This window comes from Kitasatospora nipponensis (assembly GCF_039528135.1).
Classification (GTDB): domain Bacteria; phylum Actinomycetota; class Actinomycetes; order Streptomycetales; family Streptomycetaceae; genus Kitasatospora; species Kitasatospora nipponensis.
The window spans coordinates 1-57671 of sequence record NZ_BAAALF010000026.1; the positions used below are offsets into that span (position 1 = coordinate 1).

Consider the following 57671-nt stretch of genomic DNA (forward strand, 5'->3'; position numbering starts at 1 on the left):
GCCAGGGCCGTTGCGTCCAGGGCGGCGTTGAGGGTGACGGTGAGCAGCCGAGACGTGTTCGTGCGCATGAGTCCCCCGATGCGTGGGGTGGATGGGTGGGGGTGGGGCGGGGTTTCGTGACGGTGGGTGGGGGTGGGGCCGGTGGAGACCGGTGGGGGTTCGGTGGACGGGGCGGTCGGGGTCCGTGCACCTCTGGTGGTCCACCGGCAGGCGTGTTACCAACTGGTAAGTAACGTCCCGGAAAACATGATGGCGGCGGTCCGGCGCGGTGTCCCCGGTCCGCACCACAGAGATTCGCGAGGTGGATTGTGACCGCGTCCAACGCGGCCGAACGCGACCCGGCACCGCGGCTCGGCGGCATCCCCGTCCACGAACGGCTCAGGACCGCCGCGGCGTCGCTGGCACCCGCGGTGATGGCCCGTCTCGTCGCGGCGCTGCCCGCCTACGAGGCGCTCCCCTCCGAACAGCTGCGCGGCGAGATCACCCGGGAGGTGGACCGCGGCATCCGGGCCTTCACCGTGGTGCTGCGCACCGGCGAGCCGCCCGACGCGAACGAACTGGCCAGGATCAGCGAGTCCTCGGCCCGGCGCGCGGACGAGGGCGTCCCGCTGGAGGCCGTCGTGGGGGCCTACCACTTCGGCGCGCAGGAGTGCGCGGCCCGGGTCCTCGCGGCGGCCACGCCCGGTGACCTGCCCGACGTCCTGCTGGTGCAGAACCGGCTGCTCGAGTACCTCCGACTGGTGAGCTGCGCGGTCGCGGCCGGGTACGTCCAGGAGCGGCAGGCGGCGCTGGGCGACGAGCAGGTCGCCCGGCAGTCCCTGCTGTCGCGGCTGCTGGAGGGCGGCGACCCGCAGGCCGCGGTCGACCGCGCCGGCCGGCCGCTGCCGCCCTGCTACCTGGTCCTGGGCATCACGATGGGACCGCACCCCGACGAGCTGGCGCCCGGGGTGAACCACGCCGTCGCCGCCCGCCGCAAACTCCGCCGGCTGCGCAACGAGCTGCAGCGCCAGACCGCGGGCGTCCCGCTGTCCGCGCTCTCCGGGACCGGCGGGCTGGTGCTGATCCCCGCCGACACGCCGCCGGCCGACCTCGCCGCCGTGGCCCGCGAGCGGCTCTCCCCCCTGGTCGACCACCTCACCCGGATGTGCGGCGCCGACCTGCTGGTGGCGGGGGGCGCCCCCGCGCCCGGCGGCGCGGGCCGGCGGGCTGGGCGGCGAGCACGGACCAGAAGCCGACCCGGCGGCGGGTCGACTCGGCGACCTCGCACACCCGGTCGCCCGCGGGGCCGCTCCGGGGGGGGGGGGGGGGGGCGGGGGGGGGGGGGGGGGGGCCCCCGCCGCCGCGCCGCAGGGGGTCGCCGACGCCGCCCGGCTGGTGGGCGAACTGCGGGAGGTGGCGCGCTCCGCCGGCCGCGGCCCCGGACTGTACCTCCTCGACGACGTCCTGCTGGAGTACCAGCTCAGCCGCCCGAGTCCGGCCAGGGACCGGCTCGCCGCCCTGCTCGCCCCGCTGGCCCGCCGCCCCGAACTCCTCGACACCCTGCGCACCTTCCTCGCCTGCGGCCTCGACCGGCGTCAGGCGGCCGCCCGGCTCCAGGTCCACCCCAACACCGTCGACTACCGTCTGCGCCGGGCCACCGAGCTCACCGGCCTGGACGCCGCCCGCGGCGCCGACCAACTGACCCTGCGCGCCGCCCTGGCCGCCCGCGACACCCTGCACCACCCCGACCACGCCACCACCTGACCCCGCCCGGCCGCCTGCGCACGCACATCACGGGAGAGCACCGGCAGCGCGGCGAGCCCGCCCCCGCGTCCGCGGGCACGACCGGTGCGTCCGGTGATGGCGCGTCAGCCGAGCCAGTGTTCCAACGCCCAGCGCCAGCGGGCGGCGTCGGCGAACCGGCCGGGGCCGGCCCCGAAGCGGGTGGGACCGTGGCCGGTGGCCTCGGTGAAGCGCCGCAGGCGGTGCTTGACGGTGTTCGGGTGCACGTGGAGGGCCCGGGCGGTCGAGGCGAGACGGCCACCGTGGTCGAGGTGGACCGCGGCGGTCTCGGCGAGCAGGCGGTGGGCGGCGTTCCCCGGGTCCAGCGCGGCCAGCAGCTCGATGCCCAGCAGCTCACCCATCCCGGGCACGGCGTCCATGGCGACGACCACGGCCAGTTCGGTGAGCCCGGCCCGGCCGGTGCGCCCGCGCCGCCGCCCGGCGTCCAGCGCGGCGCGGCAGAGCCGGTAGGCGACGGGCAGGCGGCCGGCGGGGACGGCTGGAGCGGTCACCAGCAGCGCGCCCGCGGCCAGGTCGCCCGCCAGCCGGCCGCGCGGCGCCACCACGCACAGGTGCCCCTCCACCAGCCCCGACACGCCGCCGCGCGGGGTCAGTTCGGCGGCGGCCCGGCGCACCTGCACCGGATCACCCGACTCGGCGACGGCACAGTGGTACACGCCGTCCGCGGCGAGCCCTGCCGCGGCCAACTGCTCGACCGCGCCGTGCACCAGCACGGCGCGCAGGGCCAGCAGCCGCGCGGAACGGCTGCCGGCAAGCCTGGTGGCCGCCTCCCGGTAGGCGGTCACCAGCTGGTTCTGCAACTCACCGACGTAGGCATCGAGTTCGATCAACGACTCGAACAGCACAGTTGACGGCACGTCAGTGACGTTCAGTCGGGTCGCGATGATCCGCAGTGCGGCGGTCCGCCCGGCCAGGATGCCGTCGAGCAGCGCGTCCAGCGAAACCCCCTGCGCCGCCCGGTCGGTGGCCAGCCGGGCGACCAACTCGGCGTGCTCCCGGGACAGTCCGGAGCCGTCGACGAACGCGGCGGACACCACCCCGAGCAGCGCGGCGATGTGGCGCCGGACCTCTCGCTCGGGCAGCGCGGCCACCGGGTCCGAGGCGGTCCGGGCGGCGGCGACGACCTCCGCCAACACCTCGGGGTCGGCGCGCATCCCCTCGACCACCCGTCGCAGCGCCGACCGGCCGGCCCCGTCGCCCAATCGTCCCCTCACCCCTCCGGTGCCAGCGCCGGCCCTACCGGGACAGCGCGCTCAGTGCGTCCCCGGCCACCTGGGCGGCCCGCTCGCGCTGGGGGAACACTCCCACCGGTACCCGGGCCAGCTCCTTCCCACTCGCGTAGTCCACCACCGAGACCTGGTTCGCCTGGCTGAGCGAGACGAAGCAGTAGCGGTTGGCCGGCCCGGCGCTCACCGCCCAGTACGGCAGGCTGCCGACCGGGTAGTCGACGCGGCCCACCGTGGTGAGACCGGTGGTGTCGACCAGCGCGGTGTAGTCGTCGATGGTGCCGACATCGCACAGCCGGCTCTGGTCGCCGGAGAGCGCCAGGCCGTGGTGCGCGGAGTTCTTCGGGTAGTTGTCGGGACTCAGGGCGTGGCCGGCGGGACTGAACGGCATCGCCACGGTGCCGGTGATCTTCGAGCTGTTCAGGTCGTACTTGATGAAGCCGTTGAAGTAGGACTGCTGGGCGTAGAAGGTGGTGCCGTCGGCGGCCAGCACGTTGGGCCGGATCCCGTGCGGGAACGACCAGGTCTGCACCACGTTCAGGGTCCGGGCGTCCACCTTGGTCAGCTGGAAGCCGCCCTTCATCCACTCCAGGGCCTGCGGGAACATGATCACGCCGATGCTGGAGTTGTAGATGTACCTGCCGTCCGGCGTGAAGTCGTTCTGGTGCGGATACGTGCCGGTCGGGAAGCTGCCGACCACCGTGCCGGTGGCCGTGTCGAACACCTGCGCCTCGTTGGCGGTGGTGGCGGACACCACCCAGCGGGTGCCATCCGGGGACAGTGCGGCGTGGTCGGCGTGGAAGCCGGACAGCCGGGTGTGCCACAGCTCCTGATGGGTCGTCAGGTCGAAGGCGGCGGTGTCGTCCAGGTTGCCGCGCGACACGTACAGGGTGCGGCCGTCAGGGGACAGGGCGACGTCGTCCACGAACCGGTCGCCGCCTTCCTCTTGCTTGACGGCCGCGTAGCCGGCCTGCTGGATCAGATCCATGTCGGCGAGCCGCTGCTGCAGGTCCGGGATCACGTCGAGGGTGCCGAGCACGGTGAAGGTCTGGGCGTCCAGGAAGGAGACCGTGCCGGACTGGCTGTTGCCGACCAGCACCACGCCGCGCAGGCCGGTCGTATCGGCGTGCGCGGTGGCGGTCGCCGCCAGGGCGCCGGCCAGGGTCGCCAGCGCGACCGAACCGTTCAGCAGACGTGCTCCCATCCAGCGGGCGGGCATGGTGCGCTCCCCTCGTTCGGTCCAGGTCGCGTCAAGTCTGGGCCGGCGGGCCACCACGGGCCATGTCCGGGACCGCCAACGCCAGGGCCCGGCACTGGCGTTCGGGGACAATGCGCGGGCCGGCACAGTCGGCGGCGTGAGGCCCGTCCGGCCCCGCCGTGCTCACCTTCGGAGTCCACCGGCCAGGCGGGAAGGCGGCTTCGCCCACTGCGGCTCCGTGCCGGCGACGGGCGCGGCGGGCGCGACAGCGGGCTCGGGCGCGGGTGCGGTGTGGATCGGGCCGTCGGTCCGGGTGAGCGGCCGGCCGGTGCCGCCCCAGCGGGCGGCGATGATCTCGGCGGCGATGGAGACCGCCGTCTCGTGCGGCGTGCGGGCGCCGAGGTCGAGCCCGGCGGGGGCCTTCAGCCGGGCCAGCTCGCGTTCGTCGAGGCCGGCTTCGCGCAGGCGGGCGAGCCGCTCACGGTGGGTCCGGCGCGAGCCGAGCGCGCCGACGTACGCGAGGTGCGGCAGCCGCAGCGCGGTCGCCAGCAACGGCACGTCGAACTTGTGGTCGTGGGTCAGCACGGCCACCACCGTGCGACCGTCGATCCGGCCCTGCGAGACCTCCTCGGCCAGGTACTCGTGCGGCCAGCGCACCACGACCTCGTCCGCGTGCGGGAAGCGGGAGGCGGTGGCGAACACGGCCCGTGCGTCGCACACCGTGACGCGGTAACCGAGGAAGGATCCCAACTCGGCGACCGCGGCGGCGAAGTCGATGGCGCCGAACACCAGGAGGCGCGGCGGTTGTACGAACGACCGCACGAACACGGTCAGTTCGCCGAGCTCGGCGGTCTCCTCGCCGTCCAGGCAGCGGCCCACGGTGTCATAGTGGCGCAGCCCGGTCGTGCCGTGCTCCAGCAGGCCGCCGACGTCCAGGCCCACCGCGCGGTCCAGGGCGGCCGAACCCAGGCTGCCGCAGGCACGGTCCGGCCAGACGACCAGGCGCCTGCCGAGTGCGCCCGGACCGTCCTGCGGACCGGCCACCACGGTGGCCACGGCGACCGGCTCACCGGCGCTCAACGAGCGTGCCACGTCCGGAAGTTCGGGAAAGGTTCGACGGGAGACCGGTTCGACGAAGACCTGGATCGTACCGCCGCAGGTCAGCCCCACCGCGAAGGCGTCGTCGTCGCTCACCCCGTACGTCCGCAGCACCGGGCGTCCCGAGGTCCGGGCCGCCTCGGCCTCCTCGTACACGGCTCCCTCGACGCAGCCGCCCGAGACGCTGCCGACCACGGTGCCGCAGGCGGACACCGCCATCGCCGCACCCGGCAGGCGCGGCGCGCTCCGGAAGGTGCTGACCACCGTGGCGAGCCCGAAGACCTCACCCGCCGAGTACCACGGGTACACCTCGTCCAGGACGTCACGCACGGTGTCCCCCTCGGTGTCCCCCTCCCGGACGGCGGCAGGCCCGGCCCGCCCGGCACCGTCGGCGCAGTCGGCGCACGACCGCGAGCAGGACCAGCCCGGCCAGGACGGCCGGCACCAGGCGCTTGGCCACCGGGCCACCGGCCACGGCGAGCAGGTCGAGCGGCTCGCCCTGCGACCGGGTGGCCTGCGGCTGCGGCGCCGGTGCGGCCGTCGCCGCCCCCGCGGGTCCGGCCGCGACCGGCTGCGCAGCCGGTACGGCCTCGCCGCCGCTCTCGCCGGCGGCCTCACCGCCGGCCTGGTGCTCGGCGGCCAGCTGCTCCTCCAGGCAGTCCACGAACCGGTCCAGCAGCTTGCGGCTGATGTCCGCCATGACGCCCTGGCCGAACTGGGCCACCTTCCCGGTCACGCTCAGCCGGGTCTCCACAGTCACCCGCGTGCCGTCGCCGTCGGGTGCCAGCCGTGCGGTGATGTGTGCCTCGGCGTTCCCCTGGCCGTGCGTGTCACGTCCGGAGGCGGTGAGCTTGACCGTGCGCAGCGCCTCGTCCCGCTCCTCGAACGCGGCGGTGCCCCGGTACTGCACGGTCGCCGCGCCGACCCGCACCTTGACCGTGCCGTGGAACCGGTCGCCGTCGACCTCGGTCAGCTGCGCCCCGGGCATGCACGGGGCGATGCGTTCGACGTCGGTGAAGAGGTCCCAGGACGCTTCCACCGGCAGGCTCACGCGGAACTCGTTGGTGAACTCCATGGGGACAAGCCTCCTTGCCCGGACCTACCCGGGTCCGCCGGGATCTGTCCGGTGCCCGAGAATCCGGCCGCCAACGTACGTTCCAACGGTTCCCGGTAGCCCGGCGATTCCCGCCGCGGGCCTCCTCGGTCAGCTCCACAGGCTCACCCGGACGGTCGGTCGGTAGTGGTCCACCGGCACGCCGGTGGACCGGGCCAGCAGGCTGCGCACGGCGGCGGGCGTCGTCACGAACCGGCACAGGGCGAACGCGGCCGGCGAGCGCCGGTCGCCGCGCAGGGCGACGGCCTCCAGCACGCCGTTGACCGGGGTGCCGGGGACGGCGACCACGGTGAGCGCTCCGTGGCGCAGCTCGTCGCGGACGAGGTGGAGCACGGCGAGCGAGAGCCCGTCGCCGGCGACGGCCGCGCCCAGGGCCGCGCTGGCGCTGGGGAAGATCGAGGCGTCGGCGTCTCCGACGCCGTGCCGGGTCAGGAACGCGCCGCCGGGCGTCGCGGGATCGAGGCCGCCGGGGCCGAGCAGCCAGTGCTCGCGCGACAGCCGGCCGATCGGCAGGTGCGGCCGTCCGCCACCGGCGTGGTCCGGCCGGGCGCCGACACGGCGCGGTGCGGCGACCACCACGAGCTGGATTCGCAGGAACGGGATGTGCTCGAGGGCGTCGGGCCCGGGCGGTGCGGCGACCGTGCCGGGCTCGGCGGTGACCGGGCTGATCGCGACGTCCGCGCGCCGGTCCAGCAGCAACTCGCCGAGCGCGGTGGACGGCACCGCGAGCGTGGTGGTCTCCACGTCCGGATGCCGCCGGACGAAGGCCTCCAGCAGCGGCGGGACGATCTGCTCGGCCGTGGCCTCGGTGGCGGCGACCCGCAGGGAGGAGCCCTCCGCGCCGGCCTGCCGCACCTGTCGGCGGGTCTCCTCGGCCAGGCCCACGATCTCCGCGGCGCCCGCGGCCAGCCGCCGCCCACCGGGTGTCAGGGCGATCCCGCCGGCCGACCGGACGAAGAGGCGGTCGCCGAGTTCGCGGCGCAGCACGGCGACCGCGCCCGACACCGCGGGATCGCTGACCCCCAGGGAGAGCGCCGCGGCCTTGACCGATCCGAGTCGGGCCACGGCGACGAACGCCCTGAGCTGGGTGAGGGTCATCGCCACCTCCGACGATCGCGGGCCATCCCCCTGGGTCAGCCGTGGACGGCTCTTAAGCATTCCCTTCAGTCGCCGTTGACCTGGGCCGTCGCCGGAGTGACAGTGCGCTCGTGCCCTGCTGCGAGGTCCTGCACCCTGTGGCCCTCGCCGCGGGCCCGCCATCAGCGCAAGGCCACGGCACCAGGAGGCGGTCGTGCAGGTTCCCGCGTCATTCGAGTACCGGCGGGCCCAGGACGTGGACGACGCCCTCGCCCTGCTGGAGCGGTTCGGGGAGGAGGCCAGGGTCGTCGCCGGCGGGCACAGTCTGCTGCCGATGATGAAACTGCGGCTGGCCCGTCCGGGGCTCCTGGTCGACATCAACGACCTGCACGAGCTGGACTACGTGCGGCAGGAGGGCACGGAACTGTGCATCGGCGCGCTCACCCGCCACCGCGCGCTGCTGGAGTCCGAACCGGTCGGCCGGCTCTTCCCGATCTTCCACGACGCCGAACGGGTGATCGCCGACCCGCCCGTGCGCAACCGCGGCACCATCGGTGGCTCGCTCTGCCAGGCCGACCCGGCCGAGGACCTGTCGGCGGTCTGTGCGGCCGTCCGGGCGGTGGCGGTGGTGCTCGGGCACGGCGGGCGGCGCACGGTGGCGATGGCCGACTTCTACCAGGGCCCGTACGAGACGGACGTGGGGCTCGGCGAGATGCTGGTGGAGATCCGCGTGCCGATCCTGCCGGAGTCCGGCAGCGCGTACGAGAAGGTCGAACGCAAGACCGGTGACTGGGCCATCGCCGCGGCCGGAGCCGCTCTGTCGCTGGCGGACGGGCGGATCACCACGGCCGGGGTCGGCCTCGCGGCGGTCGGGGTGTCGGCCGTCGGCTACCGGCGCGCCGAGGAGGCCCTGATCGGCCGCGAGCCGTCCGAGGAGGCGTTCGCCGAGGCGGGCGGGATCGCCGCCGAGGACTGCGACCCGGTCACCGACACCCGCGGCACCGCCGCGTACAAGCGGCACCTGGCCGGGGAACTCACCCAACGCGCCCTGCGCCGGGCCGCCGAGCGGGCCCGCCGGTCCGCGGCCATGGCCTGAACGGAGGATCACGATGCAGGTCACCATCAACGTCAACGGCGCCGACCGCACCGCGGAGGTGGAACCCCGGCACCTGCTGGTCCGCTTCCTGCGCGAGGACCTGGGTCTCACCGGGACCCACTGGGGCTGCGACACCAGCAACTGCGGCACCTGCGTGGTGCTGTTCGACGACGAGCCGGTCAAGAGCTGCACGGTGCTGGCGGCGATGGCGGCCGGGCACCGGGTGCGGACCGTGGAGGGCCTGGAGACGGCGGACGGCCTCGACCCGGTCCAGCAGGGGTTCATCGAGCAGCACGGGCTGCAGTGCGGCTTCTGCACGCCGGGCATGATGATGACCGCCCGCGCGCTGCTGGACCGCGACCCGGACCCCACCGAGCAGGAGATCCGCGAGGCGATCTCCGGGCAACTGTGCAGGTGCACCGGATACCTGAACATCGTCCGAGCGGTGCGCTGGGCCGCCGAGCACCCCGTGGAGCGTGCCGCCGCGAGCAGCGGGAGCACACCATGACCACCGTTCAGGAGACCGGCTCCGCACCCGCGGACGAGCGCCCGATCGGCTACGGGCGGCTGAAGCGCAAGGAGGACCCGCGGTTCGTGCGCGGCAAGGGGCACTACGTGGACGACGTGCAGTTGCCCGGCATGCTGCACGGCGCCGTGCTGCGCAGCCCGCTGGCGCACGCCCGGATCGTCTCCGTCGACACCTCCGCGGCCGAGTCCCACCCGAAGGTCCGCGCGGTGATCACCGGCGCCACCCTGGAGGGACTGGGCCTGGCCTGGATGCCCACCCTGTCGATGGACACCCAGGCGGTGCTGGCCACCGACAAGGTGCGCTTCCAGGGCCAGGAGGTGGCCTTCGTCGTCGCAGACGACCACTACGCGGCCCGCGACGCCATCGAACTGATCGACGTCGAGTACGAGCCGCTGCCCCCGGTGATCGACGCGCGGCACGCGCTGGACGCGGACGCGCCGGTGATCCGGGACGACCTGGAGGGCCGCACCGACAACCGCATCTTCGACTGGGAGGCGGGCGACAGGGCGGCCACCGACGAGGCGTTCGCGCGCGCCGAGGTGGTCGTCGCGCAGACCATGCTCTACCCGCGGGTGCACCCGGCCCCGCTGGAGACCTGCGGGTGCGTGGCCGACCTCGACCCGGTCGACGGCAAGCTCACCCTCTGGTCCACCACCCAGGCGCCGCACGCCCACCGGACCCTGTACGCGATGGTCGCCGGCCTGCCCGAGCACAAGATCCGGGTGGTCTCCCCGGACATCGGCGGCGGCTTCGGCAACAAGGTCCCCATCTACCCCGGCTACGTGTGCGCGATCGTGGGCTCGATCCTCGCCGGGAAGCCGGTGAAGTGGGTCGAGGACCGCTCGGAGAACCTGATGAGCACCGGCTTCGCCCGCGACTACCACATGGACGGTGAGATCGCCGCGACCCGCGAGGGGCGGATCCTCGCCATCCGGGTCAAGGTGCTCGCCGACCACGGCGCGTTCAACGGCACGGCCCAGCCCAGCAAGTTCCCGGCCGGCTTCTTCCACGTCTTCACCGGCTCGTACGACATCGAGGCCGCCCACTGCGCCGTCACCGGCGTCTACACCGACAAGGCGCCCGGCGGCGTCGCCTACGCCTGCTCGTTCCGGGTCACCGAGGCGGCCTATCTGGTCGAGCGGCTGGTGGACTGCCTGGCGGACGAACTCAAGGCCGATCCGGCCGAGTTGCGGATGAAGAACCTGCTGCGGCCCGAGCAGTTCCCGTACCACAGCAAGACCGGCTGGGAGTACGACTCCGGCGACTACCCGGCCACCCTGCGCAAGACGCTGGACCTGGCCGGCTACGACGCGCTGCGCCGCGAGCAGGCCGAGCGGCGGGCTCGGGGCGAGCTGATGGGCATCGGGCTGTCGTTCTTCACCGAGACGGTCGGCGCCGGGCCCCGCCGGCACATGGACATCCTCGGCCTCGGCATGGCCGACGGCTGCGAGCTGCGGGTGCACCCCACCGGTAAGGCGGTGCTGCGGATCAGCGTGCAGAGCCAGGGCCAGGGGCACGAGACGACGTTCGCCCAGATCGTCGCCGAGGAACTCGGCATCCCGCCGGAGGACATCGACGTGGTGCACGGCGACACCGACCGGACGCCGTTCGGGCTCGGCACCTACGGCAGCCGCTCGACCCCGGTCTCCGGCGCGGCGGCGGCGGTGGTGGCCCGCAAGGTCCGCGACAAGGCGCGGATCATCGCCGGCGCCATGATGGAGGTCTCCCCCGACGACCTGGAGTGGGAGAAGGGCCGCTGGTTCGTCCAGGGGGACCCGACGGCGGCGAAGACGATCCAGGAGATCGCGCTCGCCGCGCACGGTGTGCTGGAGCTGCCCGAGGGCGTGGAGGGCCATCTGGACGCCACCACGGTCTACAACCCGCCCAACCTCACCTTCCCGTACGGCGCTTACCTGTGCGTGGTGGACGTCGACCCGGGAACCGGCGTGGTGAAGGTGCGCCGCTTCGTCGCGGTCGACGACTGCGGCACCCGGATCAACCCGATGATCATCGAGGGGCAGGTGCACGGCGGCCTCGCCGACGGCGTCGGCATGGCGCTGAGCGAGATCATCGCCTTCGACGAGGACGGCAACTGCCTGTCCGGCTCCTTCATGGACTACCTGGTGCCCACCGCCCTGGAGGTGCCGGCCTGGGAGCTCGGCTACACCGTCACGCCCTCCCCGCACCACCCGATCGGAGCCAAGGGCGTCGGCGAGTCCGCGACGGTCGGCTCGCCCGCCGCCGTCGTCAACGCGGTGATGGACGCCATCGGCGTCCGGCACGCCGACATGCCGCTCACCCCCGGGCGGGTGTGGCTGGCGATGCACGGAGGTGTGGAGGCACCGCAGTGAGCGGACGATGGGGGCGCCCCCGGCGGACGGCCGGAGGAAGGCCCACCGACCAGCGGGTGCGCGTGCGCGCGGCGCCCGTCGAGTCCCGCGAGGTGGGCGCATGAGTGCCAACCCGGCCCTGGAGCGGCGGATGGCCGACCTGAGTGCCGGCCAGGTGCCCTTCGTCAAGGCCACCGTGGTGCGCGCGCTGCACCCGACCAGCGCGCAGCCGGGAGACATCGCGTTGGTCCTGGAGGACGGCCGGATCGAGGGCTTCGTCGGAGGCGTCTGCGCCGAGGCGACCGTCCGCGTGCAGGCACTACGGCTGCTGCGCAGCGGCGAGTCGCTGCTGCTGCGGATCACCCCCGACGCTCCCGACGCGCCGCAGGAGGAGGGCGAGGCCGGCACCCTGCTGGTCGCCAACCCCTGCCTGTCCGGCGGCGAGCTGGAGATCTTCCTGGAGCCGCTGCGGCCCGCCCCGGTGGTGCTCGTGCTCGGCGACACGCCCATCGGACGGAGCCTCGTCGCGCTCGGCGCCGCGCTCGGGTACGACCTCCGGGCGGTGGCCGAGGACCTCACCGCGGCGGAGCTCTCCGGCGTGGCGGCCGTGGTGGTCGCCTCCCACGGACGCCAGGAGGAGGGGCTGCTGACCCGCGCCGCGCAGGCCGAGGTGCCGTACGTCGCGCTGGTCGCGAGCCGCCGTCGCGGCGTCGCCGTACTCGACGACCTCGACCTGACCGCCGAGCAGCGGGACCGGATCCACACGCCGGCCGGGCTGTGGATCGGCGCGCGCACACCCGGCGAGATCGCCGTGTCGATCCTGGCGGAGCTGGTGGCCTCGCGGCACGCCCTGTCGGTGCACACCGAGGAGGCGGACGCCGGGCCCGCACCCGCGCCCACCGAACCGCGCACCGCGCTCGACCCGGTCTGCGGCATGACCGTCGCCGTCGTCGGCGACACCCCGTACTCCGACGGCCGCGGGCACCGGCACTGGTTCTGCTCGACCGGCTGCCGCGACCGCTTCGAGGCCGAGGCCGCCCAGCCCCCGGGGGTGCCGTGACCGGGGCCCTCCCGCCCGGACCGGCCGAGTCGGCCCGCGCGGCCGTCGCCCGGGCCGTACCGGACCCGCCGACCCTGCGCGCCTCGCTGGACTCCCTCGGCTACCTCGCCGACCCGGGCCTGACCACCGCGCTCTACCTCGCGTTGCGCCTGCCCCAGCCGCTGCTGCTGGAGGGCGAACCGGGCGTCGGCAAGACCGAGGCCGCCCGCGCCCTGGCCGGCGTCCTCGGCAGCCCGCTGATCAGGCTGCAGTGCTACGACGGACTCGACGCCGCCGAGGCCCTGTACGAGTGGAACTATCCGCGCCAACTGCTGAGCATCCGGCTCGCCGAGAGCCGGGGCGTGGCACTGGCCGAGGCCGACCTGTTCTCCGACGCCTTCCTGCTGCGCCGCCCGGTGCTCGCCGCGCTGACCCACCCGGGCCCGACGCCCGCGGTGCTGCTGATCGACGAGATCGACCGCGCCGACGACGACTTCGAGGCCTTCCTGCTGGAGGTGCTGGCCGAGGCCAGCGTCACCATCCCGGAACTGGGCACCGTGCGCGCCACCGTCACGCCGGTCGTCGTCCTCACCTCCAACCGGACCCGCGACCTGCACGACGCCCTCAAGCGGCGCTGCCTGTACCACTGGATCGACTACCCCGACACCGAACAGGTCGTGGAGATCGTGCGCCGCCGCGTCCCCGGCACGACGCCCTCGCTCGCGGCCGACGTGGCCGCGGCGGTACGGCGGATGCGGACCCTGGAGATCCAGAAGCCACCGGGCATCGCCGAGAGCATCGACTGGGTCGGCGCGCTCACCCTGCTCGGCGTGGAGCGGCTCGACGCCGACGCCGCCGACCGGACCCTGGGCGTCCTCGTCAAGTACCGGGAGGACGTCGACCTGGTACGCGACCGCGGGCTCGGCTGGCTGGTCGGCCCACCCGAGAGCTGAACCCGATGCCCGCCGCGCCCTCCCGCCCTCCGGCCTTCGACCGGCCCGCCTTCGCCGCCCGACTGGGCGCCGCGCTGAACCGGGCGGGCGTCCCGGTCACACCCGAGCGCTCGGCCCGCTTCCTGGACGTCCTGCACCTGCTGCCGCCGGTGGACCCGGCGACGCTGTACTGGGGGGCCCGGCTGGCCTTCGTCACGGCCCAGGAGCAGATCGAGCCGTTCGACCGCGTCTTCGCCGCGCTGTTCGGCGGACAGGCGGACCCGGCCGACACCAGGGGATCCCCCGACGACCCGCCGCTGCCGGGCCTCGAACCCGCACCGGGCACACCGCCGGCCGCCGCCGCCGGGGCGCCGCGCCACGCGCCCGGGCCCCTGCCCAGTGGCCCGCTCCACCGCGACGCCGCCGGCGAAGCTCGCGGGCGTCCGACCCGCACCGGCGTGGAGCGGCTGGTCGGCAGCACCGTCGAGGCGCTCGTGCAGCAGGACTTCGGCACCTTCGGACCGCGTGAACTGGCCGAGCTGGACCGCCTGGTGGACAGCCTGGCGATCAGCGTGCCGCTGCGCCGCACCCGCCGCCGGGAGGCCGACCCGCGGGGCCGCCGCATCGACCTGCGCCGGAGCCTGCGGCGCAGCCTGCGGACCGGCGGGGAGATCGTCCGGCTGAACCGCTCACGGGGCCGGCTGCGCCGCCGGCCGCTGGTGCTGCTGTTCGACGTCTCGGGCTCCATGGAGCCCTACACCCGCGTCCACGTGCGGTTCTTCTCCCGGCTGTGCGCACGGGCGGGGTCCGGCGTGCGGGCGGAGATCTTCGTCTTCGCCACCCGGCTCACCCGTCTGACACCGGTGCTGCGGCACATGGCACCGGATGCCGCGCTGCGCCGGGCGAGCCGCGCGGCCCCCGACTGGTCCGGCGGCACGCTGATCGGGCGGGCGCTCGCGGAGTTCACCGACCGCTTCGGACGGCGCGGCATGGCCCGGGGAGCGGTGGTGGTGATCTTCTCCGACGGCTGGGAGGGCGAGGACCCGGCGGCCGTCGGCCGGCAGACGGCCCGGCTCAGCCGACTCGCGCACCGCATCGTCTGGGTCAACCCCCGTAAGGCTGCGACCGGTTACGCCCCGCTCGCCGCCGGGATCGCGGCGGCGCTCCCGCACTGCGACGCCTTCGTGAGCGGGCACAGCCTCGCGGCGATGGCCGACGTCTTCGACGCCATCGCCGACCGCGGGCCCTCGGCGGCGCCGAAGTGACCTGCCGTCCCTGCCGCACCCGGTGAGCGGCCCCTGACCGCGGATGATTATCGCCCCTCAAGTTAACGATTCGGCAGCGAAGTTGCGAGGTCCCAACGGACGATGGCGTGATATCGACGGTGCCCTTTGTCTGCGTCCATCGCCTCCGTAGCATGACCGGATGTCGGATTAGGTCGCGCAAGGAGGATCCCTCTGAAGCTGCACTTCAGCACGCTCGGATCACTCAGGGCCCGGCGCGGCGATCGGGAGCTGCGGCTGAACCGGGCTCGGGACCGCGCGGTGCTCGCCGTCCTGCTCGCCCACGCCGGGCGGCCGGTGCCCGTGCCGGAGATCATCGACGGCGTCTGGGGCGAGGAGGGTGACGAAGCGCCGAACCGGGCCAAGGGGTTGCCCGCCACCATGTACCGGCTGCGCAACATCCTGGCCGACGAGGACGGCACCGCCGAGGGCGGCCACGTCCTGCGGCACGTCGGCAAGGCGTATCAGCTGCATGCGGACCCGGCGAACATCGACCGTACGGTGTTCCTCGCCGAGCTCGCCGCCGCCACCGCCGCCCGTCGCAACCGGCAGCCCGAGCGGGCCCACGCCCTGCTCACCGCCGCGCTCGGCCGCTGGTCCACGCCGGTGGCCCTGGACCGCGTGCCGGGCCCCTTCGCCGAGCACGACCGCCGGATGCTGGCCGGGCGCCGGGACGAGGCCCGGCTGGCCCGGCTCGAACTCGACGTCGAACTCGGGCGGCCGCTCACGGCGGAACCCGCTCCCGGGCAGGCCACCGTCGTCCCCCACGCGCTCGCGCTCGCCCGGGCCGGCCGCACCGAGCAGGCCCTCGCCCTGCTCGCCGGCTCCGCCCCCGACGGCGAGGCGGCGGCCCTGGCGGCACGCCTGCGCGGCCGGACCACGGACCTGGCGCGCTGGACGCCCTGGGCCTCCCGGACCGCCCTCCGGCAGGTGCGCCGACCGTTCCAACTCCCGCCCGATGTTCCCGACTTCACCGGCCGAGCGACCTTGCTGGCGGAGCTCGCCGCCGCCCTGGCCGCGCCGGGACCACGGTGGGTCACCGTCACCGGGCCGCCCGGCTACGGCAAGAGCGCGCTCGCCGTCCACGCCGCACACCTGCTCGCCCCCGGCCATCCCGACGGCCAGCTCCACGTCGACCTGGGTGGGAAGGCCCCCGGCATGGATCCGGCCTCCGTCCTGGGCGCCTTCGTGCGGGCCCTCGGCGTCGAGGAACACGCCGTCCCGCCGGGCCTCGCCGACCGGCGCGCGCTCTACCGTCGGCTGCTCGCCGGACGGCGTGTCCTGGTGCTGCTCGACGGCGCCGTCGACGCCGAGCAGGTCCGCCCGCTGCTGCCGGCCGAGTCCGGAAGCGCCGCTCTCGTCACCGCCGGTCGACCGCTGCCCGGTGGACACACCGTCACCGTCGGCCGGATGACGCCCGACGAGGGGATCGAGCTGCTGGCGCGCACCCTGGGCACCGGGCGCCTGGCCCGGGAACCGGACGCGGCGCGGGCCCTGGTCGCTGCGTGCGGCCATCAGCCCCGGGCCCTGCGGCTGGCCGCGAGCCGCTTGCTGGGCCGTCCCTCCTGGCCGGTTTCCGCCCTCCTTTCGCACCTTCGCGAATAGCATCCGTCTGCGCATAAACGGGAGCGTTTATCCCTCGTCAACCGGCCCATCGCAAAATCCCGTCGGCAGCCGCGATCACCTTCTGATCAGGTCAGCCGACCGGAAGCTCCGGCCATGGGAAGAGGACGAACTGATGAGTGGGACTGTCACCTGTATCAACGGCGTGCCGGCCGGTACCGCCGCCGACCGGCTCCACGGCCAGACCGCCGGCGCGGGCTCCACCGAGAGCCCCCACGTCCTGCGCCCCGGTGCCGGAGAGCCACTGGGTCACTGAGCCACTGAGCCCCGCGCGCCGCGCCCCCGCACCCGGCGCCGGACCCCAACGAATCCCCCACGCGCCACCGCCCTTCACCAGCCCCGGCGCGCCGTCCCACCGGGGCCCGACGAGCCGCCCGGAGAGCCGTCATCGCCACCGAGCCCGTACCCGCCACCGACCGCACACCCACCGGCGCGCCCGACCTGCGCTTCCACCTGCTCGGCCCACTCACCGCCCGGGTCGGCGACCGCCGCCTCGACCTGGGCCGCAGCCAACAGCAGGCATTTCTCGCCATGTTGCTCGCCCACCCCGGCCGGCCGCTGACCGCCGCCCGCCTCGCCGAGGGCATCTTCGACGAGGACAACCCGCCGACCCGACCCAAGTCCGTCGTGGCCACTCACGCCTACCGGCTGCGTCGCGCCCTGCGCGACCACCACGCCGAACACCTCCTGGTGACCGTCAACGGCGGCTACCGCCTCGACGTCCCCGCCGAGTCGCTGGACTCCGTCGTCTTCGAACGCCTCGTCGCGCAGGCGCAGGAGTCCGCCACCGACCGGGCGCGGGCCCGCGACCTGTTGACCCGGGCGCTGTCCCTGCACCGGGGCGAGCCGCTGGCCGGACTGCCCGGGAGCCATGCCGTCGAGCTGCGCCGCCACCTGGCCGAACGCCGGGTGGCCGCACTGGAGGCCAGACTCGCCCTGGACGTCGACCTGGGGGACAACCCGTCCTGCCTGGTCGAGCTCGACCAGGCCGTGTTCGCCCACCCTTTCCGCGAGCGGTTCCGCGCCCTGCTGATGCTGGAGTACCACCTGGCGGACCGCCCGGCCGAGGCGCGGGCCGTGTACGCCGACGCCCGGCGCGACTACCACGCCGAGGGGCTGGACTGCCCGGAGCTCGACGCGCTGCACGCGCGGATTCGACGGGCCGACCCCACCCTGGCCACGGCCACCCGCCCCGCGGGCCGCTTGGTCGCTCCCCACGAACGGCCGGCTCCCGACCGGGGGACGGACTCCAGCCACGTGCCGGTTCCGGAACAACTTCCCACTCCCCTGGCCGACTTCACCGGCCGGCAGGGCGCCGTCGCGGAGCTGACCGCCGCGCTCACCCGGCCCGACCCGGGTGCGGTGGTCATCTCGGCAGTCAACGGAATCGGGGGTGCCGGAAAGACCAGCCTGGCCGTGCACGTCGCCCACCTCCTGCGCGCGCGGTTCCCCGACGGCCGACTGCACCTGGACCTGCGCGGCACCCAGGCCGACCCGCTCGACCCGGCCGAGGCCCTGGGCCTGCTGCTGGCCGCGCTCGGCGTCGCGGACCGGGAGATCCCGGCATGCCCGGGCGAACGCGCCGCGCTCTACCGCACCACCGTGGCCGGCCGCCGCCTCCTGGTGCTGCTCGACGACGCGGCCTCCACCGAGCAGATCGCCCCGCTGCTGCCCGGCGCTCCGACCTGCGCGGTCCTGGTCACCAGCCGGGTCTGGCTGACCGGCCTCCCGGGCGCCCACCACCTCCACCTCGACGCGATGGAGCCCGCCGAGGCGCTGGACCTGCTCACCGCCGCCACCAGCCGCGCCCGGACCGAGGCCGAGCCGGAGGCCGCCACCGCGATCGTCACAGCCTGCGGCTTGCTGCCGTTGGCCATCCGGGTGGCCGCCTCCCGGCTCTCCGCCGACCCCGCTCAGGGCCTGGCCGGCCTGGCCTGCGCCCTGACCGACGAGCGGACCCGACTCGCCGAACTCACCCACCATCACCTGGCGGTGGAGCCGGTCCTGGCGCTCTCCTACGCCCGCCTCAACCCCGAACAGGCCCGCGCCCTACGACTGCTCGCCCTCCCGGAGGCGCCGGTGCTCGCCCTGGACCCGGCCGCGGCACTGCTCGACCGCTCGCAGGAATGCACCCGCGCACTCCTGGAGACCCTGGTGGACCTCAATCTGCTGAACTCCCCGGCTGCCGACCGGTACGGGCTGCACGACCTGCTGCGCGTCTTCGCCCGCCGGCGCTCCACCGGCGAGGACACCCCGCAGGAGGTCTCGGCCGCGTACGCCCGACTGCTCGCCTTCTGCCTGGCCACCGCCCGCAACGCCGAGGCGACCGCGCACCACGTCGAGCACGACCGTCGCAGCCTGATCACGACGGAGACCGCCGCGCCGGGCCGGACCTTCGAGACGGTCGAGGAGGCGACCGCCTGGCTGCGCGACCAGACCGGCCTCCACCAGGCGGTGATCCGCCGGGCCTGCCAGGACCCGGCCCTGCCACTCGCCCAGGCCGCGGACCTGACGGACAAGATGGGCTCGATCCTGTTCGGCCACGACTACGTGACGACGGTCGGCGAGCTGGCGGCCCGGGTCGCCGCGGCGGCGCCGGCCCGCGGCGAACGCGACGCCGAGGCACTCGCCCGCTCGGTGCGCGGCAGCATGCTCTGGCACGCCGGCTCCTACGCCGCGGCGGGCCGGGAACTCCGCCGCTGCCTGCCGCTGTGCGAAGGGGCGGCGCTGCGCCGGCTGCGCGCCAACGTCCTCCAGCTGCTCGGGGCGAACGCGCGGGTGCTGCGCGACTTCGAGGCGGCGATCTGTCCGCTCGAAGAGGCCGCGTCGCTGTTCCACCGGCTCGACGACGAGACCGCCGAGGGCCTCGCACTCGGCGAGCTCGGCTACGTCCAGGCACGGTGCGGCCATCTCTCCCAGGCCCGCACCGCGGGCGAGCGGTGCGCCGAGCTGACCGGTGGTGAGGTGTCCATCTCCTCGTCCGTCGGGAGCTACTACCTGGCCCGGATCCTCCACCTCTGCGGCGACCTCACGCGGGCTCTGGAACGGGCGGAAGCCGCCCTGGCCCGATTCCGTTCCTTCGGCATGCCCGCCTTCCAGGCCGCGACCGGCGGCCTGATCGCCCGGATCCACCTCACCGCCGGGCGGCCGACGGACGCCGTCCGGGCCGCCGAGGAGGCGCTTGCGCCGGCCCACCGCGTCGGCGGGATGCTGGAGGGCACCGTGCTGCGCACGCTCGGCCAGGCCCTCGCCGCCCTGGGCCACCGCAGCCGGGCCGGCGCCTGCCTCGGACAGGCACGCGAGCACTTCCGGCGGCTGGACCTCGACGCCGACGCGGCCGAAACCGAGCGGCTGCTCGGCGTGCTCATCGAATGTCCATCGCCATGACCGAACCTCATGTCGTGCCCCGGTCAACCGGATCGGGGCAGTCGGGAGGAATGCACATGTCCGTCAAGGGAATCCGCCGGGTCGTCCTCGGCCTGGCCACCACCGCGCTCGCCGGCGGGGTCGCACTGACCGGTGCCGGGACGGCGTCGGCATCGAGCGGCGGCGGCTGCGCCGGCCCGGATTGGAAGCAGACCTGTGTCAGCTCCGGCGGCGGCCAGGTGTCGGCGCAGGCGAACACCAACTTCGCCAGCAACAACTGCACCGAGCAGATCATCCTCTGGGACTACACCACCGGCGGCCAGGCGCTCTCCACCTCGTTCCCCTGCCACTCCGGCCAGTACTCCTACACCTACACCCTCAACAACCCGACCCCGGGCCACGACTACAAGGCCGAGGCCCGCTTCTACTGGCAGCCCGGCAGCGGCTACGACTACCAGCTCAGCCCCGACCTCTGGTACTGAGCCACCGGGCCTGAGGTGACAGGGCCCGCCACCCCCGTGGGCCCCGAGCCCGCACCGCGTCCCGCTCCCGACACTCACGGGGGCGGGACGCCCCGGCACCCGGTGGCCCCGCGCCGGGCCCCGCTCCACAGCGGCACCGGCCGGACGTGGCGGTCCACCGGCGGCACCCCCGGGCGCTGACCTACGGCCCCGGGTGCCTCATCCGCACTGTCCCGACCGTGGCCCCTCCACCGTGTCGCCCGCCAGTTGCAGGGTCGGCTGGTTGCCGTGGCAACTCAGTGGTCCCGAAACCTGGTTGGCTTCGAACTCCGGCACGGCGTCCTCGGACAGCAGGCCGCTGCCGCTGTTGCCCGTGATGCTCACCGGAGCCTTCAGCGTGTTGCCGGAGACCTCCATCCCCCCGGTGTTGCCGTTCAGGTTCACCGGGGCCTCGAACGTACTGCCCGCGCAGCCCGTCCCGTCGTCCGGGTCGGAGCCGATCAGCACGAAGCCGGTGGTCCCGTTGACGCTGAGCGGGCCGGTCAGGGTCGACCCGCAGACGGTGAACGCGGCCGCGCCGTCGACGGAGACCGGGCCGTTGATCCGAGCGCCCGAGACGGCCAGGGCGCCGCCCGGCTTCACCGTGACGGGCCCGTCCTGCTCACCGCCGGGGGCCAGGCACAGCGACTGGCCGGAAGCCACCGTCAGGCTGCCGTGGTGCGCCGTGACGCACGGCGTGCTGAACCCGACGGTCACGTCGGTGGGCTGCGCCGCGCTGGTCGCGGTGAAGCTCGAATCGCCGCTGTAGGCGGCGGTGATGTCGCGGTCCCCCGGCTGGAACGTGCCGGTGGTGAAGGCGGCCCGACCGGCGTTCAGCGGCACGGTCGCCAGCGTGGCCGTCCCGTCGAAGAAGGTGACCGACCCTGTCGGGGTGCCCTCGGCCGGGTCGGCCGGGGCGACGGTCGCGGTCACGGTGACGGGGTGTCCGAAGAGCGGCATGGCGGTGTCCGTGGCGAGCGAGAGCGACGTTCCGTACCGGAACGACACCACCGCCTTGCCGTCACCGTGGTGGACACCCTGGAGGAGGGTGACGTCGGTCGCCACCGGCTCCGCGTGGCTGCTGCCCCCGCCACCACCCGCGCCCGGGAAGTAGCCCGGATTGCCGCCACCGGAGCCGCCGCCACCGCCGTGCCAGCCACCACCGCCACCGCCCCCGCCGGGGCCGCCCGCACCGCCGGTGCCACCGGTGCCGCCACTGCCGGGGTCGGGCTCGCTGGTGATGGGGTCGAGGTCGATGCCGGGGGTACCGGGGCCGCCGTTCAGGGTGTTGGGGTTGCCGTGACCGGCCGCGACCTGGTCGCCGCCCCCGCCCGCCAGGCCGGAGCCCAGCGGGCCGTTGCTCTGGCCGCCGTCCTGGCCGACCTCGCCGCCGCCCGCACCGCCCCGCAGCTCGGAGCCGCCGTTGCCGGCGCCACCACCGCCGCCGGCCACCAGGACGCGGTCCCAGCCGCCGAAGCCGCCCACCCGCACGTCCGAGCCGCCACCGCCCGAACCGCCGCCGCCGTGCGCTCCGCCCCCGCCGCGCCCGTGACCGGTGCCGCCGGGACGGGCGAACTCGCCGTGCCGGGACGAGCCGGGGACGCCGGCGGCACCCACGGTGAGCTGGATGGTCTGCCCGGGGGTCACGGGCAGGGTCGCACGGGTCTCGCCGCCGAGGCCGCCGGGCGCTCCGGAGACCGCCGGGTGGGGATCGATGTAGCCCGCCGCGCTGCCGCCCTCGGCGCCGAACAGGTCGATGCTCACCGCGGTCACGCCGAGCGGCACGGTGAAGGTGTCCGTACCGACCGAGTCGTAGGTGCAGGTCGGCTGCGGCGAGGTGGTGAAGGAACCGCCGCTGCCGCAGGGCGCGGCCGCGCTGGCTGTGCCGGCGCCCGCGGTGAGGGGCACGATCGTGACGGCGACGAGGCCGGCGGTACCGGCCACCGACATCATCCTGGATCTGAACATGGTCCGACGGGGGCTCGGGCTGCTGTCGCTCATGGGATTTGACACTCTTCTCCGGTCAGCTGGAACCGGGGTGGGGGGACGGACGATCCGCAGGCGGGTCGGGCCCGCCTGCGGATCCCCGTCCACCGATGGATCGGGAACCGGTCGGTCAGACGCCGTCGTTGGCGCAGAGCGCCCAGACGTCGGCGTAGGTGTTGGGGGAGCCGACTCCGCCCGCGTGGGCGTCGGCGGTCCAGTACGAGGCCGTGGTGGTGCCGTCGCTGACCGGGTTGCCGCCGGAGTCGCTGGGGAAGCTGCCGTTGAGGTGGTCGCCCTGCGAGCCCGGGCCGGTGTAGTCGGTGGTCGTCACGCTGCCGCCGCTGGCGTCGGCGCCGCCGCTCACCAGCTTGCCGTCGGTGCCGCAGCCGACCGTCACGAGCGTGTTCGCGCCCGGCGAGGACGAGGTGCTCACCTCGGCGTGGTGGACCTTGATCGTCACGCCGCTGACGTCGATGTTGCTGCCGCTGCAGATCGCGTAGGCGTAGGTCTCGTTGGTGGTGCCGCCACCGCCACCGTTCCAGCCGACCGCCGTCCACGAGTCGGGGCCGCTCTCACCGTCGGCGGCCGCCTTGAGGCCGTAGTCGTGCGCGGAGTCGGCGAAGGTGGGAAAGCTCGCGATCGGCTTGAGGCTGCCGACGCTGGCCGGGGTGGTCCGCGCGCCGCCGCCGAGCAGGACGGTGTTGGCCGGACAGGTCGCCGTGACCGCGAGCGGCGTCGAGGCCGCGGACGGGCCGGCGTCCTTGTTCATGACGGTCTGGGTGTGGTTGATCAGGTTGCTGGTGAAGCACACCGCGTACGGGGTGGACGAGAACGAGCTGTTCACCGCGCCGCCACTGCCGCCGATACCGAGCCAGTGGGTGTTGTCGGTGCCCACCACACCGGTCGAGCCGGTGTACTCGGTCGAACCGTCCGAGCTGGGCTCGGTGCCGTTCACGTGGTTGCCGGGAGACGCCGAACCGGTGCCGATGGTCTGCGAGATGCCGCCGCCGGAGATGAGGCCGCCGGCGCAGTCCGCATGGGTCGATATCTCGGAGAAGGTGGTGGTGGGGCCGGCGGTGGCGCCGGGGGTCTTCACCGTCACGCTCACCGTGTTGGCGTACGCGACGCCCGGTACCGCCAGGGCCAGTACGGCGCCCACGACCAGTGCCTTACCCGCGGCGAAGCGCCGCAGAGATCTGCTTCCCATCGAATTCTCCCTTGTTGATTCCGACGCGACGGACGCGGACCGGCAGCCCGCAGGGGCTGCGGGCAGCCGGGGATCGGCTTCCATGGACCGGGCGACCGTCACGGGCCTGCCAGGCGAAGCGGATGCCGAAGGTGCGCACGGCGGTACCCGTGGACCAGCCGCAGCGCCGCCCTCATGATGGGTCGCAGATGCTGGCGGCAGCAACGTCGGAGGCTCGCATCTACGGCCTGCTCAGCTGGCCTGTCCTAGCAGATACGACACTTGACAGATCTTCGCTCCAGGACCATGGCCGGTCGGCCGGAGACGATCGATGGGGCGCGCTCAACGCGCAGCCGGCACTGACGCCGCCCCGGGCCCGGAGCGGATCGACCGTCGGTACGGCTCGGCCCCGGGGCCGCCGCGGCGGCGACGGCCCGCCGAGGTCGAGGCCGAGGTCGCCGTCGCCGTCGCCGTCGCCGTCGCCGTCGCCGTCGGCAAGTGGAGCTCCTCGGTCCGGACGGGCACCACCGCCCGTCCGGACCCCAACTACCCTGCGTGTCCCAGCGCCCCGGTCAGACCCACCGACGGCGTACCGCCTTGACTCCCGCGTCGAATCGGCTGCTCGCCCCCAGGCGGGTCATCAGCTCGGCCACCATGCGGCGCTCGGTCCGGACAGAGACACTGAGGCGTTTGGCGGCGACCGCATCGGTCAGCCCCTCCGCCAGAAGGCCGAGCAACTTCCGCTCCATGAAGCTTGGTTCAGCCGCAGGCCCCTGGCCCGTACCGGTGGTCACACTGCGCATGACTACCCGCCCCCTCCGAGGGTGTTCGAGTGCAGCATGGATACACGGGCGCGCCCAGGTGAGGGGCCGCCATCGTTGATCACGCAGGGAGCGGCCCCAGGCGCAGTCGGCAAGCCGCCGCTGCCTCACCCCGTGCCAGCCCCCATTTTTCCGGGGCCGCCCTCTCTGCACAGCGAAGTCTTCCAAGCCACCGGCCGGTTCCCGAGTTACTCGGATGATCCCGGATGATTCCGGACGGTCGGGTACTCTGCGCGCAGGGACGCGCGACGACCAGGGGGTGGGTGAGCGGTGGCCAGGGGGGCCGATGCACGGGGGGATCGGGGTCCGGATGCGGCACCGTCGCCGGAGGGTGCCTGTGACGCGGCCCAGTTCATCGCCCTGCTGCGGTCGCTGAAGATCTGGGCGGGCAATCCCTCGTTCCAGGAGCTGGCCCGGCGCAGCGGGCTGGCGCGCAGCACCCTTGCCGATGCGCTCAGCCTGAACCGGCGTGGGCTGCCCCGGCTGGAGGTGGTCACCGCGCTGCTGACGGCCTGCGGCGTGACCGGCCGGGAGTCGGCTTCCTGGCAACGCACGTGGCGGGCCTTGCAGGACGCTGAAGACCGCCGCCCGGTGCGGCACCCGGCGGAGCCCGCCGACGGCTCATCCGGCGCTGGGAGCGCCACGGCACCTGCACAACTCCCCCGTTTCCTCCTGGACTTCACTGGGCGCGAGGAGGAACTGACAGCCCTGCGCCGCCTGTTCGCAGAGGCGGGCGCCCTGACGGCCGGCGGCATGGTGGTCATCTCCGCGATGACCGGCGCGGGTGGAGTCGGGAAGACCTCGTTGGCGCTGCACCTGGCACATGAGGTCCGCGAGCGGTACTTGGACGGTCAGCTCTTCGTGAACCTTCGCGGCACCTCGCGGACACCCTTACGGACGGGTGAGGCACTCACCCAGTTCCTGATCTCGCTGGGAGTGCCGCACGAGGCCGTTCCCGAAGGCGACGACAGCAAGTCGGCGCTGTTCCGCAGCATGCTGGCGCCACGCCGCATGCTGATAGTCCTGGACGACGCGCGGGACGCCGCCCAGGTCCGCGGACTGATCCCCGGGGCCGGCCCGCACGCTGTGCTGATCACCAGCCGAAGCCGCCTTCCGACCCTCGAGAGTACGCATCGTGTCGCACTGGACGTGATGGAGCAGGACGAGGCGCGCGAGCTCCTCGGCCGACTCGTCGGCGAGGAGCGGCTGCGAGACGAACCGGAGGCGACTCGGGACATCCTGCGCTCCTGCGCCGGACTGCCACTGGCGATCCGCATCATCGCGGGCCGCCTGATCGCCGCCCCCACCATGGGACTACGCACACTCAGCGGACTCCTGGCCGACCAGAACCGCCGACTCGACGAGCTGGAGATCGAGGACCAGGCGGTCAGGGCCAGCTTCGGTGCGGGCCATGACCTGCTCAACGCCGAACAGGCCCAGGTGTTCAGGCTACTCGGCCTCTGGACCGGGCCGGCAGTCGGTCCCCTCGCGGCGGCAGCCCTCTGCGGCCGTCCGATGCGGTGGACGCAGTCCGTGCTGGGGCAGCTCAGCGCCCTTCACCTGCTCGGCACCACGCAGCCCGAGTGCTACGCCCTCCACGATCTGCTGCGTCTGTTCGCGGCCGAGCGCGCCGAACAGGACGAACCGAGTGATGCGAGGGCGGCGGCCCTCCACCGCCTGCTGGCCTGGTACCACTCGGCAGCAGCCGCGGCCACCCGGGCGCTGAACCCGGAGGCCCAGCTTCCACCCGTCGACTCCTTCGGGGCGGCCGAACTCGTCCCGGTCTTCGACACCGCCGAGGCCGCACTGCTGTGGTACGAGGGCGAGCGCGCCAATCTGGTCGCAGCCGTCCGGCAGGCGGCCGAGGCCGAGCTCCACTCCCTCTCATGGCGCCTGGCCAAGACCCTGTGGGCCTTCTTCAACCTGCGCAAGTACTGGGACGACTGGGAGGAGACCGCCCGGCTCGGGCTGGCGGCCGCGCGCGCCGGAGCGGATCTCGAGGGCGAGGCTGTGATGCTCAACTCCCTGGGCGTCCTGGCGCATGACCTTCACAGGTTCGACGACATGGAGGCCAGTTGCCGAGCGGCCCTTGAGATACAGCGCCGTCGCGGCGACCGACGGGCCATCGCCACGGCTCTGGGCAACCTCAGCGTGGCCTACCGCAAGCTCGGCCGCCTGGAGGACGCCTACGAGAACCAGCTCCAGACGCTGGCGTTCTTCGTGGAGCTCGGCGACACCTACAACGAGGGCGCGACCCGGCTCAACCTGGTCCGCATCCTGCGGGACCTGCACCGACCCGCCGAGGCACTGGAGCAGTGCCTGCGGTCGCTGGCCGTCTTCCGCGACCTGGGCAACACCTATGCCCAGGGCGCGGCCCTCAACACCGCTGCCGCCACCTGCCTCCAACTCGGCGAGCACCAGCAGGCGATCGACTACGTGACCGAGGCCCTGTCGATCCGGAGTGCGACGAACGACCAGCACGGACAGGCCCGATCGCTGGACACGCTCGGACAGATTCTCCGCGAGCTCGGTCGGGAAGAGGAGGCTCGCGCCCATTGGACCCGGAGCCTGGGCCTGTTCACCGAGCTCAACGACCCCTATGCCGCCACCCTCAGGGCCCGCCTCGGTAGCTGAACGCGGGACCGGCCGGCGGGCAGAGAGCCCGAGGCCGGGTACTGTCCCATGCCTGCTGGGCGCACGGGCGGCCCACCCCTACCAGCCCACCCGCAAGATCACGGAACTTCGCGACGCCCCTGACAGCAAGCTGCCAGACACCGGAACGATCCGTTGACGGAGCGTCAGGCCACCAACACGATGGTCACTGCGGCGATCGACGGGCATTCGGTCCGCGACACCGTTGGGTCAAGAACGGGGAAATCAATGGTGGCACTGCGCAACAAGATCGCAGCACTCGCCCTCTCCGCCGGCGTTCTCGCCGGCGGGGTGGCGATGGCCTCGCCGGCCAGCGCTTCGACCACGTCCTGCTCGGCGGCCCGGGGCGTCGAGGTGTGGGAGTACTCGAACTACGGCGGTGGGTGCGTGATGTTCACGTCGAGCACCGCCGACACCCGGAGCATCCGCTACCCGAGCGGCAACAACGTGTACGCCTTCGCGGGGACCGCTGAGAACAACTACCCGTGGACGGTCAAGCTCTGCTACGAGATCAGTGGTAACGGGGGGTGCCAGTACTACGGGCCCGGGCCCTACTCGGCCAACCTCAACTTCCAGGGTGCCGGCTCCGTCTACATCTAGCCGCATCGGCACCACCAGGTGAGTGACTGCGCTGGCTGCGGAATGCGATCCGCAGCCAGCGCCCACTGACGGAAAGGGATTTCCCCGTGCGACGGATCGTCGTATGTGGCGCTGTGGCGGCAATGATCACCGCCGCGAGTGCTTGCGCAACCGGGCACTCAAACGCAAAGCCCGGGCCCGCCGACACCATCAGCGGTTCGGATTCGGCCGTGGTGGCGCCGACTGCGCCCGCTGGATTGTTTCTGGCGATACCGCTGCCTCTCGACGCGTACGGTCGGACCAGCAGTCAACTCGCGAATCTCACAGCGGCCTTCAACATCCTCGACCACAAGTGCATGAAGGCCGAAGGCTACGATTACCCACCTGCGCAGTTCCTCCGGCCGCAGCAGATACCGGCGACTTCGGCCAACTTCATGCGGTACGGAGAGGACACGGACCAAGCCGCCGATCTCAGCCGCAGCGACTTCGGCTACTACCAGACCGGACACCGCGGCGACCCCGATCCGACTCTCTCGATGTCCCAGGCGGAGCACGTCGCACAGTTCGGCAAGCCCGGTGGCAAGCCCGGCGGCTGTGCCCAGCAGGCCTCGGACCAACTGTCGGCGAACGGGGGCGACTACGCGCAACCGGCAGTCACGGTCGGCAACCTCGATCGGCAGTCGTTCCTCGCCTCCCTCGAGGACAGTCGGGTCAAGGAAGTGATCGCCTCCTGGTCAGCCTGCATGCGAGGGCGTGGATACGCGGTCGAATCTCCGGTGGGCACACACACCAACGTCTTCGAGTGGCAGCACGATGAGCGACTCGCTGACGTCGCATGCAAGCGGCAGGTCGACCTGATCCGGGTCTGGTCGGGCGTCGAGACCGAGATCCAGAAGAGGTCGATCGACGAGAACGCGCAGGCACTGGACCTCGAGAAGCAGCGGTGGGAGACCACCGTACGCAACTCGGCGTCAGTGATCGCCACGAGCGGCCACTAGGTCCTTCCAAGGGGGCAGGGGCGGAACGTGGGTGTCAGCGCTTGTCCGGCAGCAGGAACGCGCGGCGCTCCTCGGTGCTGAGCTCCCGGAACACCCTCTTGTGGGCGCGCCGCAGCAGGCCGTCGACGTCGTGTCCGGCCAAGGTCCAGATGCGTACGGTTCGGTCGCGGGAGGCGGTCGCGAGGCGCGTGCTGTCAGGGTGCCAGGCGAGGCCGTTGCTCCAGTCGGCGTGGACGCCGAGTACGGCGACCTGGGTGGCGGCGTCCGGGTTCCAGAGTCGGACCGTGCGGTCACGGGACACGGACGCGATGCAGGCGCCGTCAGGTGACCAGGCGACGTCCTGGACTGGGCCCTCGTGGCCGGCCATGACGGCGAGTTCGGTGCCGCCGAACGGGTCCCACAGGCGAATCGTGTGGTCGCGGGAGCCGGTGACCAGGCGGCGGCCGTCGGGTGACCAGTGGACTCTCCAGACGTCGTCCAGGTGGCCGTGCAGGGTGGTGACGGGGATGCCGACGGTGGCGTCCCAGACGATGGCGGTGCGGTCCGTGCTGGACGTGGCGAGGTAGCGGCCCTCCGGTGACCAGGCCGTACCGCCGATCCAGTCCGCGTGGCCGCGCAGAACGTGGACGGTCGCACCGGTGGCGGCGTCCCAGATGCGAGCCGTGCCGTCGCGGGAGGCGGTGGCTATGCGGTTGCCGTCGGGGGACCAGGTGACGTAGGACAGTTCGGCGGCGTGCCCGCTCAGGACGATGTCATCGCCACTGCCGTCCGCCCGCCACACGACGGCTGCGCCGTCGCGCAGAGCGGTGACCAGACGAGTGCCGTCTGGGGCCCATGCCACCGCGGACACCTCACCGCCGCGCCGAAGGCGGGTCGTACGGCCGGTGGCGATGTCCCGGATACGCACGGAGCCGTCCTGACAGGCAGAGGCGATGCACGTCCCATCGGGCGCCCACGCCACGTGGAGGACCGCATCGGCCTGGCCGCCGAAGAGATCGGTCGATTCGGTGACGTCCCACACAGCAGCGGTCCGGTCACGGGAGGCGGTCGCCAGCCGCTTCCCGTCGGGGGACCAGGAGACGCCGTAGATGGTGTCCGCGTGGTCGGTGAGCCGGACATCCCCACTGGTGCCGTCGAGGCTCCACAGGTGGGCCGTACGGTTCGCGTCGCCACCGGCAAGGCGGGTGCCGTCCGGAGACCAGGCCAGGGAGTTGATGACCTCCGGGTTCTCCAGCGTCCGCTGTGCCTCCCATCCGACGGTGTCCCAGATCCGAACGGTCCGGTCACCGGAGGCCGAAGCGAGCCGACGGCCGTCGGGCGACCATCGGACCGACTCGATGTTGTCCTGGTGATCGGTGAGCACCGTGACGAGAGCTGCCGTGGCTGAAGCCCAGACCCGCACCGTGCCGTCTTCTCCGCCGCTGGCCAGGTGTTCTCCGTCCGGTGACCACGTCACGCTCCAGACCATGCGCTCGTGCCCGCGCAGCACCGCGCATTCGGCGTACGTGTCGGTGTCCCAGATCCGCACGGCGCGGTCGCTGCCGACGGACGCGAGGCGGGTGCTATCGGATGACCAGGCGACACCGCCGACCCCCTGCTCCCGGTCGCCGGTCGCCGCCGTGTGGCGCAGGACGGCCAGTTGGGCCCAGGTGCCCGTGGACCAGACGCGGACGGTGGAGTCCCTGCAGCCGACGGCCAGCCTGAGCCCGTCGGGGGCCCAGACCACCGCTTGCATCCAGGCACCGTCCCCCTCGAGCACGACCGGTTGGTCGTCGCCCTCCGGGCGCCACACGCGGACGGTGCCGTCGTCGCTCGACACAGCCAGCAGCTGAGCGTCCGGCGACCAGGCCACCGCGGATGCGCCGCGTTCGAAGCCGCGCAGCACCGCGCGCAACCGTGAGACGCCCAGCACCGTGTGCAGCGCCTGGACCGCTCCGGGTGTGGCCGCGCACTCCTCGACTGCCGCAAGGGCGGCGAGCACGGCGGTCTCGGGCTCCGTGTCGAGGCGTTCGAGGGCTCGGACGGCCACCGCGTCCGCGGCACGTTCCCTCGCCGCCCGATCCGCTCGTTGCGACCGGTCCACGAACTCTTCGACCAGCGGCGTCGCGCCGACCGTCCGCGCCGACTGCGCCAGCCACCGCCGTGCGACAGACAGCCGCTCCCCTGTGAGGAGGTACGCGTCCTGGCGCTCCGCGCGGTCCCAGTCCTGCACCCAGCGTTCCAGCTCGGTGCGGCGGCGCAGGTCCTCGGTACGCGCGGCGACCGCCTGGCGCAGCGGCGCCCACTGGCGGAACAGCGCCTCGTGCGCCACGTCCAGTACGTCCCCGTCGCTGGAGAGCAGGCGTCCGGCGACGAAGGCGTCGGCGACCTCCCGCTCATGCGGGGCGAGGTCGCCGCGGCGGACCCGGCGACGGGTGGCCTCGTTGCCGTCGACGGTGACGAACCGCAGCAGGGTGGGGATCCCAGGTGCGTCCGCCAGTTCGGCGGCGATCTGGTCGGCCCTCTCGGACAGGGCTCCAGCGACGCCGCCGAGGGCGCGGTAGGTTTCTTCGGTCACCGTCCCGCCGGACCCTCCGGCGCGTAGGTACAGCTCCTGGAGCGTGTAGGCGAGCAGGGGCAGCGCGTCGCCGCCTCCGCAGTCGTCGACCATGCGGGCCACGACCCCAGGCGCGAAGGTCAGCCCGGCCTGCTCGGCGGGCTTTTCGATCACCTCGTACAGCGCGTCCCGAGCGAGCGTGCCGACGACGGTCGGCTCGCGCACCAGCTCGGAGAAGCCGGACTCCAGGAGCCCGGTGAGGAAGTCCGAGCGCAAGGTAGCCACCATCCACAGCCGCGGGTCACGGCGCAGCGCGTTCCGTACGGCGGCGAGAAACGCGTCGCGCTCCTCGGGCCCGGACAGGGTGAGCAACTCTTCCAGTTGGTCGATGACGAGCAAGGCGGGTCGTTCGGACGGCAGTCGGGTCAGTCGCTGTTGCAGGGTGCCGACCGGGTCCACCCCTGGCGAAAACGGTGCTGCGACCGCCCAGCGCCCCCGCCGCCGGGCCAACGCCGGCAGCAGCCCGGCCCGGACCAGCGACGACTTGCCACTGCCCGACGGCCCAACCACGGTCACGAACCGCTGCGCCCGCCTCGGCGCCGCCGGGTGCAGCCGTCCGACCAGGTCGGCGATCTCCCGGTCCCGCCCGAAGAAGACGGCTGCGTCGTCCTCTGTGAAGGCTTCCAGCCCCGGGTACGGAGGTTGGGCCCGGTCCCACATCCGGCGCACCGGCGACGGCCGGTCGAGGACGTGCAGCGCGATCTGGCCTCCGACGAGAAGGACCAACGCGACGCCGGTCAACGGCACCGACCAGTCCCGCAACAGCCTCAGCGGCAGCGGCACATGGTCCGTTTGGCCGGTCGCGTAGTTGGTCGCCATGCCCAGCAGGGTCCCGATCAACATGAGCAGGACATCGACCACGAGTTTGATGGGTCGTCGCTCCACAGATCAACAACCTATCCGGCGGAGAGGCCCTGATGGTCGGATCCCCACAAGTGGCTGCTGTCGTTCCGATCTGGGGCCGTTGGACACGTCGGCTGCGCGCGGCGCTGATCACCGGCGGCGGCTCGAAGCCGTGCCCACCTCCAGATGGCCTCTCGGCCTTTGCCAAGAGGCCGTACATCCCGCCGCGACCGGAGGCCAACTACCGTGGGCAGTCGGCTCGCTGGGTGGCGATCAGGTCGCGGTAGCAGACGTGGGACGCCTTCGGGGTGCGGCGCCGGGTCAGGATCGGCTCATGCCCACGGCAGCGCGGCGCGGGTCTTCCAGTACGCGTCGGCGGGCTCGGCGAGCGCCGCCAGCCGGTCGAGCTCCGCGGGCTCGAGGTCCAGCCGGGCAGCGGTGAGGTTCGAGGCCAGCTGTGCCGCGGTAGCCGCGCCGGAGAGCACGATGCCGGCCCAGGGCTGGGCTGCGACCGCGGCCAGCGCGATGGAATCGCAGGACGCGCCGGTCCTGGCGGCGAGAGCGCGCAGTTCGGTCGTGTCGGGTCCGGTGGCGTTGCGGTCGGCGAGGCGGCCGTTGGCCATGCCCTCCTTCACCACCACCAGCAGGCCGGCCGCATGGGCTTCGGCCAGCGCCGGTCCGGCGGACGGCTCCAGCAGATTCCAGGTGGACTGGACGGCTTCGAACAGCGGACGGCCCGCCACCTCCACCTCCAGCGCCGCCCGGACCGTCTCGCTCTGAGCCGGGCCGCTGGTGGACAGACCCACTCGGACGCCCTCCGCGGCCAGCTCGGCCAGCCGCGCGTGCAGCGCGCGGTCGGTCAGCGCCGGGCTGTCCAGCGTGACGGAGTGCACCAGATAGACGTCCAGCCGCGGGCCCAGCAAGGCCCTGGTCTCCCGGATCTGCCGGTCGAACACCGCCGTCGAGTGCTCCTTGACCTCGTGCACGGGCACGCCCGAGGCCTGCCAGTCAGCGGTGTAGGTGTATCCCCACTTGCTCCCCACCACCACCTCGGCCGCCGCCTGCGGCCGGGCGGCCAGCCACCCGCCGACGAACTCCTCGGCCCGGCCGTACGACCGCGCCGTGTCGAAGTACCGCACCCCGGCGGCATAGGCGGCGTCGAGCAGCGCGTGCGTACGGGCTCGCAGCGCCTCGACGCTCCGCTCGAGAGGCAGGTCGAGGTCGCGGCCGAGCGTGATGTAGCCGGGCCGGCCGACGGCCGCCGTGCCGAGGCCGAAGCGTGCGAGTGGCGATCCGCTGGCAGGGCCCGCGGTGGGTGTGGTCGCCATGGCGGAGCTCCGTTCGATGGTTCCGGCGGGCGGGGCAGGGCACTCCGTCCGGATCCGACTCTATCCACCACCCCGGCCACCACCGACGCCCCGCTGCGACGGTCCGTCACCCGCTCGGGAGCGCCGCCGCAGCGTCAGGCCCGAACCACGCCCCTCGGCGCGGGCACCTTCAGCTCGTCCAGGGCGTGGGCTTGGTGCGCCAGCGCCTGCTGGAGTTCGGCGATCACGACACCACCGTCAGCACGATCTTGCCTTGGATGTGGCCCTGCGCGGCTCGCGTGTGTGCGCTGCCCGCCTCGGGCAGCGGGTAGGTGCTGTCCACCCCGACCTGCAGCTTGCCCTCGTCGAACAAGCGCCCGATCTCGGCGAGCTGGGGGCCGTTGGAACGCACCTGAATGGTCGAGACGGTGATGCCCAGACTCGCCGTCTCGTCCGGATCGTACTGGGCGAAGAACACCGGAAGCATGGTGCCGCCGCGCTTGAGCACGCTCAGGAAGCGTGAGCTGTCCGGGCCACCGACGGCGTCGATCACCAGGTCGACACCGTTGACCACGTCCGCCGCCTGCGTCCTGGTGTAGTCGATGAACTCATCGGCGCCGAGCTTGCGCAGGAACTGCTCGTGCCGCCCGGAGGCCACCGCGATGACGTGTGCCCCCTTCCATTTCGCCAGCTGCACCGCGAAGTGACCCACTCCACCGGCAGCCCCGTTGACCAGCACGGTCATCCCTGGCGTGATCGGCACCGGTCGGTGCACCTGACCGGTGAAAACCGACGGCACGTCGTGGCCGAGATCCACCAGGTACTGCCAGGCCGTCAGCACGGCCATCGGCGCCCCGGCCGCCTGCACGTGGTCGATACCGGCCGGCTTGTGAGCCAAGTCCGAAGCCGGTGCGGCCACGTACTCGGCGTAGGTCCGGCCGTCGAATCCGGGGAACCGGAGCATGCCGAAGACCTCGTCACCGACGGCGAACCCCGACACGTCCGGAGCGACCGCCTGGACCACGCCCGACATGTCCGTTCCGGGGACCAGCGGGAACTCCAGGGCCGGCCTCATCTCCGCCGGCATGACCTTCATCCCCTCACGCAGGTACCAGTCCGGCGGGTTGATGCCCGCCGCGTGCACCCGGACGAGCACTTCTCCCGGGCCGATCTCGGGAACCGGTACCTCGTCATACTGCAAAACCTCCGGCCCGCCCGCTTCATGGAACTGGATCGCCTTCATCGCGTCTGTCGCCTTCCTGTTCTTGGGGAAACGTTGTTCCTTGAGTCAACGCCCACCGCGGCATCGCCGTCCAAGACCAGTCCGGCAACCTGCTCATGCCGAAACGGCATGACGCGTACGCTGCGATGATGAACGATCCCGGACAGGACCTGGAACTGCGGTTGGTGCGCTACTTCACCGTGGTCGCGGCGCACCAGCACTTCGGCCGGGCCGCCGCCGACCTGCACGTGGCCCAGCCTGCGCTGAGCCGCCAGATCCAACGGCTCGAGAAGCATCTCGGCACACGACTGCTGGACCGCGTACCTCAGGGCACCCGGCTCACTGCGGCAGGCCAGAGGTTCCTCCCCCGGGCCCAAGCCCTGCTGCAGGCCGCGCGCCAGGCCGAACTGGCCGTGCGCGAACAAGCCGAGATTGAACGAATCACCATCGGCTACGTTGAGGACCTGGTGATCACTGCCGCCGTGGAGGAACTGCGCCGCCGTTACCCGGCCGCCGAGATCACCACCCGGTACCTGAGCTGCCGCGACGTCGGGGCACTGTCCGACAGGCACGTCGACGCCCTGATCGCGCGGGCCCCACTGCCGCTCGCCGCCGACGTCTTCAGCACCCCGTTGTACGAGGAGCCCCGGATGCTCGTGGTCCCACGCGGCCATCCCCTGGCCGACCGCCCGTCGGTGACCTCGGAAGAGCTGGCCGGCGAGGAGGCGGCGCCATGCCCGTTCGAGACCGCGGACTGGACTTCCTACCGGCTCCTCGGGGCCGACGTGCCGCCGGTCGAGAGCTACGAGGACAAGCTCGAACTCGTCGCGAGTGGCAGGGCGATCGCCGTGCTCCCGGTCGGCGACCGGCGTAGCTCACTACGCCCCAACCTCGTCACCGTCCCGATCGAGGGCGCTCCTTCCAGCCAGGTCGTCCTGGTCAGCCGCAAGGGCGACCCGAATCCGATGATCAGGAATCTCCGACTGGTGGCCAGGGCCGTCCTGACCGCCCCGGCAGCCTGACCCTCGCGCGGGTCCTGCACCCGCACGGCATCCCCGCGACCGTCTACGAGGCCGGGACGTCGGCGAACGCCCGCACGCAGGGCGGTCAGCTCGCCATCCACGAGGACAACGGGCAGCCCGCCCTCGACGCGGCCGGGAGCCCCAGGACGCTCACCTCACCCTGCACTCACCAGGCCCGGAGAACGCACGAAGGCCGCTTCCGCATGACTGCGGAAACGGCCTCAGCCCGGTGGAAGCGCTGGTCGGGACGACAGGAATCGGTACGAGGCGACTTGGGAAGGTCACCCCGTTCAACCAGAGCCTCGTCGCGTTTGTGACGGCCTGGCCCGCCCCCCTTGGACCGCCGCGACCTACGGACTCACGTGATCACCGGACTTGGAAACGCCCCCGCTCGGCTGACCGTTGGCGAGAGCCGGGATGCATCCGAGCGATCGGCTCCGCGGTCGGTCCGTGACCGCTCGGTCAGGCTTCGGTGGGTCGCGCGTCACTCGGCGTCGGGCCCGGCGAGGGGTGGACGGCTTCGCGCTCGGTGGCGGCCTGGTGGAGGAGCATCACCGGGTGCCCGCCGACCCGCTCGGGTTCCTGACCGGTGAACCGGGCGAACACGGTGCCGTCGGGTGTGGTGAGGGTGCGGCTCGTGCCCGATTGGCGGTACTCGCTCCACGACTCCCAGCCCTCGCTGGTGATGCTGACGTCCGACCAGCGGATGGGGCGCATGGTGTGGCCGCTGCCGATCACGAGGCCGTCTTCGAAGCAGTAGAGGCGCTCCAGGCGGCCTCCTCGGCGTCGCTCGAAGCGGGGCCAGAAGGCGGGGCCTGCCATGCCCAAGCCCATGAACAGCCCACAGGTGACGAGTACCCCGTCGGGCCAGAGCGGGGCACCGAGGACCAGCTCGTAGCCGAAGAGCCCGAGGAACAACAGGCCCAGCGTCATGAAGAACCCGTCGCCGACCGTGGACCCCGGGACCGCGATGCCCCGGTAACGGCCCAGGCCGCCGGCGGCTCCCACCGCCAGCGCCGCCTCGTGTTCGCTCACGCGCCCCTCCCCGCCTCCACGGCCCGCCCCCGTCGTGCGGGGTCCCGCCCTTTCCCGGGGAGACGATGGGGAACGCGTGGGGGTTCCGCGACCGACGTGGCGCGCCCCGCCGCGCAGGTGGATGCCTCCACCGCCATGCGTCCGGGCACCGGCCCGGTGGCGCGCAGCAGGCTCTACGCTACGGGACAGCGGCAGGACGCGACCGGGGGCGACGTGAGTACGCACAAGGGCATGGCCGAGTGGGGCTATGAGCTGTTCATGGAGCGGTACCGTGAGCGGCGCTACGGCCTCGCTCGGGAGGGTGATGCCGATGCCGGAAAGGGCGTCGTCCCGGGCGGGTTCGAACCGTGTTTGGTGACCCTGTTCCGGTTGCTGGCGTCACGGGACGCGGATGGTGCCCGCGAGCCCGTTCCGCTGTGGCATCTGAGGGCACTCGCCCGGACCGGTCACCTCGCGCGGGCGGCCGAGCTGGCGTTCGCGATCAGCGACGAGCCCAAGCAGGGCGAAGCGCTGCTGGCGCTGGTGGAGGAGGCGGCCGGCGCGGGAGACCTGCTCGGGGCCCAGGCGCTGGTCGACTCGATCCGTGTGAGGGACTGCCACGATCGTGCCCTGGTCGCGCTGGTGCCGGCGTGGGCCAGGGCCGGTGAACTCGACCGGGCCCTCGCGCTGGCGGAGCGGGTCCGCTATCCGCACAACTGGGGCATCACCTGGGCCCTCCTGGCGAAAGCGCTGGCGGACACCGGGGACTTCCGCGGCGCGCTCGACTTCGCCGACCGCGCCGCGGACAGTGCGTCCTCACGGGTGCTCACCCTCCTTCTCGACGTGGCCACCGCAGCCGGCGACTACGTCCGGGCCGGTGACCTCGTCGACCGTCTGGAGGACCTCGCCCGGCTCCAGGGACCCGGCGCTCAGGGGCACGACCCGGGCGGGCCGCGACCGCTGACGGCGATCCTGGTCCCCGAGGTCGGCCGCGGCGACCTGGATCGGCTCGACGCCCTCCTGCGCCGTCCGGGAACATCGCCCCTCTACCCCGCGGTCATGGTCGACGTGCTGGAGGCGGCGGCCGAGACCGCCGGAGCGGAGGTGGTCCTCGCGCTGGTGGAACGGACGCAGACACTGCTCGACGCCTGCAGCCCCACTTCCTGGTACGCCGACGACCTGCGGGCGGCGGCGGCGCTGATGCTGGCCCGGCACGGTCAGGTCGAGTGGGCCATGGCCCTCGCCGACGCGATGAACGCCCCCCACCTCCGTGCGGGTTGGCAGGCGGAGATCGTCGGGGAGCTGGCCCGCGGCGGGGACACGGGCCGGGCCGAGACGCTCGCCCACGCGATCACCGACCGACGGGCACGAGCCAGAGCACTGATCGCCGTGGTCGAGGAGTTGGCCCGGCGCGGGGAGACGGACCGAGCCCAGGCGCTCACCCGGGCGATCACCGACCTGTGGGCGCGCGGGCACGCACTGGTCCCCGTGGTCGAGGAGTTGGCCCGGCGCGGGGAGACGGAGCGGGCCGAGGCGCTCGCCGACACGATCGCCTTCCGCGAGACACGGGACCGCGCGCTGTTCGTCGTCGCGGGGCTTGCCGCGCCGTCCGACGCCCGCAGGCTCGCCGCACGACTCGCCGCGCTCGGCGGTTGGTACGGGATCACCGGTCTCCTGGAACAGTTGGCACCCCAGGGGATAACGGCGGTCACCGATGCCTTGACCGCGTGACCCGTGACGGCGTAGCGGCGGGCCCCCGGGACCGGTGACCCTGGGCCGCGGCAGGAGCGCGCCTCGCACGCTCCTGGGCATCGCCGGACCAGCGCAACGACAAGATCACCGGACTTCCAACACCCCTGCCCCTTGAGCCCAGCCGCAGTGCATACCTTCACGGCGGATCCCTGACCTCCGTTCAGGCCCCGGGGATCCGCCGCCTGCCTCTACAGCCAAGCCGCGTGGGCCTTCGGCGGGAAGCCGGATGCCGGGGCGGCCGCCGTGGGCGGGTGGGTTACCAGGGCAGCGGGCCCTCCGCGTCGGTGTAGGTGCCGGTGGGACCGTCCGGGGTGAGGCCGGCCATGCGGACGATGATCTCGGCACCCTGTTCGACGGTCTGGATGCCGGTGTTGCCGTTGAGGTCCGTCCTGGTGAAACCGGGCTCGACGGCGTTGATGCGCATGTTCGGGAACGCCTTGGCGTACTGCACGGTGATCATGTTGACGGCGGCCTTGGAGGCCGGGTAGGCGACGCCGGGGTACAGGTAGGTGGGAGTGTCGACGGTGGTGACGCGGGTGAGCGAGGCCAGGCCGCTGCTGACGTTGACGACGACGGGGGCGGCGGAGCGCTGCAGCAGCGGCAGGAACGCGTGGGTGACGCGTACCGTGCCGAAGACGTTGGTTTCGAACGTGCTCCGCATCAGGTCGGCGGTGACGTCCGCGGCGCCGATGATGCCGTTGTCCTCGAACCGCTCCTCGACGCCGGCGTTGTTGACCAGCACGTCGAGGCCGCCGTCGGCCTCGACGGTCTTCGCGGCCGCGGTGACCGAGGCGTCGTCGGTGACGTCGATGACGACCAGCCGCGCGCCCAACTGCTCGGCGGCGCGACGCCCGCGCTCGGGGTCCCGGCTGCCGATGTACACGGTGTGGCCTGCGGCGACGAGTTGACGGGCGGTCTCGAAGCCGAGCCCCTTGTTCGCTCCGGTGATCAGTGTTGTGGTCATGCCTCCACGATGCCGCGCGGCGATGCCGTCAGCCAGGCGTCCGGTCTTCCTGGGACTGTCAGTACCAGGCACCCGCGGGTGCGGTGGTGCACAGTGGTGGCATGGCGACCACGGAGTTCGGGCAGACGGTGCGGCGCTGGCGTGACCGGGTCCCGCCGGAGGCGGCCGGCCTGCCGGTGGGCGGCCATCGGCGCGCGGCCGGACTGCGCCGGGAGGAGCTGGCGCTGCTGGCCGGGATCTCGGTCGACTATGTCACCCGCCTCGAACAGGGCCGGGCGGCCAACCCGTCGGAGCAGGTCGTCGAGGCGCTGGGGCGGGCGCTGCGACTGAACGCCCAGGAGCGCGAGCATCTGTTCCGGGTCGCCGGGCTGGTGGCGCCGGGAATCGGCACGGTGCCCGCCTACATCACGCCCAGCGTGCAACGGATGCTGGACCGGCTGACCGGCACACCCGTCGCGGTCTCCGACGCGGCGTGGACGCTGCTGCTGGCCAATCCGCTCTACACCGCGCTGATGGGTGAGCGGCACGGCAAGGAGCGCAACGGGGCGTGGCGGAACTTCCTCGGCTCGGGCAGCCGGGTCCGCCACACGCCGGAGTCCCGGCGGGCGTTGGAGACCGCGGTCGTCTCCGACCTGCGGGCGACGGCGAGCCGCTACCCGGCGGATCTGCGGCTGCTGCGGCTGATCGCTGATCTGCGCCGCAACAGCGAGCGGTTCGCCGAGCTGTGGGACTCCGGCGCGGTGGGACGCCAGGAGGCCTCGCGCAAGACCGTCGACCACCCGCAGGTGGGATCGCTGACGCTGGACTGCGACGTGCTCAGCGTCGCGGGCAGCGATCTGCGGATCATGGTCTACACGGCCGAACCCGGCACCGAGGACGCCGAACGGCTGGCGCTGCTGGCGGTGATCGGCACGCAGGCACTGGTGGGAGTCGCCGGCGAGGGCCTCGGGTGAAGCCGCGGCAGCGGGTCGACTCAGCCGTCGAGCTCGGCGGCGCGGCGGGTGCGGGGGCGAAGAGGGCCTCGCGGCGTCCGGCGGTCTGGCCCGCACCCGCGGACACTTGACCGCGCCCGGCGAGCGGTTACCGTCGACGCCACTTCGACGGCTGGCACGGCAATCCGCACAGGAGCAGCTCGACCAGGCGCCGGGGATCGTCCTGCGGGTCTGCACCTCCGATGCCCAGGTTGCCGATGCCGCACATCCGTTCAACGACGCCGAAGGCGGCCCCGAAGGGCGGAAAGCCGCGCCGCCGCTCCTGAGCCGCAGGGCCCCTCAGCCGCCCGCGGACCTCTGCGGCACGGCCGTGGCCGTGTCGGGCCCGGGCCGGGTCGCGGCCGCGAGCGTGGCGCTGCCCAGCACGGCCGGGCCGACGAAGGACGGACTCGCGGGGAAGACCTGGCGCTCGACGTGGTCGACGACGAATCCGGCCGCCCGGATCGAGTCGAGCGTCGGACGGTTGCACTCGCAGCAGACCACGAGCCGGTTCAGCCAGTTCATCCGGTCCTGGTGGCGGGCCAGCTTCGGATCCTCCGAGCGCATGTGCTCCAGGAAGAGCAGCCGCCCGCCGGGGCGCAGCACCCGGCCGAGCTGGCGCAGTGCCCGCTGCTGGTCGCTCACCCCGCAGAGCACCAGCGTCGACACGACGACGTCAAAGCTGTCGTCCTCGAACGGAAGGTCCTCGGCCGGCGCCCGCAGGACCGTGGTGCGCGGAGCCCGCTCCGCGACGTGGCGCTCCAGCCGGCGGACCATCGCCGGTTCGGGCTCGGTGACCGTCAGCAACTCGACGCGCTCGCCGTAGAGGGCGAGGTTGGCCCCCGTGCCGCCGCCGATCTCGAGCACCCGGCCGCCGGCCTCGGCGATCAACCGGCGACGCAGGTCACTCAGGCCCTGCCGCTCGGCCTTGGCCATCATCCGGTCGTAGGTCACCGCGAACAGTGTGCTTCTGATGCCCATGACTGCCTCGATTCACGGTCCGACGTTCTGCCTCGACGCTAGGCCCGTGCCGCGCCCGGCACATGGGGCGGATGCCTCATATTCGGCGCCTTCCTCCGGGCCGTCGGCCCCGGAGCCGGCCCCGCTCTCAGAGCAGACCGTTCTGCACCGCGAAGAGGCAGGCCGAGGCCCGGGTCGAGGTCCCGATCTTGGCGTAGATGTGCTCGATGTGGTTGCGCGCGGTCTTGGGCGAGATCACCAGTTGTGCGGCGATCTCCTTGCTGGAGCAGCCGCGGGCCAACAGCCGCAGCACGTCGATCTCGCGGGCGGTCAGGCCCGCGGGCCCGGCGCTGCGCCGCAGCGTGCGATGCCCTGCGGCCGCGAGGACCGCGGCGACCGCCTCGCCGTCCAGGCGTCCGGCGGCGACCTCGGCGTGCAGCTGCGCGGCGGCCTCCGCCGCCTGGAGCGCCGCCCGGTGCGGGCGCGGCTCGATCATCGACTGGTACGCGTCCGCGACGCCCAGGATCCGGCTCGGCCAGGAGATCGCGCCGCCCGCGAGCCCGCGCGGGTAACCGGAGCCGTCCAGCCGCTCGCGGTACTGCACGGCGACCGCGCCCAGGGGGGCGAGCGCTGCGGACTGCCGGAGCATCCGCTCCGTCAGATAGGGCTGCAGGCGCACCCGTTCCCACTCCCCCGCGCCCAGCGGTCCTGGTTTGTCCCAGATCGCGTTGGAGACGCCGAGGCGGCCCAGGCCGTGAACCAGGCCGGCCCGGCGCAGCGTCGTGACCTCGGCCGGATCCATCCGCAGCCCGAGCGCCGCCGCCTCGGCCAGCGCCGCCACGGCACGGCCGTGGCCCAGCGTATACGGGGACTTCAGATCCACGAAGTCGGCGACCGCGAGCAGCGCCGCGTCGAACTCCTCCTCGCCGAGCCACACGCCGAGCGCGGGCTCGGCCCCGATCACCGCCTCCCAGGTACGGGCCGTGTCCAGTCCGCCCACGATCTCCTCGGGCTCCCGGCAGAACTCGACCGCGAGTCCGGGATCGAACTGCGTCCCCGCCCGACGCCTGACCAGCGCCGTGGCCGCGCCGGTCCCGCCGATCCGGTGCGCCACCTCGACGTACTCGGACAGCTGCGCGAGCCGGGAGGGCAGCGGCACGGCCTCGCGCTTGAGCTCTCCCGGCCAGCCGCGTCCGTCCCACTGCTCGTACGAGCCGGCCAGCGCCGCCTGCACGGCGTCCGGCAGACCGAGCCGCCGGGCGAGCTCACGGGCCAGTGCCGAGTGCGAGCTGATCATCCCGTTCAGATCGCGGAACCCGCCGAGCGTGAACTCCAGGCCGACCCGGAACCGGTGCAGCGGCGGATTGCCCGATCCGATCAACCGCAGCGTCGCCGCCGCTCCTGCCAGGCTGCGCTGCTCGTAGGCGTACTTGCTCGACTTCAGCGTGATGTCGTCGCCGAACCACTTCGCCTGCTCGTGCGCGTCGGAGTGGCAGCCGACGTTGACCAGCAACGCGGTGTAGTAGACGACCATCCGGGTGTCGTCGTCCAGGCCGAGCCGCTCGGCCAACCGCAAGGCGATCAGGCACTGGCGCAGCACGTGCTCCATCGGCTGGCCGAAGCCCAGGTCCACGCCCAGGGAGAGCGCGGCCACCAACTCTGCCAGACGCACCCCCGCTCCACTCTCCGCGCGGCTCGTCACCGTCACCACGCTACGCCTCCGCGAGCCGCCGATCCCGGCCTGTGGAGTTCTTCCTTCGTCGGACGCCGCCGCCCGTAGCCTGACCCGCTCGCCACGCACCGCATCGGCCTGCATCACTCACCATCGGATTGCCGAAAGCCGCGGTCCAACGCCAGCCGACTTCGCACGGCGCGGGTCAGCGGATGGCCATCACCCAGCCAGCGTTCACATTGCGCCAGCGTGAGTTCGTACAAAGCCACGGACCGATTCACGTCACCGATGTCATGACAGATCCGGGCCACGTTGCTCCTGCTGGCCAGGGTATCGGGGTGAGCATCGCCCAACACGTCTTCGCGCTGAGCCAGAGTCAGCTCGTGCAACTCAAGGGCCCGACCGAGCTCTCCGGCGTCATGATAGGCACAAGCGAGATTGTTTCTGCTGTTCAGAGTTGCCGGGTGGACATCCCCCAACACACGCTCGCACTGCGCCAAAGCCGACTCGTGAAGAGGGATGGCCCGCCCAAGATCTCCCGCCAGGCGATAGGAATTGGCCAGGTTGTTCCTGCTGTTCAGGGTGTCGGGGTGGGAATCCCCCAAAACTTCTTCGCGCCTGGACAGGGTGAGTTCATGCAACTCAATGGCCCGACCCAGGTCGCCGGCATCATGATAGGCGCAGGCCAGGTTGTTCCTACTCACCAGGGTGTCGGGGTGAATTTTCCCCAACACGTGCTCGCGCTGGGTCAAGGTCAGCTCGTGCAAGGCAATGGCCCGCTGAAAGTCGCCGACCTCGTGGTATGAATTAGCAAGATTGTTCCTACTGCGCAGGGTGATTCGATGACTGTGCCCGAGCATCTGTTCACGTTGCAGGAGAGTCACCTCGAAAAGGGCGATGGCCCGATTCAGATCCCCAGCCGCCCGGTAAGCAGTGGCAAGGTTGCTCCGAGTACGCACGGTGCTGGCGTGGGCGTAGCCGACCACCCGCCCCCTGTACTCCAGCATTGCTTCGTCGAGGGGGATGGCGCGGGCGTGCTGGGCTTGACGATGCAGCCAGTGCGCCCCGTGCGCATACAGCGGAATGGCGACGTCATCGTGATGGTCGGGTGGACGGCTGGCAGCCAGGGCTATCACGTGTGGCAGGAGTGCGAGCCACGGTCGGCTCCGGGGGTTTGCTGGGTCTGGAGGCCACAGAGCACGGACCATGGCCTCTTCGGCGTCACGGCGTCCATTCGGCAGCGAGTTCGATGCGGATCCGTGTTTCTGGGACGCGGTCATGCGAAGCACCGCCTGGACAAGACGGTGGACGCTGACTGTTGTCGGAGTGAGGGTGACCATGCTGTATGCGCTCAGCACACCGAGAGCCTCGGCAAGGAGGCCGGGGTCCTCGCCCGGGCGGTTCAAGTGGGTCACCGGGATGTCGTCCGGAGCCAGCCAGGCCAGGGTGTACAACACGTTGACCGCAAGAGGGTTGCGCTCGGCGAGGGCTGTCATGGTTTGAGACCACACGCGGACGACACTCCGGTCGGCATCAACACCGCCGACCGGCCCGCCTGACTCGCACCTCGCACCTTCGGCGGTCCTGTCCAACTGATCGAAAAGACGTCGACGGTATTCGTCGATGCTGACGGTCACGTTCTGCCCCAGGTAGGCACTGGCCTGTTCCAGGGCCAGCGGCAGGCACCCCAACTCGGCGGCGAGGGCGCGTGCCTCTTGACGCTGTTTCGCGGTGGCCTCCTGGCCCCCGCCCCGGATGTTTCGCAGCAGCAGGTCGGCTGAATCATCGATGGTGAGAGTGCCCAGGGCCAACGTATGTACGGTCCGGGGCCAGCCAGTGACCCTTCGGCTGGTGGCCAGATGATGGCCCCGATTGAGGGCTCCGACATACGGCGCGAGATCCACTGGATTCTCGACGTTGTCGTAGATCAGCAGCCAGCCGGAGTGCCAGTGCAGCCACGTGTGGGCCCAGGCGGCTTGTTCCCGAGGTGTCGCGCCGGTCGGCCACACTGGATGCAGCCGTACGGCCAATTCCGCCAGGGACCCCTCGATCGCGGCGGGTGTGGCTGCGTTGATCCACCAGATCAGGGTGTAGGACCCACGGTACTGGTACGCGTAGTGCCGGGCCAGGGTGGATTTGCCGACCCCGCCGAGCCCATGAACCGCGCCGACCTGGGTGATCGCGCTCTCGCTGCTCGCCGTCAGCGCGATGCGCAGCGCCTCCAGCTCCGGCGCGCGTCCCACCAGCACCTCTGGCAGGCGCAGGTTGCTGATGTCGGGGGGCGCCTGAACGTCACGGGCCGCATGCAGTGGACCGACTGCCGGCCCGCTGCCGGAACTGTTCGCCCTTCGCATGGCGGAACGCTCCGGGGGCCGGGAGCTGCTTGGCCTGCCGCCCCGGTTCTGATCGCGTTCGGCCCGCACCTCCCGCAGACAGCTCATCCACTGGCCCTCGGACCAGCCTACGTAGACAGGGCTCATCTCAGCCGCCCTGGACTTGAGGTGGCGGATCAGAACAAGAACGAGCTCCGTGTTCATGGCACTTGGAGCACCCTTGCCGTTCAACCAGTCACTCAAGCTCGATGAACTGATCTTCCTGCCGTCGACGCGTGACAGTGAGCCGTACGTCGGGCTGCCTGCGGCCACCCAGAGCGCCCGTAGCTCGTTGCTGAACCTCTCCAAGGCCGAGCCAGTGGCGGCCAACCGCACCGTCCCCTTCGCCCAGTCCGGAGGAGCCTGCTCGCGTTCTCCGGAAATCTCGCCTCGCAGCCTCCCATCAGGGTACTCAGCAGGTTCCGGAGACGGCGGGAGATCGCCGGAAACCTCCCGGACGGTGGAGACCTGTACCACCTGCACCTGGTGAAACCACCCAGGTACCCGATGCGGAGGCACCTGTCCCATGGACCTGGTCACGCTTGTTCGCGAAGGAGCCACGCTCGCCGGGGCCACCGGCGTCATCTACACCGCCACCATTGCCGGAGTCGCCGCCTTCTCGATCTTCGCGCGCTCCCCACAGCGACGCCGGGATGCGCGAAAGACTCTCTCGCTCCTGCTGCGGCGCCCTGACAACTCGTGATCAGGGCATCGCCGAACTCTCACCGAACGGATCGATCACGGAGTCGGCGCTCTGCCCGCCGTGGTGCGACCGGAATCTCCGTCTCCTGTCCGGTCAGCCCAGGCCGATCCGGGGCGCCCCCATGGGGCCGCCGCAGGACTTCCCCGCAGGCCGGGCCCGGTGGGCCGCGATCAGGTCGCGGTACCAGGCGTACGAGGCCTTCGGGGTGCGCTTCTGCGTCTCGAAGTCGACATGGACCAGACCGAAGCGCTGGTGGTAGCCCTCCGCCCATTCGAAGTTGTCGATCAGGGACCAGGTGTAGTAGCCGCGGACGTCCACCCCCCGGGCGATCGCGGCGGCCAGGGCGTCGAGGTGGCCGGCCAGGTAGTCGATGCGGGGCTGGTCGTGGACGGTGCCGTCGGGGGCGGGCTCGTCGGTGACGGAGCAGCCGTTCTCGGTGATGGTGATCGGTGGGAGTGCGGAGCCGTAGCGTTCCCGCAGGCCGACCAGGAGTTCGCGCAGGCCGTCGGGAACGACGGGCCAGCCGAAGGCAGTTCGGGGGACGCCCTCGATCTCGGCCTCGGCGAAGGGGAGTCCGTCGGGCTCGGTGGGGGCGGCGATGCGGGTGGGGTTGTAGTAGTTGACGCCGAGGCCGTCCAGGCCGGGGGCGGTGATGAGCTCCAGGTCCCCGGGGCGGACGCTGCCGCCGAGATCGTCGCCGACGCCGTAGGCGCTCAGGTCCGGGTAGCGGCCGAGCAGCAGCGGGTCGGTGAAGAGCCGGTTGTGCAGCGCGTCGTACGCCGCGGCGGCCGCCACGTCCTGCGGCTTCTCGCTCGCCGGCCAGACGGGGGTGAGGTTGTTGGCGATCAGCACCTCGTGCCCGCGTTCGCGCAGCACGGCTGCCGCCAGCCCGTGCCCGAGGAGTTGGTGGTGCGCGGCCGGCAGGGCGTCGAGCATCAGCGCGTGGCCCGGGGCGTGGATGCCGAGTGCGTAGCCGAAGACCATGTGCACGAAGGGCTCGTTGAGGGTGATCCAGGCCGGCACCCGGTCACCGAGCCGGTCCACGACGATCTCGGCGTACTCGGCGAAGCGGTAGGCGGTGTCCCGGGCCAGCCAGCCGCCGCCGTCCTCCAGTGCCTGCGGCAGGTCCCAGTGGAAGAGCGTCGGCAGCGGCGTGATCCCGGCTCCGAGCAGTTCGTCCACCAGCCGGTCGTAGAAGTCGAGCCCGCCGATGTTGACGGCGCCGGCGCCGGTGGGGCGCACGCGCGGCCAGGCGATCGAGAAGCGGTATCCGTCCAGACCCAGGCCGCGCATCAACTCCACGTCCTCGCGGTAGCGGTGGTAGTGGTCGCAGGCCACCCGCCCGGTGTGCCCGTCCTTCACCGCCCCGGGGCGCTCCACGAAAAGGTCCCAGACCGAGGGCCCGCGACCGTCCTCCTCCACCGCCCCCTCGATCTGGTAGGCGGCGGTCGAGACCCCCCAGCGGAAGCCTGCGGGCAGATCGAGACGGTTCGGCATGTCCCAGCTCCATTTCCAAAACACGAGGAACACTCATGTTAGTGGAAGATCGCCCGAACACCAGAGACAGCAACACGATTTGGGGCGGCGCCGGAGCCGCCGGATCGGCTCAGCCGTAGACAATGCTCTCGGTGCCTGCGCCCCTGACGCGGACGATGGCCACACCGCACTCATCACCAGCCGCCATGAGTGCCCGCTGCTGGTGAGCCGTGAGAGGGGACGGGGGCGGCCAAAAGCCCGTGCACTGAACTTGATTGGGTCCTACGTTGTTGGTGGGTCGGACGGGCCAGTCGTATGGTCCTGGGATCCAGAGGTGCTGAGTTGGCTCTGATTGGGTTGCCGTCGATGGTTCGCATCACCTGGCCGCCCAACACCTCACGACGACTCGGCCGCTGATTAGGAGCTGCGGGCCCCCTTGTGGGTGCATCGCTGAGTAGGACCACGCCGGCGAGGTCGTCCGGATGAACAGGACACACCGAGCGAGCGGAGGAACCCATGGCCCTGGTCTGGGCGGGGACGGACATCGGCAAGACCCATCATCACTGCGTGGTCCTGGACAGGGACGGCAGGCGGCTCCTGTCGCGTCGGCTGCTGAACGACGACCGGTGTCGACCCATGCCTTGGTGATCGTGGGGTGGGTCGCGGCGAGCCGGGTGAGGAGCTGCTTGCCGGCGTCGTTGTCGGAGACGCTGGCGGCGGTGACCATGACGAGCAGGAGGAGGCCGAGCGTGTCGACGACGATGCTGCGCTTGCGGCCGACGATCTTCTTGCCGGCGTCGATGCCCTGGGTATCGGCGGGCACGCTGGGTGCGGTCTTGACGCTCTGGGAGTCGATCACGCACGCGGTCGGCTCGGGTGAGCGGCCCTCCTTCTCGCGCACCAGGCGGCAACCGCTGCGCAAAGCGCACCCGAGTGACCTGTCCGATCCGGGTAAACCAATCCCGTACTTCCCCGACTTATTCGATCCAGACGGGATCCTTCGGGGTGAAGCAGGACGAACCGGCGCGGCAGCCGAATCCAGCTGGCGGCATCATTCCTCGTAAAGACCGCTTCTGAGGACATATCAGGCGGGCAGCAAATCGCCTCAAACCTGCACGTCAGCGATAAGAACGTCCTCCTACTACCCGCCCGGGCTACGTTGGTACCGCTCCCCGATCGGTGCCCACCCGACACCGTGCTCACTGCATGCAGAACTCGTTGCCCTCCGGGTCCTGGAGCGTCACGTGGAACCCGGCGGGCTCGTCGACCCGGTACAGGACGATGGCGCCCAGGGTGGTGAGCCGCTCGGTCTCGGCGTCGAGGCGGTCGCGGCCGACGTTGAGGTCCAGGTGCAGCCGGTTCTTGCCGGCCTTCGCCTCGGGCACGGTCTGGAACAGCAGGCGGCGGCCCGAGTCCTCGCGGGTGCTGCCCGGCAGTACAGCGGCCGCGGCGACGGACCAGGCGAGCCGGCCGTTGTGGGTGACGACGTCGGTGTCGTCGGCGTACCCGGCCTCGAGCGCGGCACGGACGGCGGGTTCGTGGTCCTCGACGGCCCAGCCGAGGGCCGCGGCCCAGAAGTCGGCCAGGCGGTGCGGGTCGGCGGCGTCCACGGCGATCTGGAATCTCACGGGAGAGGTCATGCCGCCACGATACTGACGCCACTGTCCTGCCGCGGCCGGCCCGCCGTCATCTGGTCACCCTGACGTGCCGAAGTCAGTAACGATCGGCCGCCGGGTACCAGCGACTGCCGAAGGGCTCGGTCGTTGATCGTCCGGACGGCGTCGGCCGGCCGGGGGCCTGCAGGTGGTGTGGTCAGGCCGCGAGGGTGCGGGTGACGTGGTACCCAAGGGCTGCCGACCGGCGAACAGGTCGCGGGTGCGACGGTTCGGGTCGATCAGGCGCTGGTGGCAGTCGGGGCCGAGGACGGTGTAACGGGCGTCGGGGTTTTCGGTGAGGTGCCAGGCGATGACCCGGATCGTGCGGGCGACCGCGACCAGGGGGTTTCTTGTGGCCTTGGTGTTTGACGATGCGCCAGTAGCGGTCGCCAAGAATGGTGTCGGTGCACGAGACGGCCAACGCCGCTTCGCCGAGAACGCCCTTGAGTCAGGGGTTGCCCTTGCCGGTTCGTCCGATGCCGGTCCTGGTTCCGGACTGGATGGTCCGCAGACACGGCTTCGCCCATGACGCCAGGTGGTCAGCCGTAGGGAGCCGGCGACAACCGCGCACGTGAAGCCGGTTCGCGCAACCGTCTGGACGCAGCTGGCGCCTGACACCCCGGTTCGCAAGAACGGCCCACCGGGTAGGCGCTGCCAGAGATGGTGACCGAGCCGGTCAGGTCCGGGCCCTGCACCGTCGCGGTGCCGCCAGGTGCGACGCGAGTGGGCCCGGAGTCTGCTCACTGGTGGTATCAGTTGTGGCGCGAGGGCGGGATTGAGGCACTCGCGCCACGCGGCCCGGGAGGATCGCGGTCCGGCTGTCTCCACGCTGCCTGGAGAAGCTCGCCGCGTACCTGGACCAGGCGTCGGCCGCGCATGGTGGGTGGAGGGCCAGGCTCCACCCGTGCCAGCCGCCGCTGGCCTACGCCGCTTCCCTCCGCCCCGAGCGGTCTCAGCGCCCACCAGGCCGACGGCTCTCGACCTTGGCGCACTGTTCTCCCGGGCCCGCCCGTGGCTCCCACCTCGTGGCGATGGCGCCGGGCGCCGCCACCGAGGTGGCGACGCCCGGACCGGGTGGCGAGGGTCAGGACAGCTTCTGGCAGAGCAGGGCGTAGGGGCGGGCTGCCCAGAGCTCGTACCAGGGCTCGCTGTAGGCGAAGCCGGCGATGTACTCGTCGTCGGCGCACTGGCCCTTGTACGAGCCGTAGGCGAAGTCGCCGCCACTGGCGGCGCTGGGGCGGTTGTCGCTGGAGTTGAACCACACCGTGCGGGTCGAAGTTCCGAGCGGGGTAGCGGACTTGGCGCACAGCACACCCATGGTGCGGCCGTTGCGGCTGAAGCCGGTGACGAACGAGCCGGCGGGGCACTGGTCCTTGGCGTAGCCGGGCGCCCAGTCGCTGCCCACGTAGGTGCCGCCGTGGTCGACGACGTACGCGTGGCTCGCGTCCCACAGGCCGGCCGTGGTGGCGTTGGTGCACAGGCCCGCGTCGCTGCCGAAGCTGAGCCCGATCAGGCGGCTGTCGTCCGGGCAGGAGGACTTGGCGGCGCCCAGGTCCCAGTCCGGCCGGGTCTTCAGGTAGGCGGAGAGGTTGTCGTCGCCCGTGCTGGAGTTGAGTGGGGTCCAGGTCACGCCGGGCGCCGCGGACTGCGCGCTGCCCAGTGAGGCGATCTGCCACTCGCGGTGGAAGGCGAGGAAGGGCAGGTCCTGCTCGAGGATCGGAGTGCCGAGGATGGCGAGCCGGGCCATCAGCGCGCCGTTGATGTCGAGCCCGCCGTAGAGGGCGAGCGAGCCGTTGACGACCGGCGTGGGGTTGGCGGTGCTGACGCTGAGCGAGCCGGTCGCGGCGGCACGCAGGTACGGCTCGATCGATGCCTTCACCCCGATCGTGTCGTACAGGGCGATCGACCCCTCGGCGAGCAGACCGGCCTTCACCGAGGCGGCAGCACTGATGCTGAACTGCAGCGGGGACACGGTGGAGGTGCCGGGATCGGTGGTGGTGGTCCACCCCGAGCCCTTGACGTAGTCGGAGTGGACACCCCAGGTGCCGTCGTACGACTGCTCGGCGTCGACCGTGACGGTGCCGTCGGCGCTGATGTCGGCGGACAGGGTGAAGTTCAGGTTGATCACGACCGGCAGGGCGCCGACCATCACCACGGGGGCGGCGCTGAAGGTGGCCAGCGGTATCTTCACCGGGACGCTGCCGGTGAGACCCGCGCTGACGTGCCAGTCGGCGTGAGCACCGAGGGCGAAGCCGACCCGCGCCTGCTGCGGATCAATGCCGGCGAAACCGCCCTGGTAGGAGAAGTCGATGCTCGGGTCGAGCTCGACCGAACCGGAGAGCGCCGCCGAGGCGCCGCCCGGCAGCGGGACCGTCGCGTTGGCGGTCAGGCCGAGCCCGCCCGAGATGGTGCCCTGGCCGCTGCCCAGGCCCAGGTCGGTACTGATCTGGAGGCCCTTGATCTGCGGCTGGACCTGGAAGGAGCCCGGGTCGACGGCGCTGTGCAGGCTGGCACTGCTGCCGCCGAGCAGCTCGGGGAGGGTGGCCGGACGGGTGCTGACGGCCACCGAGCCGTCGGCCGCGGGCTGCACGCCGGTGACGGCGAGCAGTGCGCCGTGCGGTGCGGCCGGGGTGGGCGGGCTGTCGATCAGCTCGCCCGGCTGGATGGCGGCGGTCGCGGTGGCGGCCCGGGTGGCGGTGCGGGCGGCGGGCGCGCTGCAGCCGGACGGCGCGAGCACCGCGGTGCCGGTGCTCGGGTCGTAGGAGGAGAGCGCGAGGTTCGGGACGGCCGCCGGCGCGGCAGGAGCGGTCCCACCGGGCGCGGCCGGAGAGGCCACGGTGACGTCGGACGGGCCGGCCCCCGCCGGTGCCAGCGTCGCCGGGGCGGTGGGAACGGCCGACGACGCGGCGACGGCGCTCGCCGCGGCGGCCGGTCCGGCGGCCGCTCCGGCCAGGAAGCAGCCGCAGAAAACCAGCACGGTGGATGTCGCAACGGCGGACAAGGTCAGTTTGCGCATGACGACGTGACGGGTCCTTTCATGTCAACAGCGCACGGGCAGAGTCGATATGACGAGCCGAAGGGCGAACTCTCCCGGTAGGGCCGACCGCTCCGGTACCCCGATGGTGCGACCCGCCGACGCCGAAGCACATGCGCTGGCGTGCCGGAATCCGCAGCGCCCTGTCGACCGCGGGAAACGTAGCAGCCCGACAGCGCTGGAGGGCATCGTTCGGGCAGGCCCGAAAAGACAGTTGACGAGCTTTCACGACGCGGCAGCGAGCTGTTCGTGAACGCTTCAGCTGCCGGGACTGGCAGTCAGGGCGCCGGCAGAAGGAGCGCGCCCGCCAGGTCTGACGAATAGCGAACGGGCCCTGGGGTCCAGGAAGGTGAAGCGGGCCAGGTTGTGGTCACGTCGCGTAGGGCCTCGAAGCCCACGTACAGGACGTGCCGGTTCGTTGGCGTGCTCCCGACGACGACACCATCCCGGACCGGCCCCGCTGGAAGCCCTCCACCTTCCAGAGCTGGAAACCCGTCGGCCAAGGCTTCCGCAGCGACCTCCGCAGAACTCCCGGGCCGGAGAGAAGCCCCACACCGACCCGACCCGGGCCATCAGCTCTCAGCGGCGGGCAGGGGCTTGACGATCTGTCCGAGGCCCTCGTTGCCACCTCGAGGAAAGCCGTCAGCCGCCCGGGAGAGCGGGAGATCCGCGACGCGGTCGCCAGTGCCCATGTCCCTGGCCGCCAGCTCCACCGGGAAGTACGCCTTCCGGGCGAAGGCACGGCCCGCCACCCCCGCGAGCGGGGTGCGGGCCATCGCTGCCGTCATCCTGCGGCGGCGACCGGCTCCCGTGCTGCACCGCACGGGAGCCGCAGCGCTGAACCCGGTTACTCGGACCGCGACCTGGTCCCGCTAATCAGGGATTTCCCGGCCGTCCCCTGAAAACTCTGCTCCCGCTCACTGTCCTCAGGCAGTTTCCGCGCCCCTCCCGGACCCGCACCGGGCTCGCGCGACCTCGGCCGACTCGTCCGTGTGGACGTCGCCGTACCGCTGCAGCAGCCTCCTGGCAAGCAGCGGCGCACGCGAACACGAGCGGTGACATCGGCGATGGCAGCGCCGCTCGATCAGTGCGCGGTCAAGGTCGTTGTCGCCGGACGGAGGCCACTGCTAGCTTCCCACCTTGTCCGTGGCATGCAGACCGGTCGACAGAATCAACTGGTGCTGTGCTGCGGGCAGTTCCGCGTAGATCCCGGCGGCCACCACCCCCATGCCGCCGGGCCTGTCGAACACGAGAGGACTCGCATGAACCACGGGACGACCCCCACCGTCCGTCGCCGCGCCGTACGGACCTCGGTGGCCGCCGCCCTCGGCGTCGCCTTGCTCGCCATCAGCCCGACGATCTCCTCGGCCGCCACCGGCGCACCGGGCGCGACCGCGCACCGGCACGGCGTCCTGCCGACCGTCGCCAACGCCCATGCCGTCGGCCAGGCGCGCCACGGCGGCAACACGCTGGCCTACGGCGGCGGCATCGACGGCACAGGCGTGATGAGCGGCCACCCGAAGGTGTACGTGGTCTTCTACGGCAACCAGTGGGGCTCCCAGGGCACCGACGCCAACGGCAACCTGACCTTCAGCAACGACCCGTCACACGGCGCGCCGGTCGCCCAGAACATGTTCAAGGGCATCGGCACCGGCAGCGAGCAGTGGTCGGGCACCATGACCCAGTACTGCGACGGCCCGCTGGTCGCCACCAATGCCACCACCTGCCCGTCAGGGGCCGCCCACGTGCCCTACCCGACCGGCGGGGTGCTGGCCGGCGTCTGGTACGACAACGCCGCAGCCTCACCGGCGGCCGCCACCGGCCACCAGCTCGGCGTCGAGGCCGTCAACGCCGCCGCGCACTTCGGCAACACCACTGCGGCCGCCAACCGGTACGCGTACTACGTGATCGTCTCCCCCCACGGCACCAACCCGGACAACTACCAGGGCGCGTACTGCGCCTGGCACGACTACAACGGCGACTCCACCCTGACCGGTGGCGCCGTCACCTCCCCCTACGGCGACGTCGCCTTCAGCAACCAGCCGTACAACATGGACTCCGGCGCCGGCTGCGGCGTCAACTTCCTCAACTCCGGCAGCGCGGGCACCCTCGACGGCTGGACGATGACCCTCGGCCACGAGTACTCCGAGACCATCACCGACCAGAACCCGGCGGGCGGTTGGACCAACCACACCACCGGCGCGGAGAACGCCGACGAGTGCGCCTGGCTCAAGGGCGTGACCGGTGGCGCCGGCAACGTGAAGATGGGCAACGGCACCTACACCGAGCAGGGCAGCTGGTCCAACGACACCAACGCCTGCGCGCTGACCCACCCGACCGTCGGCTGACCCACCCGGCCCGACACATCGCACCACCGTGATCGGCGTGCGCCCCGACCCCGCACTGGCGAATTCCCGGGGCCGGGGCGCACGCGCGTCGCCTTCCAGCAGATGGCCGATCACCGCCCAGGGCCCGGAGGACTCCCCCGCCACTCCCAACGGATACCGAGGCGACCGGGGTCGAGGTCCTGCCAGACACCGCAGGCGCGGCTGTACTCGTCCAGGGCGACCACTCGCTCCACGGCCGGGTCCGTACCGGGCGAGGTGAACCGCACACAGCGCGCGGGCAGAACCGGGCGGGTGAACTCGACTTCGAGCACGTACTCCCGGACCGGGTTCCGCAGCCACACCTCCCACTGCTGCTCCTGCGGGAAGGGGGCCGGGAAGTCGACCGCATGCTCGAGCACCACGGTGTCGCCGAGCCGCAGAGCATGCCCGAACAGGAGTTCCGCGACGATGAACCCGGCACGGCGGTCGACGACCGTGCGGCCGATCGTGCAGCCGCGCAGCGGGCGAACGACGATGGCACCGGCGGGCTCGGCGGTGTAGACCACAACAAGCCCACGGGGTCCGTCGGCACTGGCCCGCAACACGGTGCGACTCCACAGACTGCGGATGCGACGGTTGCGGCCGATGCGCAGCCGGTTGTGCATCGACAGTCGCAGCAGCAGTTCATCGCCGTGCATGTCGAACTTGCGCAGCTCATCGAGAACTGACGTGGCATCACCGAGGAACGCGGCACGCTCCAGCAACGGGCCCACCACGGCCCGGCGACCACGCCGCCTCGGCGGCCCCAGCAACGCGGCCAGCGCTCCGCTCTCCACCCCGAGGATCTCCTCCAGGACAGCTATCGCCTCAAGGGAAGCGGCACTCTCGGGCTGGTGGCGCCCCGACTGCCAACTGCTCAAGCTGCCCAGACTCACCGGGGTGCCCCTCGAGCGAAGCCGGTAGCAGATCCGCTCCAGGCCCAGACCACTGGCCTGGATCGCGACCCGCAGCGCGGCGGGAAAGGGCCCCGCCGCCAGCAGACGGTCGAGGTCGGTGCGTGCTGAGACGGTATCGGGGTTGGTTGAACCGGGTGCCACGCTAGGGACTCCCATCAACGATCGCAGCCGGCAACAGGCTTGCGGGACTGAACGCCAATCGAGCCTAACCGAGGTCGTGCACGTCGCGGTGGCCTCGGGAGTCGGGTCCTTGCGTCGGTACCGCGCCATGCCGTCAGCTTCCGGCACCGGTCGGGGGTCCGGCGCCTGCGAGAAGCAGCCGCTCGCGCCGTCCCGGACACGCCGCCATCTCTGACGCCTCCACGGGTGCTCCGCTGTGACAGCTTCTGCAGTTCGCGAGTAGCGACAGCGCCCTTTACCGGCCGCCGTCGCCCGTGGACACCGGGGGTTCGTCGGGGACTGGTCCGGTGTGGAAGATCGGCCAGCAGATCTCGGTGCGCCACTCGGCCGCCTCTGCGCTCTCGTGGCGCCCGACGGGGTAGTACTCGCGGATCGGGCCGTCCACGGCCAGGGCATGTTCAGCGACGTACGTGCCGAGGGCTCCGTAAGCCAGGTCGATGTTCGCATGCGGGCCGCGGTGCACAATCGTCGCCAACTCGACCGCCGGAATGACCAGCGCGTCGACCCGACCCATCGGGCGTACGGGTCCGGCGCACGGCACGAAGATCGTCGCCGGTCCGTACCCGTGGGTGAACAGGTCGGTACTGAAGATCCCGCCGGCCGACGCGTCGGCGGCCAGGCCCTGGGCGTCGAGCGTCGCGTAGATCTCACCGAGCGCACCCTGGTACCAGGTCAACGCCTCGGCGACGTCCACCGTCTCGGTGATCGCAGCCGCCGGCGTGGCCGGAACGCTCCGGCGTCCGATCTCGGCCCGGGTACCGCCCGGCGGGCGGGTGAGCAGGTCGCGCAGCGAGGCGACCGCAGACTGGCTGCGCTCCAACTCCTGCTCCATCTGGTTCAGGTGCGCGGCCAGCAGCGCATTGCGGGTGTCGAGGTCGGGGGCGGCCAGCACCCTGGCGATCTGCTCGACCGGCATGTCCAGGGCGCGGAAGCGGCGGATGATCTGCGCGGTCGGGATCTGCGCGGTGGTGTAGTGCCGGTGGCCGGTGTGCCGGTCCACCTCGTCCGGTTCCAGCAGGCCCACCTGGTGGTAGTAGCGCAGCGTCTTCACGCTCAGGTGCGTGGCCCTCGCGAAGTCCCCGATCGGCAGTGTCGCGTCCATGCCTGCCACTGTGCCACCTCCCCCAAGGGGAGATGCACGGGCGCGCGCGGGTCTTGCACCTCTCGTCGGGGCACGCCCGAGCCTGCTTGCAGGCGGTCGACCGGACCGCCGGCCGAAGGGAGCCACAACGATGACCACGCCCACGAGCACCGCCCTGCCGCCCGTCGTCGCCGAGTACCTGGCGGCGGTCAACGCCTTCGACCTGGACCGGATGGTCGCCACCTTCGCCGAGGACGCCTACGTCAACGACGCGCGCCGTGAGATCGGCGGCATCGCAGCCATCCGGGCCTGGGCCGAGAAGGAGATGATCGGCGACCATGTCACGATGCAGCCGATCGAGGTCGTCGCGCACTACGGCCAGACCATCGTGCGCTCGCGCTATGACGGCACCTACGACAAGACCAACCTCCCGACCGAACTGGTGATGTCGGACTACTTCAGCGTGCGCGACGGCAAGATCGTCAGCCTCGCCGTGATCCGCAACCAGCCCTCCCCGTACTGACAGACACCGCCGTGTCCGGCCCGCCCGAGGCCCGCGGCGCACGCAACCGGGCCCCCGACCCGCCTGCGCCGCCACTTGATTGCGCACCCATCCGTCCACCTCCGGAAGGAAGGCGGGAACCACTTCCCATGAACTACACCCTCGACCCCGAACTCGTCCCCCTCCTGGCCGCCCGCACCGAGCCGGCCGCCGGCGAACCCGCCCGCGAGCGCGGGGACTGGAGGTCGATTCGCGAGGCCGGCAACCTCGGCCAGGCCGCCATGGCGGCCCTGGTCCCCCCGGTCACCGGGATCAAGACCGCCACATACTTCGCCACGGCGCCCGACGGCGCCCGGATCGAACGGCGCTGGTACACCACTGGCGAGACCACCGCGCCCGGCCCGGCCGTGCTCTACGCCCACGGCGGCGGCATGATCCTGGGCGACCTGGACGCCTACGACACCCTGCTCTCCCGGTACGTCGCGCACAGTCGGGTGCCGTTCCTGTCCGTCGGCTACCGCCTGGCCCCCGAGGCGACCGGCACCATGCTCGCCGAGGACGTCTTCGCCGGCCTGACCTGGCTCACCGACCACGCGCACGAACTGGCCGTGGACACCGGACCCATCGCGGTGATGGGCGACAGTGGC

43 protein-coding genes and 4 pseudogenes (1 of these 47 running past the window's edge) are annotated in these 57671 nt (G+C 72.3%); 24 read left to right on the plus strand and 23 right to left on the minus strand.

From position 1 onward, the window contains the following. Nucleotides 1-413: 413 nt before the first annotated feature. Both ABD323_RS46205 and ABD323_RS10400 read left to right on the plus strand, forming a co-directional pair. A pseudogene (locus ABD323_RS46205) lies at nt 414-773 on the plus strand (RsbRD N-terminal domain-containing protein); the annotation flags it as partial. A gap of 619 nt (nt 774-1392) precedes the next feature. Next, nucleotides 1393-1743 carry a PucR family transcriptional regulator gene (locus ABD323_RS10400; RefSeq protein WP_425555937.1) on the plus strand — a complete coding sequence of 117 codons (351 nt, stop codon included), beginning with the start codon at nt 1393-1395 and terminating at the stop codon, nt 1741-1743. Nucleotides 1744-1847: 104 nt separating this feature from the next. Here the strand turns inward: ABD323_RS10400 and ABD323_RS10405 are convergent, their stop codons facing one another. The 5 genes from ABD323_RS10405 to ABD323_RS10425 form a co-directional block, all read right to left on the minus strand. Next, complete coding sequence (locus ABD323_RS10405; protein WP_344441018.1) at nt 1848-2984, minus strand: helix-turn-helix domain-containing protein; 1137 nt, start codon at nt 2982-2984, stop codon at nt 1848-1850. A gap of 34 nt (nt 2985-3018) precedes the next feature. Then, on the minus strand, nt 3019-4212 hold the full coding sequence (locus ABD323_RS10410) for a YncE family protein (RefSeq protein WP_344441019.1): 1194 nt from the start codon (nt 4210-4212) through the stop codon (nt 3019-3021). Nucleotides 4213-4389: 177 nt separating this feature from the next. Then, entirely contained in the window at nt 4390-5634 is a 1245-nt protein-coding gene (locus ABD323_RS10415) for an XdhC family protein (protein ID WP_344441020.1), read from the minus strand. Further along, nucleotides 5627-6379 (minus strand): SRPBCC family protein, encoded by a 753-nt coding sequence (locus tag ABD323_RS10420; RefSeq protein WP_344441021.1) that lies wholly within the window; start codon nt 6377-6379, stop codon nt 5627-5629. Before ABD323_RS10420 ends, ABD323_RS10415 begins: the two co-directional genes overlap by 8 nt. Nucleotides 6380-6508: 129 nt before the next feature. After that, entirely contained in the window at nt 6509-7516 is a 1008-nt protein-coding gene (locus ABD323_RS10425) for a LysR family transcriptional regulator (protein WP_344441022.1), read from the minus strand. 193 nt (nt 7517-7709) lie between these two features. On the opposite strand from ABD323_RS10425, the gene ABD323_RS10430 reads away from it, so the two are divergent. The 10 genes from ABD323_RS10430 (at nt 7710) to ABD323_RS10475 (ending at nt 20175) form a co-directional block, all read left to right on the plus strand. Continuing rightward, nucleotides 7710-8591 carry an FAD binding domain-containing protein gene (locus tag ABD323_RS10430; RefSeq protein WP_344441023.1) on the plus strand — a complete coding sequence of 294 codons (882 nt, stop codon included), beginning with the start codon at nt 7710-7712 and terminating at the stop codon, nt 8589-8591. A gap of 13 nt (nt 8592-8604) precedes the next feature. Then, nucleotides 8605-9099, plus strand: coding sequence for a (2Fe-2S)-binding protein (locus ABD323_RS10435; protein WP_344441024.1), 495 nt, complete (start codon nt 8605-8607; stop codon nt 9097-9099). Next, nucleotides 9096-11471 (plus strand): aerobic carbon-monoxide dehydrogenase large subunit, encoded by a 2376-nt coding sequence (locus tag ABD323_RS10440; RefSeq protein ID WP_344441025.1) that lies wholly within the window; start codon nt 9096-9098, stop codon nt 11469-11471. Before ABD323_RS10435 ends, ABD323_RS10440 begins: the two co-directional genes overlap by 4 nt. 100 nt (nt 11472-11571) lie before the next feature. Further along, nucleotides 11572-12510, plus strand: a complete 939-nt coding sequence (locus tag ABD323_RS10445; RefSeq protein WP_344441026.1) for an XdhC family protein — start codon at nt 11572-11574, stop codon at nt 12508-12510. Further along, nucleotides 12507-13442 (plus strand): AAA family ATPase, encoded by a 936-nt coding sequence (locus tag ABD323_RS10450; RefSeq protein ID WP_425555938.1) that lies wholly within the window; start codon nt 12507-12509, stop codon nt 13440-13442. The genes ABD323_RS10445 and ABD323_RS10450 overlap by 4 nt, the downstream gene beginning before the upstream one ends. 5 nt (nt 13443-13447) lie before the next feature. After that, the gene (locus ABD323_RS10455; protein WP_344441027.1) at nt 13448-14686 is read left to right on the plus strand and encodes a vWA domain-containing protein; all 1239 of its coding nucleotides are present in this window, start codon (nt 13448-13450) and stop codon (nt 14684-14686) included. Between the two features lie 279 nt (nt 14687-14965). Next, nucleotides 14966-16309, plus strand: coding sequence for a BTAD domain-containing putative transcriptional regulator (locus ABD323_RS10460; protein ID WP_344441028.1), 1344 nt, complete (start codon nt 14966-14968; stop codon nt 16307-16309). A gap of 133 nt (nt 16310-16442) precedes the next feature. Beyond that, a complete protein-coding gene (locus tag ABD323_RS10465; RefSeq protein WP_344441029.1) occupies nt 16443-16583 on the plus strand; it encodes a hypothetical protein in 141 nt (46 codons plus the stop codon). Between the two features lie 242 nt (nt 16584-16825). Further along, complete coding sequence (locus ABD323_RS10470; RefSeq protein WP_344441061.1) at nt 16826-19714, plus strand: AfsR/SARP family transcriptional regulator; 2889 nt, start codon at nt 16826-16828, stop codon at nt 19712-19714. 56 nt (nt 19715-19770) lie between these two features. After that, a complete protein-coding gene (locus tag ABD323_RS10475) occupies nt 19771-20175 on the plus strand; it encodes a hypothetical protein (RefSeq protein ID WP_344441030.1) in 405 nt (134 codons plus the stop codon). A 198-nt stretch (nt 20176-20373) separates the two neighbouring features. Here the strand turns inward: ABD323_RS10475 and ABD323_RS10480 are convergent, their stop codons facing one another. From ABD323_RS10480 to ABD323_RS10490, 3 genes are all read right to left on the minus strand, one after another. After that, complete coding sequence (locus ABD323_RS10480) at nt 20374-22161, minus strand: Ig-like domain-containing protein (protein ID WP_344441031.1); 1788 nt, start codon at nt 22159-22161, stop codon at nt 20374-20376. A gap of 148 nt (nt 22162-22309) precedes the next feature. Further along, nucleotides 22310-23386 (minus strand): hypothetical protein, encoded by a 1077-nt coding sequence (locus ABD323_RS10485; protein WP_344441032.1) that lies wholly within the window; start codon nt 23384-23386, stop codon nt 22310-22312. Nucleotides 23387-23937: 551 nt separating this feature from the next. Next, complete coding sequence (locus ABD323_RS10490) at nt 23938-24168, minus strand: helix-turn-helix domain-containing protein (protein ID WP_425555939.1); 231 nt, start codon at nt 24166-24168, stop codon at nt 23938-23940. Between the two features lie 288 nt (nt 24169-24456). Here ABD323_RS10490 and ABD323_RS10495 point away from each other — a divergent pair, with 288 nt between their 5' ends. The 3 genes from ABD323_RS10495 to ABD323_RS10505 all read left to right on the plus strand — a co-directional run bounded on the left by ABD323_RS10495 (nt 24457) and on the right by ABD323_RS10505 (nt 28415). After that, entirely contained in the window at nt 24457-26820 is a 2364-nt protein-coding gene (locus tag ABD323_RS10495; RefSeq protein WP_344441033.1) for an ATP-binding protein, read from the plus strand. 246 nt (nt 26821-27066) lie between these two features. Beyond that, nucleotides 27067-27438, plus strand: coding sequence for a hypothetical protein (locus ABD323_RS10500; RefSeq protein WP_344441034.1), 372 nt, complete (start codon nt 27067-27069; stop codon nt 27436-27438). 86 nt (nt 27439-27524) lie between these two features. Beyond that, nucleotides 27525-28415, plus strand: coding sequence for a hypothetical protein (locus tag ABD323_RS10505; protein WP_344441035.1), 891 nt, complete (start codon nt 27525-27527; stop codon nt 28413-28415). A 34-nt stretch (nt 28416-28449) separates the two neighbouring features. On the opposite strand, the gene ABD323_RS10510 is transcribed toward ABD323_RS10505, so the two are convergent. The 3 genes from ABD323_RS10510 to ABD323_RS10520 form a co-directional block, all read right to left on the minus strand. Further along, nucleotides 28450-31854: an nSTAND1 domain-containing NTPase gene (locus ABD323_RS10510; protein ID WP_344441036.1), complete on the minus strand. Its 3405-nt coding sequence runs from the start codon at nt 31852-31854 to the stop codon at nt 28450-28452. A gap of 332 nt (nt 31855-32186) precedes the next feature. Beyond that, nucleotides 32187-33182 (minus strand): aldo/keto reductase, encoded by a 996-nt coding sequence (locus tag ABD323_RS10515; RefSeq protein ID WP_344441037.1) that lies wholly within the window; start codon nt 33180-33182, stop codon nt 32187-32189. A gap of 223 nt (nt 33183-33405) precedes the next feature. Then, complete coding sequence (locus ABD323_RS10520) at nt 33406-34404, minus strand: NADP-dependent oxidoreductase (RefSeq protein ID WP_344441038.1); 999 nt, start codon at nt 34402-34404, stop codon at nt 33406-33408. A gap of 128 nt (nt 34405-34532) precedes the next feature. Between ABD323_RS10520 and ABD323_RS10525 the strand changes: the two genes are divergently transcribed. Both ABD323_RS10525 and ABD323_RS10530 read left to right on the plus strand, forming a co-directional pair. Then, nucleotides 34533-35405 carry a LysR family transcriptional regulator gene (locus ABD323_RS10525; protein WP_344441040.1) on the plus strand — a complete coding sequence of 291 codons (873 nt, stop codon included), beginning with the start codon at nt 34533-34535 and terminating at the stop codon, nt 35403-35405. Further along, a pseudogene (locus ABD323_RS10530) lies at nt 35402-35542 on the plus strand (FAD-dependent monooxygenase); the annotation flags it as partial. The gene ABD323_RS10525 and the pseudogene ABD323_RS10530, both read left to right, overlap by 4 nt. 325 nt (nt 35543-35867) lie before the next feature. Here ABD323_RS10530 and ABD323_RS10535 read toward each other — a convergent pair. Beyond that, entirely contained in the window at nt 35868-36440 is a 573-nt protein-coding gene (locus ABD323_RS10535; RefSeq protein WP_344441041.1) for a hypothetical protein, read from the minus strand. Between the two features lie 213 nt (nt 36441-36653). Between ABD323_RS10535 and ABD323_RS10540 the strand changes: the two genes are divergently transcribed. Beyond that, a complete protein-coding gene (locus tag ABD323_RS10540) occupies nt 36654-38150 on the plus strand; it encodes a hypothetical protein (RefSeq protein ID WP_344441042.1) in 1497 nt (498 codons plus the stop codon). A 277-nt stretch (nt 38151-38427) separates the two neighbouring features. Here the strand turns inward: ABD323_RS10540 and ABD323_RS10545 are convergent, their stop codons facing one another. Continuing rightward, on the minus strand, nt 38428-39135 hold the full coding sequence (locus ABD323_RS10545; protein WP_344441043.1) for an SDR family oxidoreductase: 708 nt from the start codon (nt 39133-39135) through the stop codon (nt 38428-38430). Nucleotides 39136-39236: 101 nt separating this feature from the next. On the opposite strand from ABD323_RS10545, the gene ABD323_RS10550 reads away from it, so the two are divergent. Beyond that, nucleotides 39237-40088 carry a helix-turn-helix transcriptional regulator gene (locus tag ABD323_RS10550; protein ID WP_344441044.1) on the plus strand — a complete coding sequence of 284 codons (852 nt, stop codon included), beginning with the start codon at nt 39237-39239 and terminating at the stop codon, nt 40086-40088. A gap of 318 nt (nt 40089-40406) precedes the next feature. On the opposite strand, the gene ABD323_RS10555 is transcribed toward ABD323_RS10550, so the two are convergent. From ABD323_RS10555 to ABD323_RS10565, 3 genes are all read right to left on the minus strand, one after another. Beyond that, on the minus strand, nt 40407-41060 hold the full coding sequence (locus ABD323_RS10555; RefSeq protein ID WP_344441045.1) for a class I SAM-dependent methyltransferase: 654 nt from the start codon (nt 41058-41060) through the stop codon (nt 40407-40409). A gap of 154 nt (nt 41061-41214) precedes the next feature. Further along, nucleotides 41215-42738, minus strand: a complete 1524-nt coding sequence (locus ABD323_RS10560; RefSeq protein ID WP_344441046.1) for an HD domain-containing phosphohydrolase — start codon at nt 42736-42738, stop codon at nt 41215-41217. A 143-nt stretch (nt 42739-42881) separates the two neighbouring features. Then, nucleotides 42882-45275, minus strand: a complete 2394-nt coding sequence (locus tag ABD323_RS10565; RefSeq protein WP_344441047.1) for a tetratricopeptide repeat protein — start codon at nt 45273-45275, stop codon at nt 42882-42884. Nucleotides 45276-45636: 361 nt separating this feature from the next. Here ABD323_RS10565 and ABD323_RS10570 point away from each other — a divergent pair, with 361 nt between their 5' ends. After that, nucleotides 45637-45813, plus strand: coding sequence for a hypothetical protein (locus ABD323_RS10570; RefSeq protein WP_344441048.1), 177 nt, complete (start codon nt 45637-45639; stop codon nt 45811-45813). Nucleotides 45814-45906: 93 nt separating this feature from the next. On the opposite strand, the gene ABD323_RS10575 is transcribed toward ABD323_RS10570, so the two are convergent. Beyond that, nucleotides 45907-47310: a GH1 family beta-glucosidase gene (locus ABD323_RS10575; RefSeq protein ID WP_344441049.1), complete on the minus strand. Its 1404-nt coding sequence runs from the start codon at nt 47308-47310 to the stop codon at nt 45907-45909. A 495-nt stretch (nt 47311-47805) separates the two neighbouring features. On the opposite strand from ABD323_RS10575, the pseudogene ABD323_RS10580 reads away from it, so the two are divergent. Next, nucleotides 47806-47913: pseudogene (locus ABD323_RS10580) on the plus strand (IS110 family transposase); the annotation flags it as partial. Here the strand turns inward: ABD323_RS10580 and ABD323_RS10585 are convergent. The 4 genes and pseudogenes from ABD323_RS10585 to ABD323_RS10600 form a co-directional block, all read right to left on the minus strand. After that, nucleotides 47882-48196, minus strand: a pseudogene (locus tag ABD323_RS10585) (transposase); the annotation flags it as partial. The pseudogenes ABD323_RS10580 and ABD323_RS10585 sit on opposite strands and share 32 nt — an antisense overlap. A 292-nt stretch (nt 48197-48488) precedes the next feature. Beyond that, entirely contained in the window at nt 48489-48929 is a 441-nt protein-coding gene (locus tag ABD323_RS10590) for a VOC family protein (protein WP_344441050.1), read from the minus strand. Nucleotides 48930-50028: 1099 nt separating this feature from the next. Next, nucleotides 50029-51960, minus strand: a complete 1932-nt coding sequence (locus tag ABD323_RS10595) for a hypothetical protein (protein ID WP_344441051.1) — start codon at nt 51958-51960, stop codon at nt 50029-50031. Between the two features lie 590 nt (nt 51961-52550). After that, on the minus strand, nt 52551-52754 hold the full coding sequence (locus ABD323_RS10600) for a hypothetical protein (protein WP_344441052.1): 204 nt from the start codon (nt 52752-52754) through the stop codon (nt 52551-52553). A 486-nt stretch (nt 52755-53240) separates the two neighbouring features. Between ABD323_RS10600 and ABD323_RS10605 the strand changes: the two genes are divergently transcribed. Beyond that, entirely contained in the window at nt 53241-54326 is a 1086-nt protein-coding gene (locus ABD323_RS10605; protein ID WP_344441053.1) for a hypothetical protein, read from the plus strand. Nucleotides 54327-54436: 110 nt separating this feature from the next. Here ABD323_RS10605 and ABD323_RS10610 read toward each other — a convergent pair whose 3' ends face one another. Both ABD323_RS10610 and ABD323_RS10615 read right to left on the minus strand, forming a co-directional pair. After that, complete coding sequence (locus tag ABD323_RS10610; protein ID WP_344441054.1) at nt 54437-55402, minus strand: hypothetical protein; 966 nt, start codon at nt 55400-55402, stop codon at nt 54437-54439. Nucleotides 55403-55676: 274 nt separating this feature from the next. Beyond that, nucleotides 55677-56543 carry a MerR family transcriptional regulator gene (locus ABD323_RS10615; RefSeq protein WP_344441055.1) on the minus strand — a complete coding sequence of 289 codons (867 nt, stop codon included), beginning with the start codon at nt 56541-56543 and terminating at the stop codon, nt 55677-55679. A gap of 130 nt (nt 56544-56673) precedes the next feature. On the opposite strand from ABD323_RS10615, the gene ABD323_RS10620 reads away from it, so the two are divergent. Continuing rightward, nucleotides 56674-57045 carry a nuclear transport factor 2 family protein gene (locus tag ABD323_RS10620; protein WP_344441056.1) on the plus strand — a complete coding sequence of 124 codons (372 nt, stop codon included), beginning with the start codon at nt 56674-56676 and terminating at the stop codon, nt 57043-57045. A gap of 128 nt (nt 57046-57173) precedes the next feature. Continuing rightward, nucleotides 57174-57671: the 5' portion of an alpha/beta hydrolase fold domain-containing protein gene (locus ABD323_RS10625; protein ID WP_344441057.1), read on the plus strand. The gene runs 453 nt beyond the window's last position; 498 of the gene's 951 nt are visible here — the first part of the coding sequence; it begins with the start codon at nt 57174-57176; the stop codon falls past the right edge of the window.

What these genes read in the sequence shown, in the direction of transcription:
- ABD323_RS10410 (WP_344441019.1), bottom strand. Translation starts at nt 4,212, where the DNA reads ATGGGAGCACGTCTGCTGAACGGTTCGGTCGCGCTGGCGACCCTGGCC.
- ABD323_RS10420 (WP_344441021.1), bottom strand. Translation starts at nt 6,379, where the DNA reads ATGGAGTTCACCAACGAGTTCCGCGTGAGCCTGCCGGTGGAAGCGTCC.
- ABD323_RS10425 (WP_344441022.1), bottom strand. Translation starts at nt 7,516, where the DNA reads ATGACCCTCACCCAGCTCAGGGCGTTCGTCGCCGTGGCCCGACTCGGA.
- ABD323_RS10435 (WP_344441024.1), top strand. Translation starts at nt 8,605, where the DNA reads ATGCAGGTCACCATCAACGTCAACGGCGCCGACCGCACCGCGGAGGTG.
- ABD323_RS10440 (WP_344441025.1), top strand. Translation starts at nt 9,096, where the DNA reads ATGACCACCGTTCAGGAGACCGGCTCCGCACCCGCGGACGAGCGCCCG.
- ABD323_RS10445 (WP_344441026.1), top strand. Translation starts at nt 11,572, where the DNA reads ATGAGTGCCAACCCGGCCCTGGAGCGGCGGATGGCCGACCTGAGTGCC.
- ABD323_RS10455 (WP_344441027.1), top strand. Translation starts at nt 13,448, where the DNA reads ATGCCCGCCGCGCCCTCCCGCCCTCCGGCCTTCGACCGGCCCGCCTTC.
- ABD323_RS10465 (WP_344441029.1), top strand. Translation starts at nt 16,443, where the DNA reads ATGAGTGGGACTGTCACCTGTATCAACGGCGTGCCGGCCGGTACCGCC.
- ABD323_RS10475 (WP_344441030.1), top strand. Translation starts at nt 19,771, where the DNA reads ATGTCCGTCAAGGGAATCCGCCGGGTCGTCCTCGGCCTGGCCACCACC.
- ABD323_RS10480 (WP_344441031.1), bottom strand. Translation starts at nt 22,161, where the DNA reads ATGTTCAGATCCAGGATGATGTCGGTGGCCGGTACCGCCGGCCTCGTC.
- ABD323_RS10485 (WP_344441032.1), bottom strand. Translation starts at nt 23,386, where the DNA reads ATGGGAAGCAGATCTCTGCGGCGCTTCGCCGCGGGTAAGGCACTGGTC.
- ABD323_RS10490 (WP_425555939.1), bottom strand. Translation starts at nt 24,168, where the DNA reads ATGCGCAGTGTGACCACCGGTACGGGCCAGGGGCCTGCGGCTGAACCA.
- ABD323_RS10500 (WP_344441034.1), top strand. Translation starts at nt 27,067, where the DNA reads ATGGTGGCACTGCGCAACAAGATCGCAGCACTCGCCCTCTCCGCCGGC.
- ABD323_RS10510 (WP_344441036.1), bottom strand. Translation starts at nt 31,854, where the DNA reads ATGTTGATCGGGACCCTGCTGGGCATGGCGACCAACTACGCGACCGGC.
- ABD323_RS10515 (WP_344441037.1), bottom strand. Translation starts at nt 33,182, where the DNA reads ATGGCGACCACACCCACCGCGGGCCCTGCCAGCGGATCGCCACTCGCA.
- ABD323_RS10520 (WP_344441038.1), bottom strand. Translation starts at nt 34,404, where the DNA reads ATGAAGGCGATCCAGTTCCATGAAGCGGGCGGGCCGGAGGTTTTGCAG.
- ABD323_RS10525 (WP_344441040.1), top strand. Translation starts at nt 34,533, where the DNA reads ATGAACGATCCCGGACAGGACCTGGAACTGCGGTTGGTGCGCTACTTC.
- ABD323_RS10545 (WP_344441043.1), bottom strand. Translation starts at nt 39,135, where the DNA reads ATGACCACAACACTGATCACCGGAGCGAACAAGGGGCTCGGCTTCGAG.
- ABD323_RS10550 (WP_344441044.1), top strand. Translation starts at nt 39,237, where the DNA reads ATGGCGACCACGGAGTTCGGGCAGACGGTGCGGCGCTGGCGTGACCGG.
- ABD323_RS10565 (WP_344441047.1), bottom strand. Translation starts at nt 45,275, where the DNA reads ATGAACACGGAGCTCGTTCTTGTTCTGATCCGCCACCTCAAGTCCAGG.
- ABD323_RS10570 (WP_344441048.1), top strand. Translation starts at nt 45,637, where the DNA reads ATGGACCTGGTCACGCTTGTTCGCGAAGGAGCCACGCTCGCCGGGGCC.
- ABD323_RS10575 (WP_344441049.1), bottom strand. Translation starts at nt 47,310, where the DNA reads ATGCCGAACCGTCTCGATCTGCCCGCAGGCTTCCGCTGGGGGGTCTCG.
- ABD323_RS10590 (WP_344441050.1), bottom strand. Translation starts at nt 48,929, where the DNA reads ATGACCTCTCCCGTGAGATTCCAGATCGCCGTGGACGCCGCCGACCCG.
- ABD323_RS10595 (WP_344441051.1), bottom strand. Translation starts at nt 51,960, where the DNA reads ATGCGCAAACTGACCTTGTCCGCCGTTGCGACATCCACCGTGCTGGTT.
- ABD323_RS10600 (WP_344441052.1), bottom strand. Translation starts at nt 52,754, where the DNA reads ATGGCCCGCACCCCGCTCGCGGGGGTGGCGGGCCGTGCCTTCGCCCGG.
- ABD323_RS10605 (WP_344441053.1), top strand. Translation starts at nt 53,241, where the DNA reads ATGAACCACGGGACGACCCCCACCGTCCGTCGCCGCGCCGTACGGACC.
- ABD323_RS10615 (WP_344441055.1), bottom strand. Translation starts at nt 56,543, where the DNA reads ATGGACGCGACACTGCCGATCGGGGACTTCGCGAGGGCCACGCACCTG.
- ABD323_RS10620 (WP_344441056.1), top strand. Translation starts at nt 56,674, where the DNA reads ATGACCACGCCCACGAGCACCGCCCTGCCGCCCGTCGTCGCCGAGTAC.